This is a genomic window from Romboutsia sp. (assembly GCF_051659545.1).
Classification (GTDB): Bacteria; Bacillota; Clostridia; order Peptostreptococcales; family Peptostreptococcaceae; genus JBOFOR01.
This window is the reverse complement of the sequence record NZ_JBOFOR010000139.1, coordinates 1-48,494: the sequence shown is the minus strand read 5'-3', so window position 1 is coordinate 48,494 and position 48,494 is coordinate 1. Positions and strand designations below refer to the sequence as shown.

36 protein-coding genes, 2 tRNA genes and 1 pseudogene are annotated in these 48,494 nt (G+C 29.0%); 3 read left to right on the top strand and 36 right to left on the bottom strand.

Going from position 1 to position 48,494, the window contains the following annotated elements; translation table 11 throughout:
* Window positions 1-70 precede the first annotated feature (70 nt).
* The 7 genes from ACRC03_RS08065 to ACRC03_RS08035 all read right to left on the bottom strand — a co-directional run bounded on the left by ACRC03_RS08065 (window position 71) and on the right by ACRC03_RS08035 (window position 10,321).
* Complete coding sequence (locus ACRC03_RS08065) at window positions 71-829, bottom strand: alpha/beta fold hydrolase (protein ID WP_438652050.1); 759 nt, start codon at window positions 827-829, stop codon at window positions 71-73.
* Window positions 830-848: 19 nt separating this feature from the next.
* The gene (locus ACRC03_RS08060; RefSeq protein WP_438652049.1) at window positions 849-1,433 is read right to left on the bottom strand and encodes a TetR/AcrR family transcriptional regulator; all 585 of its coding nucleotides are present in this window, start codon (window positions 1,431-1,433) and stop codon (window positions 849-851) included.
* Window positions 1,434-1,611: 178 nt separating this feature from the next.
* Entirely contained in the window at window positions 1,612-3,621 is a 2,010-nt protein-coding gene (locus ACRC03_RS08055) for a YgiQ family radical SAM protein (RefSeq protein WP_438652048.1), read from the bottom strand.
* A gap of 257 nt (window positions 3,622-3,878) precedes the next feature.
* Window positions 3,879-5,234, bottom strand: coding sequence for a hypothetical protein (locus tag ACRC03_RS08050; RefSeq protein WP_438652047.1), 1,356 nt, complete (start codon window positions 5,232-5,234; stop codon window positions 3,879-3,881).
* Window positions 5,235-5,328: 94 nt separating this feature from the next.
* Window positions 5,329-6,957, bottom strand: a complete 1,629-nt coding sequence (locus tag ACRC03_RS08045; protein ID WP_438652046.1) for an amidohydrolase — start codon at window positions 6,955-6,957, stop codon at window positions 5,329-5,331.
* Window positions 6,958-7,028: 71 nt separating this feature from the next.
* On the bottom strand, window positions 7,029-8,381 hold the full coding sequence (locus ACRC03_RS08040) for an alanine:cation symporter family protein (RefSeq protein WP_438652045.1): 1,353 nt from the start codon (window positions 8,379-8,381) through the stop codon (window positions 7,029-7,031).
* A gap of 434 nt (window positions 8,382-8,815) precedes the next feature.
* The gene (locus ACRC03_RS08035; RefSeq protein WP_438652044.1) at window positions 8,816-10,321 is read right to left on the bottom strand and encodes a helix-turn-helix domain-containing protein; all 1,506 of its coding nucleotides are present in this window, start codon (window positions 10,319-10,321) and stop codon (window positions 8,816-8,818) included.
* 353 nt (window positions 10,322-10,674) lie between these two features.
* Between ACRC03_RS08035 and ACRC03_RS08030 the strand changes: the two genes are divergently transcribed.
* Window positions 10,675-11,982 carry a conjugated bile salt MFS transporter gene (locus ACRC03_RS08030; protein WP_438652043.1) on the top strand — a complete coding sequence of 436 codons (1,308 nt, stop codon included), beginning with the start codon at window positions 10,675-10,677 and terminating at the stop codon, window positions 11,980-11,982.
* Window positions 11,983-12,082: 100 nt separating this feature from the next.
* Here ACRC03_RS08030 and ACRC03_RS08025 read toward each other — a convergent pair.
* From ACRC03_RS08025 to ACRC03_RS07975, 11 genes and pseudogenes are all read right to left on the bottom strand, one after another.
* Window positions 12,083-12,268: pseudogene (locus ACRC03_RS08025) on the bottom strand (DUF1015 domain-containing protein); the annotation flags it as partial.
* 721 nt (window positions 12,269-12,989) lie between these two features.
* Window positions 12,990-14,060 (bottom strand): DUF1015 domain-containing protein, encoded by a 1,071-nt coding sequence (locus ACRC03_RS08020; protein WP_438652042.1) that lies wholly within the window; start codon window positions 14,058-14,060, stop codon window positions 12,990-12,992.
* 43 nt (window positions 14,061-14,103) lie between these two features.
* A complete protein-coding gene (locus tag ACRC03_RS08015) occupies window positions 14,104-15,042 on the bottom strand; it encodes a D-2-hydroxyacid dehydrogenase (protein ID WP_438652041.1) in 939 nt (312 codons plus the stop codon).
* Window positions 15,043-15,099: 57 nt separating this feature from the next.
* Complete coding sequence (locus tag ACRC03_RS08010) at window positions 15,100-16,176, bottom strand: pyridoxal-phosphate-dependent aminotransferase family protein (protein ID WP_438652040.1); 1,077 nt, start codon at window positions 16,174-16,176, stop codon at window positions 15,100-15,102.
* 280 nt (window positions 16,177-16,456) lie between these two features.
* Window positions 16,457-16,975 carry a PaaI family thioesterase gene (locus tag ACRC03_RS08005; protein ID WP_438652039.1) on the bottom strand — a complete coding sequence of 173 codons (519 nt, stop codon included), beginning with the start codon at window positions 16,973-16,975 and terminating at the stop codon, window positions 16,457-16,459.
* Window position 16,976: 1 nt separating this feature from the next.
* Entirely contained in the window at window positions 16,977-17,699 is a 723-nt protein-coding gene (locus tag ACRC03_RS08000; protein ID WP_438652038.1) for a phosphatase, read from the bottom strand.
* A gap of 71 nt (window positions 17,700-17,770) precedes the next feature.
* Window positions 17,771-19,036: a 30S ribosomal protein S1 gene (locus ACRC03_RS07995; RefSeq protein ID WP_438652037.1), complete on the bottom strand. Its 1,266-nt coding sequence runs from the start codon at window positions 19,034-19,036 to the stop codon at window positions 17,771-17,773.
* Window positions 19,037-19,138: 102 nt separating this feature from the next.
* Complete coding sequence (gene sfsA / locus ACRC03_RS07990; RefSeq protein ID WP_438652036.1) at window positions 19,139-19,840, bottom strand: DNA/RNA nuclease SfsA; 702 nt, start codon at window positions 19,838-19,840, stop codon at window positions 19,139-19,141.
* Window positions 19,841-19,952: 112 nt separating this feature from the next.
* Complete coding sequence (locus ACRC03_RS07985) at window positions 19,953-21,347, bottom strand: MATE family efflux transporter (RefSeq protein ID WP_438652035.1); 1,395 nt, start codon at window positions 21,345-21,347, stop codon at window positions 19,953-19,955.
* A gap of 234 nt (window positions 21,348-21,581) precedes the next feature.
* Window positions 21,582-21,656: transfer RNA gene (locus tag ACRC03_RS07980), tRNA-Thr, on the bottom strand.
* A 6-nt stretch (window positions 21,657-21,662) separates the two neighbouring features.
* A tRNA-Cys gene (locus ACRC03_RS07975) sits at window positions 21,663-21,736 on the bottom strand.
* A gap of 180 nt (window positions 21,737-21,916) precedes the next feature.
* On the opposite strand from ACRC03_RS07975, the gene ACRC03_RS07970 reads away from it, so the two are divergent.
* Window positions 21,917-22,561: a Crp/Fnr family transcriptional regulator gene (locus ACRC03_RS07970; protein WP_438652034.1), complete on the top strand. Its 645-nt coding sequence runs from the start codon at window positions 21,917-21,919 to the stop codon at window positions 22,559-22,561.
* A 53-nt stretch (window positions 22,562-22,614) separates the two neighbouring features.
* On the opposite strand, the gene ACRC03_RS07965 is transcribed toward ACRC03_RS07970, so the two are convergent.
* The 8 genes from ACRC03_RS07965 to ACRC03_RS07930 all read right to left on the bottom strand — a co-directional run bounded on the left by ACRC03_RS07965 (window position 22,615) and on the right by ACRC03_RS07930 (window position 33,242).
* Complete coding sequence (locus ACRC03_RS07965; RefSeq protein ID WP_438652033.1) at window positions 22,615-23,496, bottom strand: cation diffusion facilitator family transporter; 882 nt, start codon at window positions 23,494-23,496, stop codon at window positions 22,615-22,617.
* 125 nt (window positions 23,497-23,621) lie between these two features.
* A complete protein-coding gene (locus ACRC03_RS07960; RefSeq protein WP_438652032.1) occupies window positions 23,622-23,873 on the bottom strand; it encodes a hypothetical protein in 252 nt (83 codons plus the stop codon).
* A gap of 317 nt (window positions 23,874-24,190) precedes the next feature.
* Window positions 24,191-25,699, bottom strand: a complete 1,509-nt coding sequence (locus ACRC03_RS07955) for a DUF1846 domain-containing protein (protein ID WP_438652031.1) — start codon at window positions 25,697-25,699, stop codon at window positions 24,191-24,193.
* A gap of 250 nt (window positions 25,700-25,949) precedes the next feature.
* Window positions 25,950-26,135 (bottom strand): hypothetical protein, encoded by a 186-nt coding sequence (locus tag ACRC03_RS07950; RefSeq protein WP_438652030.1) that lies wholly within the window; start codon window positions 26,133-26,135, stop codon window positions 25,950-25,952.
* A 104-nt stretch (window positions 26,136-26,239) separates the two neighbouring features.
* A complete protein-coding gene (locus ACRC03_RS07945) occupies window positions 26,240-29,491 on the bottom strand; it encodes an FtsX-like permease family protein (protein WP_438652029.1) in 3,252 nt (1,083 codons plus the stop codon).
* 2 nt (window positions 29,492-29,493) lie between these two features.
* On the bottom strand, window positions 29,494-30,153 hold the full coding sequence (locus ACRC03_RS07940) for an ABC transporter ATP-binding protein (RefSeq protein ID WP_438652051.1): 660 nt from the start codon (window positions 30,151-30,153) through the stop codon (window positions 29,494-29,496).
* A gap of 157 nt (window positions 30,154-30,310) precedes the next feature.
* Window positions 30,311-31,972 carry a ribonuclease J gene (locus tag ACRC03_RS07935; RefSeq protein WP_438652028.1) on the bottom strand — a complete coding sequence of 554 codons (1,662 nt, stop codon included), beginning with the start codon at window positions 31,970-31,972 and terminating at the stop codon, window positions 30,311-30,313.
* 238 nt (window positions 31,973-32,210) lie between these two features.
* Complete coding sequence (locus tag ACRC03_RS07930) at window positions 32,211-33,242, bottom strand: BMP family lipoprotein (RefSeq protein ID WP_438652027.1); 1,032 nt, start codon at window positions 33,240-33,242, stop codon at window positions 32,211-32,213.
* A gap of 344 nt (window positions 33,243-33,586) precedes the next feature.
* Between ACRC03_RS07930 and ACRC03_RS07925 the strand changes: the two genes are divergently transcribed.
* Window positions 33,587-33,913 (top strand): hypothetical protein, encoded by a 327-nt coding sequence (locus ACRC03_RS07925; protein ID WP_438652026.1) that lies wholly within the window; start codon window positions 33,587-33,589, stop codon window positions 33,911-33,913.
* A gap of 50 nt (window positions 33,914-33,963) precedes the next feature.
* Here the strand turns inward: ACRC03_RS07925 and ACRC03_RS07920 are convergent, their stop codons facing one another.
* From ACRC03_RS07920 to glgB, 10 genes are all read right to left on the bottom strand, one after another.
* Window positions 33,964-34,833, bottom strand: coding sequence for a hypothetical protein (locus ACRC03_RS07920; RefSeq protein WP_438652025.1), 870 nt, complete (start codon window positions 34,831-34,833; stop codon window positions 33,964-33,966).
* 147 nt (window positions 34,834-34,980) lie between these two features.
* Entirely contained in the window at window positions 34,981-36,051 is a 1,071-nt protein-coding gene (locus tag ACRC03_RS07915) for a YkvI family membrane protein (protein WP_438652024.1), read from the bottom strand.
* 225 nt (window positions 36,052-36,276) lie between these two features.
* Window positions 36,277-37,542 carry a dicarboxylate/amino acid:cation symporter gene (locus ACRC03_RS07910; RefSeq protein WP_438652023.1) on the bottom strand — a complete coding sequence of 422 codons (1,266 nt, stop codon included), beginning with the start codon at window positions 37,540-37,542 and terminating at the stop codon, window positions 36,277-36,279.
* 295 nt (window positions 37,543-37,837) lie between these two features.
* On the bottom strand, window positions 37,838-38,254 hold the full coding sequence (locus tag ACRC03_RS07905) for a single-stranded DNA-binding protein (protein ID WP_438652022.1): 417 nt from the start codon (window positions 38,252-38,254) through the stop codon (window positions 37,838-37,840).
* Between the two features lie 131 nt (window positions 38,255-38,385).
* On the bottom strand, window positions 38,386-40,245 hold the full coding sequence (locus ACRC03_RS07900) for a glycoside hydrolase family 13 protein (RefSeq protein WP_438652021.1): 1,860 nt from the start codon (window positions 40,243-40,245) through the stop codon (window positions 38,386-38,388).
* On the bottom strand, window positions 40,223-42,670 hold the full coding sequence (locus ACRC03_RS07895; RefSeq protein WP_438652020.1) for a glycogen/starch/alpha-glucan phosphorylase: 2,448 nt from the start codon (window positions 42,668-42,670) through the stop codon (window positions 40,223-40,225). Before ACRC03_RS07895 ends, ACRC03_RS07900 begins: the two co-directional genes overlap by 23 nt.
* Window positions 42,671-42,685: 15 nt before the next feature.
* Complete coding sequence (gene glgA, locus ACRC03_RS07890; protein WP_438652019.1) at window positions 42,686-44,128, bottom strand: glycogen synthase GlgA; 1,443 nt, start codon at window positions 44,126-44,128, stop codon at window positions 42,686-42,688.
* A gap of 21 nt (window positions 44,129-44,149) precedes the next feature.
* The gene (gene glgD / locus ACRC03_RS07885; protein ID WP_438652018.1) at window positions 44,150-45,280 is read right to left on the bottom strand and encodes a glucose-1-phosphate adenylyltransferase subunit GlgD; all 1,131 of its coding nucleotides are present in this window, start codon (window positions 45,278-45,280) and stop codon (window positions 44,150-44,152) included.
* 1 nt (window position 45,281) lies between these two features.
* Window positions 45,282-46,439 carry a glucose-1-phosphate adenylyltransferase gene (locus tag ACRC03_RS07880; RefSeq protein ID WP_438652017.1) on the bottom strand — a complete coding sequence of 386 codons (1,158 nt, stop codon included), beginning with the start codon at window positions 46,437-46,439 and terminating at the stop codon, window positions 45,282-45,284.
* A 29-nt stretch (window positions 46,440-46,468) separates the two neighbouring features.
* Window positions 46,469-48,475, bottom strand: a complete 2,007-nt coding sequence (gene glgB, locus ACRC03_RS07875; RefSeq protein WP_438652016.1) for a 1,4-alpha-glucan branching protein GlgB — start codon at window positions 48,473-48,475, stop codon at window positions 46,469-46,471.
* Window positions 48,476-48,494 lie beyond the last annotated feature (19 nt).

The following is a 48,494-nucleotide window of genomic DNA, read 5'->3' as shown; positions in this document are numbered from 1 at the left end:
AAAAAAAGGCTAGTTTTAACTAGCCTTTCAATAGATATTTAAATAATTTAGTAATAATAATATCTTAATATTATTGAACAAAGAATTCTTCTGCCCTTTTAGCCCATTCATCAGGATGATACGTGCTAATTTGTGCATGAGCATATTTTTCTAATTCAATTACTTTGCATCGTTTTACATAGGACTCAAATAACTGACCTGATTTCTTAATGCACTTCATTTCTTTACTACCATACCAATAAATTGTATCTGCAGTACATCCCTTTAACTCTTCTTTTAGCGAATATTTAAAATAAGTTGAAAGTATCTTTTTTAAATTTTCTTTTTTCATTGTTGGAATATCTCTCAAATAAAGTTTTTTCATATCCTCTGGAAATCTCCACTCTTTAGGAAGCAATTTTAATGAAACTTTAGTAAATGATTTTGAAAACATAAGTCCTCCTACCAATGAGGTTACTAAGTTACCAAACTTATAAATTGATGGAGAGGGAATACATAACCCACTTTCTATAATTGCTTTATCTGCAATATGATTTCTTTTAGATAATATTTCCACTACCATTTGTCCCCCTAGAGATACCCCACTAATTGCAAATACTTTTCCAGCACAATTTTTATCGATATATTCTATTATTTTATCAGCATTTTTTTCAGTTGAAGAATATAAAATATCACTTTCTTCTCCATGTCCATCTAATACAGGTAAAATTACATGATACTTACTTTCTAGTATTTTTGCCTGTCTTAAAAACATCCAATATGACCATCCTGCTCCATGAACTAGCATAATATTAGGCAAACTCTTATCCCCAAATTCATAAAATCTCATTATTCTATCCCCCTAATTATTAATTGAAAATTTCATTTAACATATTTTCAAGCATTTGGTTAATTACTTTTTCAAATTTACTTTCTACTAAAAGATTTTTATTTTCTACTGCTAAGTTCATAATTTGTATCCAATTTATAACTGCATCTAAATCACAATCTTCTTTCTTATTTTTTAAGTAAGTTAATTTTTTTTTCATCTCATCTTTTACATTGCTCATCTTAAGTAAATAGTCTTTTGGAAGCCTTGTAATGAAAGTTTGAACTTCTTCGCTACTTAAATAACGGTATACATTATCTCCATCTTTTAAAATCATACCGTGATAAAATTCTTTAATATCACTTCTGTCTAAATGTCCTTTTATTTTTATTAATTCATTTATTTGTAAATTTTTCTTTTCTTGATATCGTATTGAAATATGATAAATTAATATTTCTTTAGATTTATAAAAACTATAAAATGTTCCCTGGGCAATACCAATTTGTTTTGTAATTGATTCAATACTCATTTTTTTCATTCCATATTGTTTAATTAACTCTAATCCTGTGTCCATTAGTTTATTTTTAATTTCTTCACGTTTTTCGTCACAATAGATTTTTGGCATTTTCTCACCTCTTTATTGTTATATGAATACTTTTATTTTTTATTCATTTTATTCAACTTCTTAAGTATAGCAAAACTTGTTTACTAATAAGTAATATTTTTGTTAAGTTAATGTAAATTTTTAAGGTGAATTATAAAAGGGACTGCCATGCAGTCCCTTGTTTTGTATATTATATTAATTATCTTCTTTTCTTTTTTATTGGCTTAGCATTTTTATTGTTTCTTGGCTTAGAGCTTCCTCTATCATTCTTGCTATTTCCATCATTTCCATCGTTTCCTTTTTTATCTTTTGAATAATTGCCTTTTGAGTCATTTCCTCTTTGGCTATTATTGTTATTATTGTTCTTTTTCTTGCCAGAGCTTGCTCTATTAGTATAAGATTTTAAATCTCTAGGCTTAATTAAACATCTATGTGACAGTCCTATTAAGTCTTCTCTACCAGCTTCTTCTAATGCTGCATGAACTAAATCATAGTTTCTATAAGCTTTGTACTGAAGCAATGCTCTTTGCATTGCCTTTTCATGCTTAGACTTAGGTACATATACAGGATTCATTGTTAATGGATCTAATCCTGTGTAGAACATAGTTGTAGATAATGTTCCTGGCGTTGGATAGAAATCCTGCACTTGCTCTGGTTGATAATTTGTATCTCTTAGGTACTCTGCTAACTCTATTGCACTATTTAATGTTGACCCTGGATGAGATGACATTAAATAAGGAATTAGATATTGCTCTTTTCCTAATTGTTTATTTATATCAAAGAATTTTTGTCTAAACTTATCATAAGTGTTTCCAGCTGGTTTTTGCATGTGTTCTAGCACTTCTTCTGCAATATGCTCTGGAGCAACTTTTAATTGACCACTTACATGATGCTCTATTAATTCTCTAAGGAACTTATTGTCTTTATCTGCCATTATATAATCGTATCTAAGTCCTGAACGAACAAATACTTTCTTTATATTAGGAAGTTTTCTTAGTTTTCTTAATAGTTGTAAGTACTCACTATGGTCTACATTTAAGCTTTTACATGGTTCTGGATGTAAGCATTGCTTTTTCTTACAAGCTCCTAATCCTTCTGTTACTTGTTTTTTACAAGCTGGCGCTCTAAAGTTTGCAGTAGGTCCACCTACATCATGTATATATCCTTTAAAGTCTGGTAAAGTTGTTATATACTCAGCTTCTTCTATTATAGAGTTTTGACTTCTACTTTGTACTGCTCTACCTTGATGGAATGTTATTGCACAGAAAGAACAACTTCCAAAGCATCCTCTTGAACTTACTATACTAAACTTAACTTCCTCTATAGCTGGTATTCCACCATCTTTTTGGTATACTGGATGGTAAGTTTTTTGGTAAGGTAGATTATAAACTAAATCTAACTCTTTTCTAGCTAATGGTGTTTCTGGTTTATTTTGTACAAGGTATTTGTCTCCATGTCTTTGTACTATAGCTCTACCTCTAAATGGATCTTGTTCATCATATTGAACCTTGAAGGCTTTACAGTATTTTACTTTGTCATCACAAATTTCTTTGTATGATGGTATTTCTACATAACTTTCGTATATTTCATCTAAACTATCTACTGTATAGCAAGTTCCATTTATGTGTCTAATATACTTAGGGTCAAATCCATCGTTTAGTGCATTAGCAACTTCAACTATTTGCTTTTCACTCATTCCATAAACTAATAAATCAGCTCCACTATCTATTAACATAGATTTTCTTACTTTATCACTCCAGTAATCGTAGTGACCAAATCTTCTTAAACTCGCTTCTATTCCACCTATTACTATAGGAATATTTTTGTATGCTTCTCTTATTTTGTTACAGTAAACAATAGTTGCTCTATCTGGTCTGTATCCCATTTTTCCGCCTGGAGAATACATATCTTTATCTCTGTGTTTTTTGCTTACTGAGTAGTGATTTACCATAGAGTCCATGTTACCACCGTTAACTAAGAAACCGAGTCTTGGTCTTCCTAATTTCATAAAATCGTCTGTAGTCTTCCAGTTTGGTTGTGCTATTATACCTATTTTGTACCCTGCACTTTCTAATACTCTCGATATTATCGCTGTTCCAAAACTGTGGTGGTCAACATAAGCATCTCCTGTAACTATTATAAAGTCACATTCATTCCAACCTCTGTCAATCATATCTTGTTTATTTATTGGTAAAAATTTATTTTCCATTTTATCACCTGCTTATTTTATCATTAAATTTATTATATCCTAATTATCTATTACCGAAACTTATTTATTAGTTTTACATCTAATGTCTAATTATATCACTAAAACACGATACTTTTAATTATTATTTTAAAAATAATTAAAAGTATAAAAAATATTTTTAGCAACGCGCAGAGCCGTTGGAGATATGAAGTGTTTCGCCGACAGATCACTCAAGCGAGGCGATTTTTTATATTTTTATAAAAAAGTCATACTTTGTATTATGATGCTCTTTTATTAGAGCTTTTTTTGTATGTGTAATCTTTTATTCTGTACTTACTCCATTCAAACTCAACAAACATAGCTAGTGCGCTAATATTTAATCCAATAGAAATCAAAAGTAAAATATCTAATATATTAAATATCATATCAAAATTAAATATACCTATTAACGATCCCATAGCTAAAAGTACTATGTATATACTATTATTTCTATGTTTATTTTCTTCAAGAATATTATTTAAAACAAAGTATCCACCTAATAATGTAGTTAAACTAGATAAAACTATGAATATAAAGAATATTATAAATCCAAAATTACCTGTAACCATTATTACAGTATTAAAATATGAAACTAGTTTATATACCCCTTTAGCAGAAAAACTTATTATACCTTCATACATTCCATATGATGCCACATATGAGGTTACTATAATAGACACTACAACTAAAGTTGCAGTTAATATTAACGATATAAAGCCAGCAGCTCTCGGGCTAGAATCTGTTTTTATAGCTGCCATTGCTAATGTTCCTAGTCCTGGCTCTGCTATTTGTATTACTCTCTGCATACCAAATACTAGACCTAGGGGAATACCGAATAGTAATGATGTAGGATTTTTAAAGCCTATAATCATCCTATCAATAAATATTGGTATGTAGTGGTTTGTTTTTGATATAAACATTCCAAAAAATACAATATAAACAAACATAGCTACTAATATCATACCTATCATTGATTTTATAAATACTTTTTCTTTTTTATTATAAATAATAGCTATAACTAGTAATATTACTGGAATTGCAATATACAAGTATCTCTCATAAACACTTAACTCAATATTTGCAATTCTATCCATAGCTGTAATCATTATTCCGTCTATAGCTGTAAATTGAACCCCTCCTATTGAAAATACATACAATAAAATCAAAGAAACCACATAAAGTTTTGATGCTCCCTTTGAAAAAAACTTTTCTATATAGTCTTTAGGTGATAAATTTACTACTTTAGCAATTAAGGTTTCACAATAAGATATTGGTACTAATATTATCGAACCAATCAAAGCCCATATGGCAACTGATTCAACATAAATCTGGCCAATACCAGAAAGTCTGCTAAATGCTCCTAAAAAACCTATTATAGTTCCAGTTCCAACCATTGCCCCCAACGTTACAGATGCTTGTGGTATGACATATTTAACATTCAGTTTCATTTCTTGTGTTGTATATTTTCTTATATTAAATATAACGTGTACACTAACATAAATCCCAACTAAAATTAAAAATGGAATAAATACCATCCATAATATATTTGAGGCACTTCTAATAAATGTTTCTATCTCTAATATTATAAATTTCATGTTCTCTATCCCTCTCTTTTACTTGATAACATAAATTATGCGCTGACTATTTCTAGCCAACGCATTTTATGAAGTATTATAATATTAATACCTATTATTTTACAAATATCGTATTACCTTCTTTTATAGTTTCTAAAACTTGTATTGTTTCTAACTCTTCACTTGGTATTTCAAGTGGGTTTTTATCTAATATTACTAAGTCTGCATATTTACCTGGTTCTATGCTTCCTTTCATATCTTCTTCAAAGTATTGGTATGCACCATTTATAGTTACAGCTTTTATTGCTTCCATAACTGGTATTCTTTGATTCTCACCTAAAATTCTACCTGACTCAGTAGTTCTGTTAACTGCTGTGTGTATAGCTAATATTTGGTTAGGCATTTTTACTGGTGGATCTTGGTGTAAAGTGAACTTTATACCTTTTTCTAAGGCCCACCCTATTGGAGATATATTTTGAGCTCTTTCTGGTCCAAATACTTGATCATGGTGTAAATCTCCCCAGAATCTAACATGGTCACAGAAGAATGTAGGTATAGCTCCAACAGCTATAACATCATCTAATTGATCTTGTCTTAATGCTTGACAGTGAACCATAACTGGTCTTAAGTCAGCTTTGCTTCCTGTTATTTCTAATGCTTTTTTGTAGCATCTTAAGAATTGAGCACAAGCCTCATCTCCATTTACGTGAGTATGAACTTGTAAGTTGTTGTTTATACAATTTACATAGTACTCTGTAACAACTTCATCTGTTTGAGTACCATATCCACAGTAATCAGCTGGTTGACCTTCTGGTACTACATGATATGGCTTACTTAACCAAGCCGTAAATCCTTGTGGAGAACCATCTAACCAAGTCTTAGCTCCAGCTAATTTATAATGGTTGTTGTATTCTCTCTTTGGAGTTCCTTCATTTTTCATTAAGTTCATTGTTGATGGTTGAGCAACAAGACCTACTATGTCTATTATCAATTTGTCTGTTTGAGCACATGTATCTAATATATATTTGTATCCATTAGCTTCTTCAACAGATGCATCTTGAGTAGTAGTAACTCCTAATGCAGCATATACTTTTTGAACTCTCTCAACAGCTTTTAATACATCTTCAAACCCTGGAGATATTACTACTTTTTTCTTTTCACTATCTAATATAGCATTTTCTTCTAATACACCATTTGGCTCATTAGATTCAGGAGATACAGTTCTAACAACTCCACCTACTGGAACTTCATAATTTTCACCACAATATCCGTATAACTCTAAAGCTTTTGAGTTAACACACGCTAAGTGACCTGATGCATGTGATACAGTTATAGGTACTTCTGTACTAACAGAATCTAAATCAAACTTTGTAGGATGTTGTCCATCTTCAAACTTAGTGTTGTCATATCCAAATCCTATTAACCATTTATCACCTTGTGGCGGGTTTACTTCAAACTCATTCTTCAATCTATCAACTAATTCTTCCTTCGATGTTACATCACCTAATGTTACTATCATTAATGTTTGTGCAGTTGCAACTACGTGACCATGAGGATCTATAAATCCTGGAAGCATAGTTTTTCCTTCAAGATCTACTTTTATTGCTTCTGAACCTAATGCAAATATTTCGTCATTAGTCCCTACAGCTTTTATTGTACTATCTTCAACTAATATAGCTTGAGCAACAGTTTCATTGTTATCTACTGTTATTATGTTTCCATTGAAATAAATTTTTTTATTCATATCTACGCACCCCTATTTAGATGTTTTTTTATTTTTAGTTCATGAGTATTTTATATGAAACTGCTTAATCATTAAGCAATTTTATTACTAACTTTTTTGTCTAGTTTATAAGCTTCCCAATGTTTGAATGTAAATACCGCTAATGCAGTTACGTTTATTCCAGATAATACAAATAATAATAAGTCAACTGCTTCAAATACAACGTTTGCTCCGAATACTGCTAATGTACCAGCTGCTATTACTAAGACTAAGTATATTGCTATATTCTTGTTTACTGTATTTTCCTTAAATAGCTTTGTAGTATAGTAGTATGAACCTAATATTGTAGTTAATGCTGATAATACTGTGAATGCAGCTAATACTATTAACCCAAATATACCTACTACGTGCTCAGCAGTTTTGAAGTATCCACCTAATCTAGCAACAGTTCCAACTGCAGCTCCATTAGCATCTACTAATGCTAAAGTTCCAACTTGTACTCCATAAGAAGCTATATAAGAAGTAACAACTATAGAAACGAATACTGTTATAGCTGTTGGTATTAAAGATATCATTGCAGCTTCTCTTGGCTGAGAATCAGATTCTTGAGAAGCCATAGCTAATGCTCCAAGACCAGTTTCTGCAGTTTGTATAACTTTTTGCATACCTAGTATAAATCCTAATGGCACACCCATCATAGCATTAACAGGATTCATCATACCGTTTATCATACTTGAGAAGAATGTAGGTATATAGTCTGCAGTCTTCATAACGAACATTGTAAAGAATATGAAATACCCAAGCACTGCCGTTCCTATCATGTAAGTCATAGCTCCCATGAAAAGTTCATGCTTCTTAGATAAAACCAATACTGCAACAACAGCTATTACTGGTACAACTATAAATAAATATCTTTGAACTAATGATAATTCTATGCTGAATTTATCATTTAATATTGTAGCGAAAACTGAATCTATTCCACTGAATTGGAATCCTCCAAATCCGAATACCGCTAGTGCCACAAAACATACTGCATATACTCCACCTAATTTAGGATTTAATAATGCTCCTATGTATTCTTTTGGTGTTTTATTCATTATTTTTGAGTTTAATGTTTCAGAGTACGAAACTGGTAACATTATACAAGAACCTATTAACGCCCATATAGCCATAGCTTCTATGTTAGATTGTCCACTTGCTGATAATTTAGATAATGCACCTAAAACCCCTATTATAGCACCTGTTCCTATCATTGCTCCTAATGATATAGAAGCTGGTCCTATAACATTTTTCATTTGTAATTTAGCAGACTTTGTAGTTTGCTTTTGTACGATAAATATAGTTCTTACAGCCATAATAGCTCCAACTAATAATATAAATGGTAAGAATACTGGCCAAATAGCTTCAGATACTTTTGTTATTATTACTTCTAATTGATGTAACATTTTTATTTTCTCCTTTTAGTTTATTTTAATAATCAGACAAAAACTTTATTATTACTTTTTTCAACAGCAAAAATAGGCCCCCTTCTTAAACACAATATTTTAGTCATACAGTAAATTAAATACATAAAAATACTCAAACAAATAATGAATTATAGTTTGCCAAAAGTATAGTTCTACACTTAGATGATAATAGTATACTTTTCAAAATTTATAATTCTTTGCAATTATAGTTATAAAAGTAACTATGATATTTCTAACATGTTATTAAAATGTATTTATTTTTTATTTAACTTAAACATTGTTTATAAGCGCCTATTTACATTTACAGATTATCAATTTTTTATATTTGTAGTCAATGTTATTTTTTTTGATTTTACATGACTTTTCAATTAATTCATTCAATATTGAATAATTCACATTATTCAATATTGAATTTATCTATCAAAGTTTTCATTTAATATTCTTGCGTAAGCCAAAGTTTTAGATATTCTTTCTAGTATCTCTTCTCTATCATTTACTACAATGTCTTTTCTTTTTTCCCACAATACTTCAAACAGTTCATCACATAACTTTTTAAATTCATTCTCTATTATTAAAAAATAATCATTTACCCCATTTGTCGGATGACTTTTGACTACTTTCATTGTCTTTGATAAATATAAAGATGGATCTTCTACTTCTTTAAACTCTTCAACTAACTTTCCATCAATTAACTTTATTTCTACATTTTTAGATGACTTAACAATATCTTCAATATACTTAATATGCTTTTCTCTTTGCTCCATAGTTAACTTTATAGGTATATTAAAAAACTTTAATTCTCCTAAAGATATATACCTCCTCAATTCTGCTTCATATATTAATACCTTGATTTTTGAAATGTAAGTTATATTTTGTAGTAATATATTTATTTGTCTTAATTCATTTAATATTTCTTCATCCTCTCCAAATACACTTTGTCCTACTTCCATAAATAAGTCATAAGGCATAAAAAATTCATTCATCGAACCAATTAATAACCTTAAATCCTGTCCCATAATATATTGTATATATGCCTTCTCCTTAATAACATCTATAGGTGCCTTTCTATCAGCTACTAATTTACCTTGATTGGTCATAATGTCATCAAGGCTATAGTACATTTCATCTACTATATTTTTTTCTTTTGACATATTAGTAAACAAGCATCTTCCATTTTTTGCATATAAAGCTATATGAAACATTCTTTCTTTCATTACAGATATTACCGAGTTAGATTCTACTTCGCAATTGTATATTTTAAAATCTATATGGGGATATGTCGTTATTAAATTTAGTATTAATACTGTATTAAATACAGTATCATCATTACCACCTTCAAACCCCATTAAAAATCTTATTTTTATATCATCACTATTTAGAGTGTCATTAAGTTTCTTTTTCATTGCTGCTATAGATTTTTTGTCATCATTGTTTAATTTATATAAATTAGCAGACACTATAAGATCTAGTTTATTTGATTTACTTGCAAATATTCCAAAATCTTTACTTAAATACTGCTTTCTTAATCTAGGATTTATATGAATTACCGAATTGTAACCATCTTCAGAACGTGTACTTCTATATATATTAATTGAACTTTTCCCTGATGTTACTTCATATGATTCTTTTAAACTTTTTTCTAAGAATTGCTCCATTACTTCAATATTATTTATTTGCACATCTATTTCAAAGTATTCAATTAATTCTTGTGTTGATGTAGGCGTAAGATATCCAGATATAAATTTTGATGTTATTTTACATATAGTTGATATACTTTTTTGAGTTGGCAAGTTTTTTCCATTTACCCACTTACTTATATAAGAAACATCATATCCTAGTTCTTTAGCCAAAGTACTTTTCTTTTGATTAGATAAATATAGTAACTTTTCTAATAAATTACCAAATGCTATATTTTTCATGCTTTTCTTCACTCTCCTTTAATTCTCATTAAAAATAGATATTATTATTTAATATTTATATACTACCTATTAACTTATTTTAACTTATTATTTCGATTAGTTATTAATTATATTTAGTACTTTTTAAGTATAATCTAATTTTAAATAAAAACATATTGATTTGTTTGATTTATTTGATTTTTTTTTATTCAATTATTCATTTTTATTCATTTTTCTTCACGGTCGATTATTTATTTTCTTATTTTTTATATGATATTATATATTGTGTAACGTATTCCTTTGTTTTAAAGCTAGATTTACTTACAATTTTTTACAAAATAAAATATATAAAAAGTTAAGGAGAACTTATAATTATGAATACTTTGAATGAAAACAAGAAAAAATTCGCTACTGGTTGGTTAATAGTGGTTGCATGTATGCTTATACAAGCTATACCATTTGGTGTTGCTGCAAACATCCAACCACAATTTGTAAGTTACGTAGTTGAAGAAAATGGTTTTACATTAGCTGGATTCTCATTAATCTTCACATTAGGTACAGTAGTTTCTGCAGTAGCATCACCATTTATTGGTATAATGTTTAATAAAATAAATACAAAAGTTATGTATTTATTAGGTTGTATACTTTCTGGTGGAGGATTCTTAGCATTCTCTATGTGTCAAGAATTATGGCAATTCTACGCGGTTTCTGGTATAGTTCAAGTTGGTACAGCTGCTATATCTTCAATAGGGGTTCCTTTATTAATAAACGGATGGTTTGATGATTTATCTAAAGGTAAAGCAATGGGACTTGCTTTTGCTGGAGGTTCTATAGGTAATATATTCCTTCAACAAATGACAGCATATTCATTAGCAACAAACGGTGCATCTAAGTCTTACTTAATGTTCGGTGTATTATCATTATTAGTAGGTATACCAATAACACTATTGTTCTTAAGAATGCCTAAGAATGATAGCGAAATAGTTAAAGGTAAAAAGAAGCAAAATAAAAAAGAAAATAATCAAAGCCAAGTTTCAGTTGATTGGGGTTATACTTTTAAAGAAGCTAAAAATGTCAAATTCTTCTGGGTATTTGCTTTAGGTTTATTCTTCTTAGGTATGTACGTATCTGCATTAGCAGTTCAATATCCTGCATACTTAAAAGTTCATTTGAAAATTGATCCAATGATAGTTGGTATGGTTGGTTCTATATTTGCATTATGTTCTTTAGGTGGAAATTTATTTGGCGGAGTAATATTCGACAAGTTAGGTATAACTAAAGGACTTCTAGTTGCAGCAGTATTAGCTGGAACTTCATGTTTAGCATTAATATTTGCAAAAGATATGCCAATATTAGCTCAAGTATTCGCCGCATTAAAAGGTTTATCAGTATTCGCTTACATGATGGGGCCTTCATTATTAGTAGGTGCATTCTTCGGAAAAAAAGAATTCGGTGCTATACTTGGTGTAGTTCAAATCTTCTTCGCTGTAGGATTTGCAGCTGGTTCATCTGTATTCGGATTATTAGTTGATAAAATGGGATACGGAGTTGCTTGGTGGTCTATATTTGCATTTATAGTTGTATGTTACAGTTCTTTAACTATAGCTTCTATAGGTATGTCTAAGGTAAACAAAGAAAAAATAGCAAAATTACAACAAGAAAAATCAACTATAGTTGCTTAATATTAATTAGTAAATTAAGTTAAGATATATAAATATAAAAATACCCTATGAACAAAGTGATATGTTTATAGGGTATTTTTATACTCAATATTATATATAATTAATCTAATTCATGTAAAAATAATCCACATCTTACCTTCGGCTCAAACCACGTTGATTTTGCTGGCATTATCTGATTTGCATCTGCTACATTCATTAATTCTTCTATACTAGTCGGGTACATTGCAAAGGCTACTTTCATCTCTTCACTAACTCTTTTTTCTAGTTCTTTAAGCCCTCTTATTCCTGGTTCTAAAAACATATACAAATGTACTCATATTAAGTAAATTAATATAAATTTATTAGATAGTTCGCACTTTTTCTATTTTTTGATAGTTTTAAGCCTTGGTTGTACCAGTTAGTTTAATTATTCAAACTTATCCTACAACCGTATTTTAAAATAATATTTTCTTGCAATCTCTAACGCCTCGCTATGAGTGCAATAAAAGCTCCACAAGTGATTTACCCTTACTGGTCATTAGATATTAATATTATTTGTAATACTTCTCGAATTATTCTTTTATTTATATATATTTTTAGAGTGTTCAATTAGGTTCGTTACTCCTAATCAGTTCTCTTATGAACTTCTTATGCTTTCACATAAGCACAGACTATATCACCACCTAAATAATTAGGTGCTCCCCATTTCCCCACACTTGCAGGTACGAGATTATCTCTAGTCGTTGAACGTTTCCCTATTCGGGACTTCGCTGCTGATTATCCATTATATAAACACTTAGGATTTAACCTTATGCTATCTAACTAATTTTTTCTACTTTCGTAACCGTCACACCTATCCATATTTCATGATTATGCTGTGGTTTAGTTAGCTTTAGGAACTTCCAGCAATTAAAGGAGTTTTAGGTAGATTTATCTACCACTCTACACTCTTTACGAATGTAGGGAGCTTTTTATTAACAAAAATATATTTGTATACCTTAAAGTATACTTGCGTATATTTTTGACAACTATTTAGTTGCTCCTACAAAATCTATTCTTTTGTCTGATTTAGGATTAGTTATTCCTAAAATAGGTGTTATTATATTATCCTGAAGTATAGAAATATCTAAAGACTTCACCACATCCTCTTTATCTCTTTTACTTTCATCTACTTCTATTTCATACCATTGATTTTTTAGATACATACCTATTTTACCTTTTGCATTAGGCTTATAATTTTCTTCTTTAATTTGTCTTACTGCAAAATTTTCTTTTATTTTTTCTATAAATTTCTCTTCTGTTAATCCATTTAAGTCCTTTATTACTCTATTATAATCCAGTATCATTAATTCTTTATCTGGAGCAATCATCGCTGTGTAGTAGTTAAATTCTTCATCACCAGTATAATTTATATTTTCTTTTTTCTTTTCTTTTGCTATATTTTCTGCAGAAGCACTTCGATGATGACCATCTGCAATATAAAGATAAGGAATACTTTCAAACTCTTTGACTAAATTATTTACAATTTGTTCTTCTCCTACCTTCCATATTGTATGTTGTATATCATCTTCTGTTGTGAAATCATATAAAGGATTATGTTCTACAATATATTTATTTATTATATTATTTATAGTTTCTTTAGCTTTATACGTCACTAAAATTGTTCCTGTATTGGCATTGCAATATCTAATGTGATTAGTTCTGTCTTTTTCTTTATCTGGTTTTGTATATTCATGTTTTTTTATTACGCCATTTAAACTTTCTTCAACTGAAACACAAGCTACTATACCAGTCTGTGGCCTATCATTCATTACTTGCTTGTATATATAAAAGCAATCACTTTCTTCTTTAATCAAAATTTCTTCTTTTCTAAATCTATCTAAATTTTCTCTCGCTTTTAAGTATACTTTTTCATCATATTCATTTATATTGTCTTCCAAATCTATCTCCGATTTATCTATATGCAAAAATGAATATGGATTGTTATTTGCTATTAACTTTGCTTCTTTGCTATTCATCACGTCGTATGGTAGTGCTGCTACTTTATGAGCAACTTCTTCATTTGGTCTAATTGCCTTAAATGGTTTTATTGTAGCCATAATTAGCCCTCCCTAATTTTTATCTATTATTAGTTTTATAATTTTATAAAGCAAGGTTTATAGAATCATCTTCACAGAAAAAATCTGTAATAATATTAACTATTTCATCTCCTATTTTTGCTTGAGCCTCTTTAGTTGAAGCTCCAATATGAGGAGTAGAAGAAACTCTAGGATGATTTATTAAATCCATATTTGGAGTCGGTTCTGCCTCATAAACATCAAGCGCTGCACCAGCTATTTTTCCATTATTTAATGCCTTTAATAAATCTTTTTCTCTAACTAATCCTCCTCTCGCATAATTTATTAAATATGAACCTTCCTTCATCTTTTCAATTTCTTTCTCTGTAATTAAAAATCCTCTTTCTGGGTCATAAGGTGTGTGTAAAGTTACAAAATCAGCATTTTTTAATGTTTCCTCCATGTTACAGAATTTATATTTTCCGTAGCCATCCATTTTGCCTAAGATATCATAATATATAACTTTCATACCTAGGGCTTCTGCTCTTTTTGCAACTTCTTTTCCTATTCTTCCCAGACCTATTATACCTAGTGTCTTTCCGTAAATTTCTATTCCTTTGTAGTGTTTTTTCTCCCATTTTCCATCTCTCATTGTAACATTTGATAAATTTATAAATCTAGCAATGGTAATAATTTGACCTATAGTAAGTTCTGCTACAGATATAGTGCTGGCAAGGGGTGTATTTATTACTTTTATCCCTTTTTTATTTGCATATTCAATCTCTATATTATCAACACCTACACCTGCTCTTAATATCAATTTTAATTTTTTTCCTTCATATGCTTTATCTATTATTTCTTTTGTAATAGTAGTAGATGCTCGTGTTATTACTGCATCAAAATACTTTAATTTTTCACCTAAAGCTTCTGGTTTGCAATGTTTTTCTACAACATTAAAATCTAACTCTCTCAATCTATCTATAGCTTTCTTCTCAATTTCATCTGTAACCAATATATTAAACATATTACTTAAACCTCCAATTTATGTTTTAGCCCAGTATTATTCTCTTAAATAGCATACCTATTTATAAAATCCTAAAATGTCATCTATATTTTTCAATAAAATTTTTATATCCTCAATTTCATAATCTCCCATGTGAGAAATTCTAAAAGTCTCTTCTTTTAAATTTCCATAGCCGTTTGCAATTTCAAAACCTCTACTTTGAAGTTTTTCATTCAAATTGGCTACACTTATGCCTTGTGTGTTTTTTATAACTGTAAGAGTATTTGATAAATAATTTTCATCGGTAAATATTTGGAAATGTTGTTTAGCCCAGTTTCTAACTAATCTAGCCATATCTTCATGTCTTTTAAATCTATTATCTAGGCCTTCTTTTAAAATTCTATCTAATTGGTAATCGAGCGCAAACATATGCGAAAGAGATGGGGTTGAAGGGTATTGGAAGTTTTTTTGGATAAAATATTCATACATTTCTAATAAATCGAAATATAATCCTCGGAAAGGTACTTTTTTTGCTCTATTTACTGCTTTATCTGACAATGTACATATTGCCATTCCTGGTGGTAGCCCTATTGCTTTTTGGACTGACGTTATACATATATCAATTCCTATTTTGTCTACTTCTATTTTTATTCCACCAGCTGAACTCACTGCATCCACACAATATACTATATCATTATATTTTTTTACCACTTCTCCAATTTCTTCAATTGGATTTCTAATCCCTGTGGAAGTTTCATTGTGGGTTACAGTTATTAAATCATAGTTTCCGGTAGAGAGCACCTTTTCGACCATTTCTGATTCTATTGCTTTTCCCAATTCTACTTTAAACACATCTGCAGGTACATTGTTTGCAGCAGCCATTTTGTACCATCTATCTCCAAAGGATCCGGAGGAAAATACAGCTGCTTTTTGGGATGTACAGGAGCGTATGGATCCTTCCATTAGCCCTGAGCCTGATGATGTAGATAAAAGTATTGTGTTTTTTGTGTAGAATAATTCTTGTAACTTATTGCTTATATTTTGTTGAAGTTGTGATGCATCTTTTCCTCTATGACCTATAATTTGAGTAGACATTTTTTGTAAAACATCTTCTCTAACTTCTATAGGTCCAGGAATGAATAATTTTTTACTCATCTATTTTCCTCCTCCTTATTTTTATTTTCATAATTTTCAGTATTTAGTATTAATAATAACAACACATTTACTGTTATGCAATTTTAAAATTTTTTTAATATATACTTTTTTTTCATTATTATCATTTTGATAATTTTATACTTAAAAACATTATATGGTTTTAAGTATAAAATGTTTTAGAAAATTTTTTTTATATGATATTTATTCTAAAATAAATAATTTAATATGTATAATTCCCTATTAACATAAAAAAACACTAAATTATAAATTTAGTGTTTTTTTAATATGGTAATTCTATACATTCTATTTCTTCTTCATCTTCTGTATAAAACCATTCTGATTCATCTAGTCCATCCTCAGTAATTTTTTCTGCCTTCATTTTCATATACTTTCCTGTAGCTGTTACGGCTACTTCTCCATTTGGCAAATAAATTTCTCCACTGCCTTCAAACAACTTTCGATTTTCGCTAGTGATTCTTCCAACAATTTTTATTTCACAATTTGTAGGCACTGGTTTTTTGTATTTTAACTCTAATGATACAGTCACTCCCCAGGTTGTATCGTCATTTATACTTACAGCTCTACCTATAGTTTCATCTAGTAGTGCTGCAGACATACCCCCATGAACTCTGCCTGGATAGCTTTGATGCCAATCTTTAGTATTACAAATGGCTACGAGTTCACCATTTTCTAATTCATAAAAACTAGTTTTTAATCCTAAATCATTCTCTATTCCACATACCACACAAGATTTACTTGCGTTTTGCTTTTTGTTAACTTTATAATTCAATTTTAGCACCTCATCTCAAATTTTCTATGTCAAAAAATTCTATGATTTGATCTTCATTGTAGTTTATTACTAGTTCTTTTGGGAATTGTAAGTCTTCTATTATCTTTTCTGCAAAAGGAAATTTACCTATATCATAAGATATATGAGAATCTGTTCCTAGTATTACTTTGACTTTATGCTCCTTACATAAATTAAGCATAGTAGCTACATTTTTCCATGCTCCTTCTCTAAAAGTATTTGGTTTTAAAGATGAGTTATTAATTTCTAAGAAAATATTCTTCTCCTTAGCTTTTTTAATAATAGGCTCATAATCTATTTCATATCTACTATCATCTAAATGTCCTATTATTTTAACCTTGCTCTTATCCATAACTTTAAGTATTGCATTAGTATTTTGTGCTTTTGTTCCCGCATCTATGCACGGTGGGTGAAGAGATGCAATTGCATAATCTATATGTTTTAACATATCATCTTCTACATCTGTATTTCCATCATAGTCCATAATATTTACTTCTATACCTCTAAGTATCTTTAGACCATCAACTTCTCTTGGTATACAGTGTAAATTATGAAAATAAAAAGGATGAGGTCCTCCGGGCATCTCTGGAGCATGATCTGACAGCCCTAGGTATTTTAACCCTTGCTTAATTGCTGCTTGTATATTTTCTTGAACTGTACTATATGCATGTCCACTTACTATTGTATGAGTGTGTAAATCTATTAAAGCTTTCATATTTGTCCTCCTGCAATTGATATACGAATTAAAGCCATATTGATAAAATCAATATGGCTTATTTATATATATTATTTTTGTAATTTTTTAAATTTATCCTTGAATAAATCTCCTAAACTTCCTAAAGATTCTTCAACTTCTAAGAATTGTGAGTAATCTTCTTCTGGTTCTCTAGTTGCTTCTTTTATAGATAATATCAGTCTTCTGTTTTTTGGCTTGAACTCTATTATCATAGCACTAATTTCTTCACCTACGTTAACAACACTAGTAACTTTAACTACTCTTTCTTCACTTAATTCAGATATAGGTAAGAATGCTTGAACACCTTCTCTTAATTCAACTATAGCACCCTTTTCTATAGTTCTAACAACTTTTCCAGTTACTATATCTTCTACTTGAATTTCTTTAGCTATTAATTCCCATGGGTCATTGTTTATGTCTTTTAATGCTAATGCTACCTTCTTAGTTTCTTGGTCTACATCTAGTACATAAACTTCTACTTCTTGTCCTTCTGATAACATATCTTCTACTTTTTCAACTCTTTCCCAAGATAAGTTGTTTAAGTGAACTAATCCTTCTAATCCTCCGATGTCAACAAATGCACCATAAGGCATTATTTTAGTTACTTTACCTTCTCTTTTTTGTCCTGCTTCTAAAGAGTTGAATAAAGTTTCTTTTTCTGATTTAACCTTTGCTATATGAGCTTCTTTTTCAGCTTTTGCTTTCGCTTTTGCTACTTGTTTTTCTTCTTGAATTCTTATTCTTCTTTCTTCTCTTTCTTTATCTAAACGCTCTTGTAAAACATCTCTGTGAGTTGCAACAAATCTATTTTTCTTAGTATCTAATTCTTTTATGTATACTTCTAAGTTTTTACCTACATATCCTTTTGTATCTTGTACAAATTTAGTATCAAGTTGAGATATTGGTATAAATAAGTCTGTAGTTTTGTAAGAAGCAAATACTCCTCTTTCTATGTTCTTAATAACGTTTACAGTTATTATTCTATGCTCATTGTAAGCCTTTTCTAATTCTGCAAAATCATTTTTAGCATCTAACTTTAATTTAGATAATTGAACTACCCCATCTTTATGATAAACTTTAGTTATTATAGCAGTTACTTCATCTCCTACGTTATACACTTCACTTGCATATTTACCTTTTGGTAAATTTAATTCTTCTATTTTTATGATTCCATCAAATCCATAGTTTAAGTCTAAAAAAAGACCTTCATTATTCACTCTTATTATTTTACCTGTTATAGTTTGTCCAACCTTCACCTTGCTTAACTCTTGCTCTTGTTGGTCTAGTAATTCTTGCATAGATAAATCGTTTGTCATAATTATTCATCCTTTCATTTTTAATGATTATTCACATACAAATATTATACCACTAATCTTTAAAATACTTATATTTTTCTTACAACATTTCTACTGTAAAATTCATTTTTCTAAAATCACTTCTACTTTTTTATTTATTTCTATAGAGCTTGGAGTTATATTGCTATCATATGCTAATATGTTTACTCCATTATCTTCTGCTTCTATTAATATCTCTGCTAATTCTTTATGCATTTTCTTATTAGGAGTAAAATAAAGTACATCTTTCATTTGAACTACAAATATTACATAACAATAGTAACCTTCTTTTTTCGCTTCAATAAGTTCCTTTACGTGCTTTACTCCTCTTTCAGTTTTAGCATCTGGAAACAGTACTATATTATTTTCTTCAAGAGTTACTCCTTTTATTTCTATAAATACTTTTTTATTTTTCGTTTCTAAATATATATCAAACCTTGAATTTCCATAAGTTTTTTCTGGTTTAATAAAAATTATTTCTTCTTCTAGATCTGGTAAAATTATAGTTTTATTTATTAATGCTTCTTGAACTACTTTATTTGGAACTTGTGAGTCCATATTAATGAGTCTATTTCCCTTTTGAACTGCTATTAATGAGAATTTCGTTTTTCTATTTGGATTATCACTTTCTTCTAAATACACTGTACAATTTGGAATTAATAATTCTTTACATCTTCCTGTATTTTTTACATGTACTTTTTCAATACTATCATTTACTTCACAATATGCTATAAATCTATTTGGTCTTTCTATAAATTTAGCTTCTACTACGGTTTTATAATTCATATCTTAGCCTTTCTTTCTTTGTTTGTCATTTATCTATATATTTATTATAATACCCTAATAATTTATAGAAAATCAAAAGAGTGTAGACAGTGTCTACACTCTAAAATGTTAATTAATTATTACTTACTTTCTTTTCTATAACACTACTACTGCTGTCTGTTACAGATAAAGTCTTCTTATAGAATATAGTAAAGCATGTTATAGTAGTAAGTGCTGCTACTACATCTGCTATAGGTTCTGCTAATAATACTGCAAATAATCCATTATCTATAAATGTTGGTAATATAAATATTAATGGTACTAATAATATCATCTTTCTAAGTAGTGCTAATACTAGAGATATTTTTGCTTGTCCTAAAGATAAGAATGTTTGCTGACAAGCTATTTGTATCCCAAATATAAACATGCCTGCAAAGTATATTTTCATACTACTTGTAGTTATTTCCATTAAAGCTGGATCATTATTAAATATACTTACGAATGCTTGTGGCATTATCATAATCGCAGAACATATTACGAATGTATATCCAAAGCATAATACTAGACATAACTTAAATGTTTTTTTAACCCTATCCATTTGCTTAGCACCATAGTTATAACTTATTATAGGCTGTGCTCCCTGAGTTAGTCCCATTGTTGGAAGTAATACTATTTGCATTACACTACTCATTATAGTCATTGCGCCTATAGCTAAGTCTCCACCATATTTCGATAATTGACTATTTAACGATATTAAAACTATGCTTTCAGTAGATTGCATTATAAATGGTGCAACACCTAGTGCTAATATCGGAAGTATAATTTTCTTTTGTGGTCTCAAGAATTTCTTTCTTATTTTTAATCTACTATTCTTTCCATATAAAAACTTTAATACCCATATTGCAGATACCGCTTGAGCTATTATAGTTGCAAAAGCTGCTCCCTTAACACCCATATCTAATCCAAATATTAATATAGGATCTAATACTATATTTATTACAGCACCTATAGTAACTGTCATCATTCCTATTTTTGCAAAACCTTGTGTATTTATATAAGGATTCATACCTAATGCGATTTGAACAAACACAGTTCCAAGTACATATATTCCTACATAATCTAAAGCATATCCTATTGTAGCATCACTTGCTCCAAATGCCCATAATATAGGTTCTTTGAATATTGAGAACCCAATTGTTAATATAGCTGCTAATATTAATAACATGGAGAAACTGTTACTCATTATTTTTTCTGCGCCTTCATCATCTTTCTCTCCCATTTTTATAGCAGCTAATGGCGCTCCGCCCATCCCTACTAATCCGCTGAATGCTGTTATAATGATAATAATCGGGAATGCTACCCCCACACCAGCCATAGCTAAATCTCCACCTTGCATCCTACCGATAAATATTCTATCTACTATGTTGTATAAAACATTTACCATTTGTGCAATAATTGCAGGAGTTGCTAACTTAAATATAAGTTTAGCAATATTATCTCTTCCTAAATCAGTATTTGAATTGCTCATTTTATCACTCCTTCTTGATGAAATTTTTATGTTTATTATTTCATAGACTAACTACTTTCATAATTTTACAAACTCTTAATTAGTTAATTATAGCTTTATATATTATACTATATATTCTTTAAGATATAAATATTTTACACTTAAATAATTTCACTATATTATTATTTTTTATAAGGATAAATAGTACAAAAAAAAATAACTTTAATCAATTCTTGATTAAAGTTATTTTTAAATTGGAGCTGGTGATAGGAATCGAACCTACAACCTGCTGATTACAAGTCAGCTGCTCTACCGTTGAGCCACACCAGCAGATATTGGAGGCGACACCCAGATTTGAACTGGGGATCAAGGAGTTGCAGTCCACTGCCTTACCACTTGGCTATGTCGCCTTATCTTTTACACTATATATAGTATATTATTTAAGTAAGTTTATCAAGTATTAATTTCCTTTTTTTAACTTATTTTTATCGCAAATTTATATTCCCGTTATATTTTTTAGTTTTTCTTATTTTTTTTTGGGTATATTAATTTAAAAGCATTGTTAAACATTAAATGAAATTAGGTGAGTTATGTTTAAAAATAAAAGTAAAGATGAAATAATAAGTTTTTTTCAAGGATCTAATTATACTATAAATAAATTTTCAAAAAATGAAATTATAGCATTAGAGTGTTCTCCCTGTAAAAGTGTGGGCTTAATTTTAGATGGAAGTATAGATATAAAAAGGGTTTTAACAAGTAATAATGTTGTTCATATTTCATCCTTAAATACTGGTCAACTTTTTGGAGAAATTATTGCATTTTCAAACGCACGTATATATCCAGCTACAGTAATTTCTTCAAACCCTAGCGAAATAATGTTTATAGAAAAGAATGATTTTATAAATTTTTGTACTGTACATCCTGATTTTTTAGAAATGTTTTTAAATGATTTAACTAATAAGATTATGACTCTTAATAAATCTATTACAACCCTGTCTCTTTCAAGTATTAGGCAAAAGATAAGCAACTACTTACTTACTGAATATAAACTTCAAGAAACACCCTTTATAAAAATCAACATGACTAAGCAAAAACTATCTGAAACTTTAGGTGTGCCTAGACCTTCTTTATCCCGAGAGCTTATAAATATGAAAAATAACGGCCTCATAGACTACTCTAAAGATTTCATAAAAATCTTAGATAAAGAAGCTTTAGAAGAAATTCTTATGGAGTAATTTAGATATAGAAATAAGGAGTGAATACTTCACTCCTTATTTCTATATTATTACTATTCAGTATATTCACCATAAAATGGTTCTATATGGACTATAACTTGAGCATTTTTATTAACCTTATTTTGTATTTTTATTTCAATTTCATCGGTTAAAGTATGTGATTTTTCAACACTTATATTTGGATTAACTAATACATGCATATCAATATGAATGTCATTTTGACTGCCCCTACTTCTAATATCATGTACATCTTTAACTTCTTCAAATTCTTCCACTATAACTTTTATAATTTCTTCATCCACTATGGCTTGATCCACCAAGATACCTGTAGATTCTTTAAATATTTCATATGCAGAGTGAAGTATAAATCCAGAAACTATCAATGATGTTATTGGATCTATAATTGCAGGTAAGCCCATTTTAATTCCTACTAGGGTTGCTAAAACACCTACTGAAACAAATATGTCACTCCTTGTATGCATAGAATCTGATATAAGTATATAGCTATTTAGTTTCTTACCTATTCTACTTTCATAAGTGCAGACAAAAATATTTATTGCTAAAGTAATTAGTAATACTATTAAACTTTCAATTGTTATTGAAGGCGTTACTGGATGCTTAAATCTATCTACCGAATCTAAAATTATTTTTCCAGCTACAAAAACTAGCATCGCTCCAATAAACATACTACACATTACTTCGTACTTTTTATGACCATAGGGATGGTCTTTATCATGAGGTTTTGATGCTATACTTATGCCTATTAATCCCACAATATTAGATGAACCATCTGATATAGAATGAAATCCATCGGCTATCATACTAGCACTTTTTATAGACATGCCAATAATTATTTTCAATAATGCTACTCCAAAGTTTGCAAATAAAATTATCCATAATACTTGCTTTACTTTTTTATAAGAATTTAATTCCATGATTCTCCCTCCTAATATATATATAATTTCTTTTAAAAATGACTCTCATTACTCTATTACCTAAAAAATCCATGCAGTAGTTATATAACTACTGCATGGATTTTTTACTATGTGTTTAACATTTTTTATCTCTTTATATTATCTATATATTCAAATATAGTTATGTTTGTGCATTCATTTTTTTTATCTATTAAATTTGATACCGTTACGCCTAAAAGTCTTATTTTTTTATGTGTATTTTCAAGATTTTTTACCAAATTATATATGTTAATTCTAATATCCTCTTGCTTATATTTTGGATTATCTCTTTGCTCTACTGAAGCGTAAAACGCATCCATATCTATATGAATTATTCTTTTATTGTCCTCTATGCTCATCACCTCTTTTTAATTCTAGTATATAAATATTTCATTTTACCTATACTCAGTATTTGCATACTTTTACTTACATTAATATTCTCTATTTATTATAATCCAGTTTTTTACTCTATTTTAACTTTTTTTCAAAAATCTATTGCCAAATTCTAAAAAAACATTTAAAATAGATATTCCAAGGAACTAAGTTATTTTAAGTCTTGGTAACCGTATATTTATATTTATTTTTAAGATTATATAATTTTATATAAGAAAGACCATACTACCCCGCCGGTAATATGGTCTTATATTTTCTGTTTTTTTATTAGTAAAAGTTCTTACTAGTTAGCATAGTAAAGATTTTGTGATGGATATTGAGGATCACATGTAACATCTATACCAAGTTCTCTAAATGTTTGTTCATCATTCTTACTTAATATTGTAGTTGAATGAGCTTGAGAACCTTTTAATAAAGGTAATTTATCAATTACCGCTTGAGCAGTTGGGTTTGTTACAGCACATATACTAAGTGCAGTTAATATTTCTTCGCAACTTAACTCTGGTGTTCTACTTGCTAATGTCTTAGTTTTTAAATTTACAATCGGCTCTAATATTGCTGGTGATATTAAGTGTATTTCATCACCTATATTTGCTAAGTGTTTTATTGCATTTAATGTAGCTGCAGCACTTGCATTCATTAAATCCGTTCCTTTACCTGTTAATATCGTTCCATCAGGTAACTCTAATGCTACAACTGGGCATACATCATTTTTGTTAGCATTTTCTTTTAATTTATTGCTATACTCTCTTGCAGGTATAACAACCGTTCTATCTTCAGGCTTTAAATTAAGCTCTTCCATTATCATTTGAATTCTTTCATAAGCACCTTTGTCTACTTGACCTTTTTTGTACTCACAAGAAGTTTTGAAATATCTTCTGATTATTTCTTGTCTTGATGCTTTTGCAACAACTTCATCGTCTATTATACCGTATCCCACTCTATTAACACCCATATCTGTTGGTGATTGATATATAGATTCTTTTCCTGTTATTTTTTCTATTATTTTCTTAAGAACTGGGAATAATTCTAAATCTCTATTGTAGTTTACTGACATTTCACCATATTTTTCAAGATGGAATGAATCTATCATATTGACATCCTTTAAATCTACTGTAGCTGCTTCATAAGCTATGTTTAAAGCATGCTTTAAAGGTACATTCCACACTGGGAAAGTCTCAAATTTTGAGTATCCAACAGCATTACCTCTTTTATTTTCATGGTATAACTGACTTAAACAAGTTCCTAATTTACCACTGTTTGGTCCTGGAGCTGTTACAACAACTATTGGCTTAGTAGTTTCTATGTATGGATTTGCACCATATCCTTCATCACTAACTATAGTTTCTACATCAGTCGGATATCCTTTTGTAGGAGCATGTTTGTAAACTTTTATTCCTCTACGTTCTAATTTATTTATAAATACTGTAGTAGCAGGTTGTCCTTCAAATCTAGTTATTACAACACTATTTACATCTAACTCGTATTTTCTTAAATCGTCAATTAGTCTTAAAACTTCCATGTCGTAAGTTATTCCAAAGTCGCCTCTTATTTTGTTTCTTTCGATGTCTCCTGCATAAACACATATAACTACTTCAACTTTTTCTTTCATATGTTGTAGCACTTTTATTTTTGCATTTTCATCAAATCCAGGAAGCACTCTCTTCGCATGTAAGTCTCCGATTAACTTTCCTCCGAATTCCAAGTAAAGCTTATCAAAGTTATTTACTCTCTCTAAGATGTACTTTGATTGCTCTTCTAGATATTTTTTGTGATCAAATCCTATCTTCATATTTGCACCTCTCTAAATTATTTACTTTTTGATAACCGTATATTTATATTTATTTAGAGTAAAATTCCTACTTAGTAATCTAACGTTACTTTTTTCGTTTGTTTTCACTCCAAGATTACATTATACCTTCTGCTTATAAATATTTCAATATCCTTTTCAATATTTATTCGCAAACTTATATATAGTTTATGTAAAATAAAAGCACCATAATCATATTTTTAATATGATTATGGTGCTTCCTAATTATTAGTTAGCAACCACAGCCATCAAACATATCTCCGCATCCACAAACTATTAATAATAGTATTAAGAATGGAATCCAATCACATATTTCAATTTCTGACCAACAATCTTGGAAAGCTAAGAATAAGAAGAATAAAACTATTATCCATATACCTCCACCAAATCCACCTTCTCCAAATAATCTGTCTAACATTTTGTTACCCCCCTGTTGTGTTAATTTGTGGAGTTTTTACTCCTAAACTATACTATGAGGCATGTTCTTTTTTTGATATTACTTTTTAGCTTCAAATTTCATTACTAATCTACAGATTTCAAGGATTCAACCATTTTTACTCTTTTTAATTTATAATACATAGCAAAATTTACTATAAATCCTAAAATAACGGTTAATGTGAATGCTATAAAACAACTTCTTATTTGTATAATTCTTCCAAACATTAAATTTGAAGGTTCTAGTGTAACCATTACAAATTGATGTAACACTGCACCTAGCCCTAATCCAACTATAGCTCCTATTATAGTAAGAACTATATTTTCTCTATATATATATGCAGAAACTTCCTTATCGTAAAATCCTAAAACTTTTATAGTCGCTATCTCCCTAATTCTCTCCGATATATTTACATTAGTAAGATTATATAATACAACAAAGGCTAGAACTCCAGCCGACAATGTCATTACTAAAACTACATAGTTTAAACTTTTTATAGTATTTTTAAAACTTTGCCTTAGCTCAGTATTAAAGTTTACTGAACTTGTTCCTGTCTTTTCCATTAGTTTTTTAGCTATATAGTCTTCTCCTTGTTTAGTTTTATCATTAATTGTTGCTATTACACCATTATAAGATATATCTCTATTAAATATTTCTTTATAATATTCTTTACTTATATATGCATAGTTTCCTACGTAATTTTCTGCAATACCTATAACTTTTGCAGTTGCTTTTTTATCTTTACTATTTATAAGTTGAACTTCATCATTAATTTTTACATTTAATAGTTTAGCTACTTTTTCACTTACAACAATACCTTGTTTTTCTAATTTAATTGGATTTTGACTAGTTCTCTCTTTAAGATGTATAAGTTTTTCCATCTTAATTCTATCTTCAGGAGATAAAATAGTGATATCTTCTCTACCTTTTTCCTTAGCTATTTTTCCATTTTCACTACCTATGATTTGATAATCTTCAATTTTACTTTCTTTAGATAAGTAATTATCTATATTTTTAAAATCACTTGGCTTTATATCATTTTTAAAATTTGTAGACATATCATACTTAAATATACTTCCAAATTGTCCATCTACAATTACTTGAATTGAATCTTGTATTCCTAAACCAGTTAATATTAATGCACTACATCCTGCAATTCCTAAAACTGTCATTAAAAATCTTTTTTTGTATCTAAATATATTTCTTAATGTAACTTTTCCTATAAATCCTATCTTATTCCAAATAAAAGGTATTCTTTCTAATAGTATTCTCTTACCTAACTTTGGAGACTTTGGTCTCATTAAAACTGATGGTGTTTCTCTTACTTCATTATAACAAGCAAAAATTGTTGCAATCGTATTGATACCTACAGCTACAATAGTTACTGTTATTATTATTTTGGCATCAAATACCAATTTTATAGGCGGTAAAGTGTACATAATTCCATAAGCATTAAAAACTATACTTGGGAATAGAATACAACCTATAATCGAACCAATTATACTCCCTAGTAAACTTGCACTTAGTGCATAAAGTATGTATTTTTTAGCGATTTGAAGAGTTGTATACCCCAACGCTTTCAAGGTACCTATATTTATTCTTTGTTCATCTACCATTCTTGTCATAGTAGTTAAGCAAACTAAAGCCGCTACACAAAAGAAAAATACTGGAAATACATTAGATACTTTGTCTATTCCTTCCGCTGAAGTTTTATATTCTACATATGAGTAATTACTATTTCTATCTAGTACATACCATTCTGGTTTTTCTATTTTATCAATTTTATCTTGAGCTTTCTCTAATTTTTTTTGTGCTTCAAATAATTCATCTTCAGCTTTGACTTTTGAATTATCTAATTGTTTTTGTGCTTCATTAATCTTATTTTTCTGCACGGTTAAGTCTTTTTGTGCTTTTCTAAACTCTTGCTTTGATTTTAATTCCATTGAACTTAAATTTTGTTTTTCTGATAAGAGTTTTTCTTTGTTTTTATCTAAAGTTATTTTTGTAGCTATTAATTTATTTTCAGCATTATTCAATTCTTGTTTCTTAGCTTCTAATTCTGAAGTACCTTGTTGATAAGCACTATTAATACCTCCAACAAGTTGTTTATTTTTTTCTATTTGTAAAGTTATATTATTTTTCTCTTCTTCAGTTAAATTTGGATTATTTTTAGATTCTTCTAAAGATAAAATCAAACTATTTAAGGAATCTATTTGTTTTTTTGCTTCATCTAATTCTTTTTCTGCTTTTGCAAACTGTTGATTTGCTAATAATTTATTTTCACTAAAAGTTTTTAATCCATCTTCATATTGTTTATATCCATTATCTAAATCTTTTTCGCCTTTGGAAATAGCTTCTTTTCCATTGGCTATTTGATTTTCTGCTTGGTCTTTTTTATCTTTTAACGTTTTTTCTCCTATCACTATTTTTCTATTATAAGTATTTAAATCTTGTTGTGCTTTTTCTAATTTATTATTTACTTCACTTTTTTTATCTTTAAACTCTTTTTTACCTTTTTCTAAATCTTCATTTGCCTTTCCTACAACTTCATCATATCTAGCTTCTATTCTACTTTTTGATAAATCTTCTATTTTATTTGAAGCCTTATCTACTTTATTAGAGTATTCTTCAGAGTAGGAATTTACTTTTTTTACATCTTTCAATGTTAGGAAAATCTCATTATACGCATCCATTTCAAAGTCTTCTTGCGGTATCATAATTATTCCGTTTATACGTCCATTTCCAATTGAACTGCTTCCTTTTTCGTAGGAAAGATAATACGGTGTTTCTATAATACCAACTACTTTATATTTAGTAGTTTTTAATTTATCTTTAAGATTTTCACTAGTTCCAGAATATAAATTTATAGTTTCTCCTACCTTTAAATTTAATCCTTCCATCTTACTTTTCTCTACTACACATTCTCCTGTTTTTGAAGGTAACCTACCTTCCACTACATTTACTCTGTTTATATAGTCCTTGCTATTGTTGCTTTTTATATCTTCTAATGGGAGTGCATGTATTTTAGCAACTTTTTCTTGTTCATTTTCTTTTACTATTGTATCTATTGAATATGTAGGAAATATTCCCTCTATTTCATCAATTTTTTTTAATTCTTTCACATCATTGTTTGTAAGTCCCAAGGTTGATAGTACTCTTATATCCATCAAATTATAATCATCGTAATATTTATCTGCTGTTGTTTCCATCACTATAGGAGCAGATTTTATACCTGCAAAAAATGCAACTCCTAAAGCTACTATACATAGAATTGATAAGTATCTGCCCTTTGAATTTTTTATATCTCTAAACAAGTCTTTATACAACATGTTTTTCATTACTACCACTCAATCCTTTCTACGGGAACTGGATTTTCATTTATAGTAATGCTTTCTATCCTTCCATTTTTTACTTTTATAACTTTATCTCCCATTGGTGTCAACGCTAAATTGTGGGTAATTATTATTACTGTCATAGACATTTTTCTACAAGTGTCTTGTAAAAGTTTTAATATTGATTTCCCAGTATTGTAATCTAATGCACCTGTAGGCTCATCGCATAATAGTAGTTTTGGATTCTTAGCTAATGCTCTTGCTATTGCAACCCTTTGTTGCTCTCCACCTGATAGTTGTGCTGGAAAGTTGTCAACTCTATCTTTTAATCCAACCGCTTCCATAACTTCATCTATATTTAATGGATTTTTACAAATTTGCGTTGCTAATTCCACATTTTCTCGTGCTGTTAGGTTTTGTACTAAGTTATAAAATTGGAATACAAATCCTATATCATGTCTCCTATATGTAATTAATTCTTTATCTGAATAATTGTTTACTTTGCTTCCATCTACAATTATATCTCCACTAGTAGGAATATCCATTCCTCCTAAAATATTTAATACTGTACTTTTTCCTGCACCACTAGCACCAGCAACTATTACAAATTCTCCTTTATCTACAGAAAAATCTACTCCGCTTAAAGCAGAAATTTCTACTTGTCCCATTTTATATATTTTTTTTACATTATTAAATTCTATATATTTGCTCAATTTCGACTACCCCTATTCTGTGTTTGTTCTTTTAATTAAGTATAACACAACGTATTTTAGTGACAATAAGATAGAGATAGATTATATTTTAATCTATCTCTATTTATCTTTGCTAAACTTCCATTATTATAGTAAACACACTTGGTCTTCTCTTTGTCTTATGGTATAAAAGATGCTCTACTGACTTTTTTACGTTATTTTTTAACACTTGCCATTCCATAATATTATTCTTTAAGCACGCTTCTATTTCTTGCTTTGAAATTTCTTTTATTTTATTTATTAAATCTTCTGCTTCTCTAGCATATATGAATCCTCTTGTTATAACGTCTGGACCTGAAACTATACTATAACTTTCTTTATTTATAGCTACAACTATGGTTACCATACCATCTCTCGCTAAATCTCTTCTATCTCTAAGAACTATATTGCCTACATCACCAACACCTATTCCATCTACAAATATTACTCCTGTGTGAACTTTTTTTGATGCATTAACCTTGTCTTTAGATATCTCAAGTACTTGTCCAGTTTCTAATGTAAACACATCAGATTTATCCATACCTAATTTAACAGCTAAATCACTATGATGTTTTAAGTGCCTATACTCTCCATGAACAGGCATAAAGTATTTTGGTTTAACTAAAGTATGAATTAATTTTAGTTCTTCTTGATAAGCATGCCCTGATACATGTATTTCTTCTAAATCTTCATAAATTACTTCTACACCTTTTCTAAATAATTGGTTAATCATCCTAGATACTAGTTTATCATTTCCAGGTATTGGAGAAGCCGATATTATAACTAAATCATCAGGTTCTATATATATATTTCTATGTGATCCATATGCTATTCTAGAAAGCCCAGCCATTGGTTCACCTTGACTACCAGTTGTTATTATTGTTATTTTATTACTTGGATATTGTCCTATTTGGTCCATCTCTATTATAGATTCTTCTGGTATATGAAGATATCCAAGTTTCATTGCTACTTGTGATATATTCTGCATGCTTCTTCCACTAAACACAATTTTTCTATCATAAATCAATGAGGCATTTGCAATTTGTTGCATTCTATGAATATTTGAAGCAAAAGTAGCTACAATAACTCTACCTTTTGCATTTGATAAAATTCGTATCAAGGTTTCTCCTATTGTCTTTTCCGAAAGAGAATGCCCATGTCTTTCTACATTGGTGCTATCAGCCATCAAAAGTAATACGCCTTTTTTTCCTAAAGCTGAAATTCGTCTTAAATCCATTAATCTACCATCTATAGGCGTATAGTCTATTTTAAAATCTCCTGTATGTAAAATAATTCCTATAGGTGTGTGTATAGCCAGTGCACAAGATTCTGCTATACTATGAGTAACTCTTATGAATTCAACCTTTATTTTTTCAAGTTTAATGGAATCTCCTGGTCTAACAGGTCTTAGTTTAGTCTTTGATACCATCTTATGCTCTTCTAATTTATTTTTTACTAACCCAAGTGTTAACTTAGTTCCGTACACTGTCATATTTAATTGTTTTAAAATATAAGGAATTGCACCTATATGATCTTCATGACCATGTGTCAAAAATAAGCCTTTTACCTTATCTTTATTTTCTAGTAAATACTTTATGTCGGGTATTACTAAATCAATTCCGTACATATCTTCATCTGGAAAAGATATGCCACAATCTATTACAATTATTTCATCTTCATATTCTATTGCAGTTATATTTTTGCCTATTTCCCCAAGCCCACCTAAAGGAATAACTTTAACCTTTGTACTATCCATTTTTAATTACCTCTCATTCTATTTACTCACATTATTTATATAATAAAATACTTTTTTTATTTTCATTTAGTCAAATAAACTCCTTATTATATTTTTCATCTAAAAATTTATCTTAATTCTAGTTTTAACAATTCAGCCTAATTTAATTACAAGCTATGAATATTATTAATTATATAATATAAAATTAAACAAAAAAAAGATGTAGATAATAATTTTTATCTACATCACTTTATTTTAACTATTTTACCATAGCATTATATTCTTCTTCATTCTTAGGAGCTTTTAATTCTCCACTCTTTAATTTTTCAGTTGCATCATTTACATAGTCTATTATTTCTTGATCTACTAAGTTTTTAGTAGACTCTGGTATACCTACTGCATTTTGATCTAATCCATAAACTACAGTTTTTCCACCTGCAAACTTACCTTCTACGAATTCTTTAACTGTTTCAAATACACCTACATCAACTCTTTTTATTGCTGAAGTTATTACTGTTTCTGGTGCTACGTTACTTTGATCTCTATCGACACCGATTGAATATTTACCCATTTCTTTAGCTGCTTCTATAGCACCAGTTCCAACATCTCCACCAGCTGTAAATACTATATCTGAACCTTTTGTAAACATCTGAGCTGCTATAGCTTTACCTTTAGCTTGATCTGTAAATGAGTTTGCAAATTGAGTTTGTATTTGAGCTTCTGGATTTGCTTCCTTTACTCCTGCCATATATCCATATTTAAATGTATCTATAACTGGTAACTCCATTCCACCTATAAATCCTACATTATTTGTTTTAGTCATTTTCCCTGCAACTAATCCTGCTAAGTAAGCAGATTCTTGCGCATTAAATAATATACTTTTTACGTTAGTAAGTTCTGCTGATGCAGCTTCATCTACTAATACGAATTTTTGATCTGGGTATTGCTTAGCCCCTTCTTCTATAGCTGGAGCTAATTTCATTCCTACTCCAAGTATTAAATCAACTTCTTCATCCACTAAAGTTTCTATATTAGTTGCATAATCTGAATCTTGTCTAGATTCTAAGTACTTAACATTAACCCCTAATTCCTCTTTAGCTTTTTCAAGACCTTCCCATGCACTTTGATTAAAACTTTGGTCATTTACTCCAGCTACATCTGTTATCATAGCTATTGTAATTTTCTTTTTACCATCTTCTACTTTTTTGTCATCTTTGTTTGAACACCCTACTAATAGAGATGTTGATACTACAGCTGTCATTGCTAATGCTGCTAACTTTTTAAATTTCATGTCACTACCTCCAAATCTATCACTTTAAAAAAATCCTTTTATCAAAAAAGATAAAAGGATAGTAGTTATTTCTATTAATTTAACCATTTTTTTTCTTTTTAGTCTCTCTGTACTATTTTAAAGTAATATTTTAATTGTTATTTTAATAATTACATTTTTATACATTTTTGTCAATGTTTTTTATTAAACTTAATTTTATTTTTTTACTTTTACTTTGTGTGAATTATGAATTTTGTATTCTTTTCCTGTATTATGTATTTTTATCATTTTTAAAAGGATTGTTTTTTTATTTGTAGAATTTATTAAAAAACAATAAATTTTTTGCTCAAAGGTGGGTGTTCTCTATGGTAGAAATGGTAAAATATCCTTATAATGTAAGAAGTATTGCACGATTAGATTCTGATAATGTGGTTCACAATCACATCTATCATAATTGTCCAGTTGGTAAGGTTGATGAAAATGGAGTAATTTATAACAAGATTAATTATCCTATTGGTAGAGTTGATGAAAATGGAGTAATTCATAATGACCCTATTCATAATAACCCTATTGGTAAGGTTGATGAAAACGGTTTTGTATACGATAACAAATCTATTATTGCTAGGATGGATGGAGATAATACATTTACCGCTGGAAGTGCATATTTATTATTAATTCATGGAACTAGATAAAATATAAATTAAGCTCTCATTTCTGAGAGCTTTTCTTAATTATATTAAAACTATTTTATAAATTTATTAACAAATTCTATCATTTTAGTCTTATATATACCACTATAATCAACTATTTGGGCAATTTCACGATTATTTGGAGTTTCACTATTATAATTTGCTACTTTGAAAGTTATGTATCCTTCATTTTCCTCAATTAAGTATCCAGCATCTCTAGTCGCTAATATTTCTAAATCTCCCATATCAGCATCTTCATCTTCAACAATACTCTTATCTGCACATAATATTCCTTTTGAGTAAGTATTTATATCTACTGCAAATACTACATATTTATTTTTAGGCTCACCTTTATCTGCTTTTATGTAAAGTCTATTTGCAATATCACTTTTTACCATAGATACAGGTATTTTTTTAGTCTCTATAGCTTCATCTAAGTTTTCTTTAATTGTTTTTAAGAAACTATCCATATCAAACTTTGCTTTTTCTATTTTTAGTATATTTAAAGTTTCTAAGTTTTCTTTAGGTACATAGCTAGCTACATTTTGAAAAACATGATATACATCTTTTATTTCATATCCTTTTTTTATGTAATTTTCTTTTATTTCATGTTCTTCATCAAATTCATCCATAAGTTTTGTTAATTCTTCCTTAGTTTCTTCATTCTTTATACTAGTTACAAATGGTATTATTTTATTAGGCTTCATTAAAAACATTTCTAAAGGCTTCATGGTTTCATTAGCTTCTTTTATATCACTTTCTTCAAAGGCTGTTTCTATTCCATCTTCTAAAAATGCTACTTCTACTTCCATTTCATACTCTTCTAAGTCCATAACATTAGTTCCTACTGGATACATTATTATTAACTTACTTTTATCATATACATATCCAAATGAATAATCTATTTCTAATTGTTTTTTCATAAATATTCTCCTTTTGTTTAATTATGTAAATATATTACCATAGTTTATTTGTCTTTTATAGTATATCCATAGTTATTCTCCTGTTAAAGCAATTATTATATCTGCTTCACTATCTACAATCTCAAATATAATTAACATGTGAGTATGTTAGCGAATTAGCTTAATACAATTTTTAATAAATATAGATATTATTATTACAACTCCAAACAAACCAGCCAATGGATATATAAAGTTTACTAACATAGAAAATGGTAATCTACCTCCTACAAATCCTAATATTGAACATAATACAGCAATTGTTACAAATTTTCGGCTATTTTCTTCTGCGAAGTTTGTACATATACTCCACAGTAAAGGTACTGCGGTTGTGTAAATCCCAGCTATAAGCATAAAAGAGAATATTACACCTACTACAGACCCTATCTTATCAGCCATATATAGTGTCGGTATTTCTTTTATATACACATTTTGTATATCAGAAATAATTCCTAGATTTAAAGATATCGCTGCTATCATAAAAATTACACCTCCAAGAATTCCTCCCCATATGCAATTTTTTTTATTTTTAGCTGTTGATCCTACTCCCACTAAAAAAGGTGTGGCTATTATTAAGTTTAATCCACTGTATATAATTCCCGTCATCCACCAATTGCCTACCGCTTTAGTTACATTTAAAGTTGAAATTATTTCATTTGCACTGCTAAGCATCTCATAGTTTCTTGCTACAGTTACAATACCTACACCAATTGCTACTATCGCTATTATCGGTCCTATATTTCCTAATATATCAATTACTTTATTTATTCCTAATAAAACTGAACCTAATGTGAATATAGCTAAAATTAAGGCTCCTATATTTTTTTCTATACCATAGTATTGATTTATAGAAGCTCCAGCACCAGATATCATAACTACAAAACTGCATAAGAAAAATACAGGCATAAATATTTTAAAAAAACTCCCTACCCATTTTCCACATAAATATGTAAATATATCACTACTTGATTTAAAATTATTTTCTTTACCTATTGCTAACAAACTCGCTCCACAATAAGCCATTATTATCATACATACTAAGCTAGAAAAAATACTTAGTATTCCATGTGCTGAAAAAAACTGCATTATTTCTTGCCCAGTTGCAAACCCTGAACCTATACACACAGAAATATAGGTTCCTGTAAATTTTATAATTTCCTTAATGTTACCGTACTTACTCATATTCTCCTCCATATAAATAATTATTTTAATCCTAATTATTTATATGCTTGTTTAATAAAGGTTAATATAAAATTTTATTAGTTATAAAATTTTCTTAACTTGAGCGACTGGTCAGCTAAGTACTTCATTTCGCCAACAACTCTGTTCATTGCATAAAAAAAAGGATTAATCTCTGTAAAAAGACTAATCCTCTTTGTAATACTTCTTTGTATTGAGTTTATATCATTATGCTATTTTTTGTTTTATTTCTTGACTATATGCTTCTATATTTAAATCTTTTTCGCTATTCGCTACTATTAACGTACAAATATTGTCCCCCATTACGTTTACCGTTGTCCTAAACATATCTATTATTCTCTCTACTCCCATTATTAATCCTATTCCCTCTAATGGTAGCCCTACAGACTGTAATACCATAGATAACATTATCATTCCTACACCTGGAACCCCCGCTGTTCCTATTGATGCTAGTGTAGCTGTAAGTACTATAGTTGCCATTTCATTCATGCCTAATTCTACTCCATATATTTGAGCTATAAATAATGCTGCAACTCCTTGCATAATAGCTGTTCCATCCATATTTATAGTAGCTCCCATAGGTATTGTAAAGGATCTTGTAGATTTACCTACCCCTAATTCTTCCATAATATCTAAACTTACTGGAACTGAAGCATTACTTGATGCTGTAGAAAAAGTAACCGCTGCAACTCTTGTGAATTTCTTTAAGAATGGCATAATTTTTTGTCTTGTAAATATTTTAAATAATCCCCCGTAAACTACTGTTATATGTATTAATAATCCAAGTAAAACTACTAATACATATTTAAATAATGCAAGCATTGCATCTGTTCCAACGGTTGCAAAGGTAGTTGCAACTAGTGAGAACACCCCGTATGGTGCAAATAACATTATTATATTTACCATCTTCATACATATTTCATTTGCACTTTCAAACAGTATTTTAACTTGTTCACCCTTTTTACCAACCATATTTATTGCTATCCCTATAAGAAGTGCAAAGAATATAACTTGTAACATTTCTCCACTAGCCAATGCTTGTATTGGATTACTTGGTATGATATTCAATATTATATCTACTATTGATTTTGATTCACCAATAGCTACTTCTCCAGTAGCCATACTACTCATATCTAGTCCTTCACCTGGCTTTAATACACTACCTAAAATTAATGATATAATTATAGCTACTGCCGTAGTACCTAGGTAGAATGCCATTGTCTTTCCACCGATTCTACCTAATTTTCTTGTGTCACCTATTGATGCGCTACCGCAAACTAATGATACAAACACTAGTGGTACAACCATCATCTTTATAGCAGCTGTAAATCCTGTACCTAGTACTTTTAATATCCCGCCTAATATTAAGCTATCTTTTACATACCCTGCTGGATTATTATTTAATATTAATCCAAATATAAACCCTAATAATAAACCTAGTAAAATCTTACTTGTTAATGTCATTTTCTTCATAATAATTCTCCCCTTGTCGAACATTTATCTTTTATATTATTTTATTATACATTCTTTTTTTGTTTTTGTACATTAAAAAATAAACTTACAACTCCTTATCAAGCTGGTCAACTTAAGATTTTAAATATATTTTTTATTTTAACCTAATTTATTTAATCATTATGTTTTTTAACTATCTTTATTAATAAGTTTTGTCTAAAATTTTTTAATAAAAATAGTTCATTTATTTATCTATTTTTTTATAAGAAAAGGATTAAATCTGTAATATATCCAGTTTTAATCCTGCTTATTTTTTTTAAAATGGTAGTTCAAGTTTTTCTTTATCTGTTTTTATTCCTGCTTCTTCAAATAATTTAGTACTATCATAATATTTATCATTTTTATTTGAATCTTCGCTTCTCTTAGTTCCTAAAAACTCAACATTACTAGCTCTTACTTTAGTTATATATCTATTTTCATCATTTTTATTTTTATATTTTTCAACTCTTATTTGTCCATTTATTCCTACTAAGCTTCCTTTATTTAAGTATTTAGCGCAATTTTCTGCTGTTTTATTCCAAACTTGAATAGCAATAAAATCAGTGTTATTTTCTGTTTCCTTATAGCCTCTATCAATAGCTATTGTAAAGTCAAGTACTGGTGTTTGTGCATCTCCTACGTATTTAAGTTCAGGGTCTCTAGTTAATCTACCTACTAAAGTTACATTGTTCATTTTTATAATCCTTTCTCTGATTATAGAAGTATTTTAATAGGATTATAAACAAACAATTGTTCGTTTATACTTTTTTATTAAAAAAATATCAACTGTTTTATTGTTTATAAAGCAGTTGATATTCCAATTATTTATTCTGATGTATTTTTTATTACAGTAAATATTTTACAAGATTTAGAATCAATTTCAATATCTAATATTTGTCCTTCTTTATCAAATCGTTCTAAATATCTTTTAGTGCTATTTTTTATATCTAATTCTTCAAAACTACTTTCTTCTATATCCAAATATACATTTTGAGACTTTTCACTTCTATTTATTAATATGATTATTTTTTCATTAGCTTCATTATATCTTATATATCCAAATACATCATTATTTTTTGTATCTATAAATGTTGTTTCTCCATCTATTAATACTCTATTTTTTCTTCTATTTCCCATTGCCTCTTTGTAAAATTCTACCATGTCTTCATCTTCATTTTTCCAGGGGTAAGTTCTTCTATTATCAGGGTCCACACCACCACAGATACCTGCTTCATCTCCATAATAAATATAAGGAATTCCTTCAAAAGTAGCTTGAATTGCAACTGCTAATTTTACCTTATCTATATCATTGTCTAATACTGTTTTTATTCTAGCTACATCATGTGACCCTATTAAGTTTAAATTTGCTTTAAAAGATTCTTTAGGATAGTTTTCTTTAGTTTCCATAAATTTATTATTAAGTTGCTTTGACGTTATATCTCCTTTTAAGAAGGCTACTATATTTTCTCTAAATGGATATCCCATTATTGAATCTAATTGATTTCCTAAAAGATAACTTCTTCTTTCTCCATAACTTATTTTATTAGATGCATCTTCCCAGACTTCTCCAATTAGAATAGCCTCTTTATCTACAGTTTTTAGCTCTTTATTTATAGTTTTTATAAACTCTGTTGGAAGCTCATCTGCTACATCTAATCTCCAACCTTTAACTCCTAGGTTTGTCCATTTTTTTATTACGCTGTCTTCATCTCTAATTATGTAGTCCATGTAGCTTGGAGCTAACTCATTAGTATTTGGAAGTGCATCAACCCCCCACCAACATTTATATTTATCTGGGAAGTTTTCAAAATTATACCATGTACTGTATTTAGAATTAGTAGATTGATATGCTCCTATTTCATCATAATTTCCAAATTTATTAAAATATCTACTATCTGCTCCAGTATGACTAAATACACCATCCAAAATAATACTTATTCCTTTTTGATTTGCTTTCTCTATTAATTCACTAAAAATTGCTTCATCTCCAAACATAGAATCAATTTTCTTATAATCTGCTGTATCATATTTATGATTACTTGAAGATTCGAATATAGGGCTTAAATATATTATACTAACACCCATCTTTTTAAGGTATCCAATTTTATCTATTATACCTTTAAGATTTCCACCATAAAAATCCCATCTAACAACATTATTATCCTTATCTTTTATATACATAGGAGTATCGCTCCAATTTGCATATATAAAACTATTTTCTTTTGTATCGCTTGGTTTCTTATTTCTATTTCCATTATTAAAACGATCTACAAATATATGATACATAATGCCTTCTTTATACCAATTTGCAACTTCAAATTCTTCGTGCACAGTAATTTGATATTTATTAATATTTTCATATAAATATTCTACGGCTTGACCATTTTCATATGATTTTCCATAAAATCTTTTTTCTGTGCTTCCGTTACATTCAATGTCTACTTCAAAATAGTAAAAATATAAACCCTTTTCTTTAAATCCATTAAGTTTGCATTCATAATATTCATTTTCGTTTTTTGCTAAATTTATCTTATCTATTATTTCTTCTTCATTTAAAATTATTAATGCTACACTTAGCACATTGTCATGACTTATTTTTATTGTAATTCTTCCCTCTTGGTTAACCTTTAAGGCTCCAAAAGGAGCCTTATCTTCCCAAGAATTATAACTTAATATATTTCCCATTTATATCACATCCTTTAAACCAAATATATTTCCCATATTCTTCTATCGTTCTGTCAGATGAAAACATCCCTGAGTTTGCTATATTCATTAAAGCCATTCTATTCCATTCATCTCTGTTTTTATACAGTCTATTTATTTTGCGCTGTGCCTCTTCATAATTTTGTATATCTCTAAGAACAAAATACTCATCATTGTATGTTATTAGAGCATTGTAAATTTCACGTCCTTCTTTATCCATGTTAGGAATAAACCCATTAATTAAATCGTCCACTACTCTTTTTATTTTTTTGTCTGAGTTATACAAGTCTAAAGCTGAGTACCCACCATACTTGTTATAGTTTAAAACTTGACTAGCAGTTAAGCCAAAGATTATAATATTTTCTTTGCCTACTTGATCATAAATTTCAACATTAGCACCATCTAAAGTTCCTAGTGTTATAGCACCATTCATCATAAGTTTCATATTGCCTGTCCCCGATGCTTCCTTTGTTGTAGTTGAAATTTGCTCACTTACATCTGCTGCAGGTATAATAAGTTCTGCTAAAGATACTCCGTAATTTTCTAAAAATACTACTTTTATTTTTCCTTCTATTCTTGGGTCATTATTGATTTTATCAGCTAGGCAGTTTATAAATTTGATTATGCATTTTGCTAAATAATATCCTGGCGCAGCTTTTGCTCCAAATATAAAGGTTCTTGGAACCATGTCAAAGTTTGGATTTTCTAAAAGCTCATGATATAAGTTCAGTATATGAAGGGCATTTAATAATTGTCTTTTATATGCATGTAATCTTTTTATTTGAACATCAAATATAGAGTTTGGATCTATGTCTATATTTTGCATTTCTTTTATATATTTTGCTAATTTCTTTTTATTATTGTATTTTATTTCTCCTACTTTTTCTAAAACATCTTTGTCTTGTTCATATTTTCCTAGATCAAGTAATTTAAATGTGTCACTTTTCCATTCTTCTCCTATTAATTCTGTTATTAAATTACTTAGGTTTTGATTTGCACTTATTAACCATCTTCTATGAGCTATTCCATTAGTCTTATTGTTGAATTTTTCCGGTTCGTCTTCATAGAAGTCTTTTAGTACTTCTCTTTTTAGTATTTCTGTATGAAGTTTAGCAACTCCATTTACACTATGACTTCCTACTATTGATAAATTTGCCATCCTTATTTCATTGTTGCTAATTATTCTCATTCTTTCTATTTTATACTCATCATAAGCATTAGCTTTTAAGTCATTTATATGCCTTCTGTTAATTTCTTCTATTATCATATAAATCCTTGGAAGTAATTTTTTCATCATGCCTATTGGCCATTTTTCCATAGCTTCTGTCATTATGGTATGATTTGTGTAAGATACAGTATTTTTTGTTATATTCCAAGCTTCATCCCAAGATAATCCTTCTTCATCAAGTAAAATTCTCATAAGCTCTGGTATACAAAGTGTAGGATGAGTGTCATTTATATGAATGGCAATTTTTTCAGGTAAGTTAGCTATATTTAACTTATTCTTTCTATATTTTCTTATTATATCTTGTATTCCTGCACTTACAAAAAAGTACTCTTGTTTTAATCTTAATAAGATACCTGCATAGTTTGAGTCATTCGGATATAATACCTGAGATATTTCTTCTGCATAGTATTTATACATTAACGCATCTTCATAACTTCCAGATAAATTTTTTGCATTAGATGTTACTAGTCCAAAATCTCTACTTAAAATTTCACTTTTAAATAATCTTAATGTATTTATACAACTATTACGGTATCCAATTATAGGTATATCATAAGGCATTGCCATTACAGGTATATAATCCTTATGAATAGTCTTAAATTTACCATTTTCATCTATTAGTTGTACATTTCCCTCAAATTTTACTACAATAGCTTTATTAGGTCTAACCGTTTCCCATACATATCCACCTTGTGTCAACCAGTTATCAGGTACTTCTACCTGATAACCATTAAGAATTTTTTGCTCAAACAATCCGTATTTGTATCTAATTCCATATCCATGTCCACTTATATTTAAAGATGACATTGAGTCTAAAAAACAAGCCGCTAATCTACCTAATCCTCCGTTACCTAATGCAGGATCAGCTTCAGCTTCTATTAAGTCATCCAAATCTATACCTAATTCTTCTAATCCTGGTCTAATACTTTCTTCAATATCTAAGTTCAATATATTTGATTTTAATTGTCTTCCTAATAGAAATTCTACACTAAAATAGTAAACTTCTTTTTGCGAGCTTAATTTATTATCTACCCATCGTTTAGATAAAACATCTTTTATTACACTGCATAAAACATTTAGTAATTGCTCATTTGTTGCGTCCTTTATTGATTGAGCATATATGCTATATATTTTAGCTTCAAAACATTGTTTAAATTTCTTTTTACTAATTGTGATCAAAATAAAATCTCTCCTTTAACTTAGCAATTCTTCGTAGACATTTATATAATCTTGAGCTGATTTTTTCCAGCTACTATCTGTATTCATTGCATTTGTAACTAATTTTCTCCATACATTTTGGTCTTTGTATAGTTCTACACCTCTTTGAATGCAATATAACATATCATGAGCATTGTAATTTTCAAAGCTAAATCCATTTCCTTCTCCAGTGTACTTGTTATATGGATTTACTGTATCTTTTAATCCACCCGTTTCTCTAACTATAGGTAACGTTCCATATCTCATTGCTAACATTTGGCCTATTCCACATGGCTCGAATAAAGATGGCATTAAGAACATATCACTAGCTGCATATATCTGTTGTGCAAAAGCACTGTCAAAAGTTATCCTTGCAGATACTTTATTAGGATAGAATGAATTATAATAATTAAACATAGATTGATATTGATGGTCGCCTGTACCTAAAATTACGATTTGTAAATTCTCCCTTACTATTTCTGGCATAATATATGATATTAAATCAAATCCTTTTTGTGACACTAGTCTAGAAACTATACCTATTAATGGTATATTAGGATTTTTTTCTAAGCCTAATAATTCTTGGAGTCTAATCTTATTTTCAGTTTTTTTGTCTATATTGTTTACATCATATCTTACGAAGATGTCTTTATCTGTTGCTGGATTGTTTATGTCATAATCTATTCCATTTAGAATTCCTTTTAATTTATGCGATTCTGATTTTAAAAGACCATCCAATCCTTCTCCATAAAATTCAGTTTGTATTTCATTTGTGTAAGTTGGACTTACTGTAGTTACTTTATCACTAAATACTATACCTGACTTCATAAAACTAACTCCACCATAGTACTCTATATCTCCTCTATCTAAGTAATGCTGTGGTAAAGCTAATACATCGCCTAGTATCCTGTTACTAAACACTCCTTGGTATTGTAAATTATGTATTGTATAAACAGTTTTAATGTCTTTATATTTTTCTAAAGAGCTATATCTTTCTTTTAAAGTTAATGGAATCATTCCCGTATGCCAGTCATTCATATGAATTATATCTGGATAAAAATCAAGTATCGCTATAGCTTCAAGTACTGCTTCGCTAAAGAAAGTATATCTTTCTGCATCATCATCATATCCATAAATATATGCAATTTCACCATCTCTTTTAAAATAGTATTCATTATCTATAAAATAAAACTTAACTCCATCGAATTCCATTTCCAAAAGTCTACAATACTGTTTTCTCCATCCAACATTTACATTAAATACTGCTACTTCTCTCAACTGCTCTTTTAAATAATTTGGTATTGTTGAATATTTAGGTAGTATTACTCTAACATCAACACCTTCTTTTTTTAATGCTTTAGGTAATGCATATGCTACATCACCTAACCCACCAGTTTTAACAAATGGCCAACACTCCGCTGTTACATAAATAACTTTCACTGACAATCCCCCTTTCTATTATTAAATGCTTGCATTTTTTTCTATTACAATAGGGTAGTCTTCATCTCCCTTTAATTCTTTACCCTCTTTTATGCACACATTTTTGTCAAATATTACATTGTTAAGTTTTACATCTTTGTCTATAGTACAGTTTTGCATAACTACACAATTTTCTATTATTGCCCCTTCTTTTACATGCACTTTTCTAAATAATATACTATTTTTTACAGTTCCTTCTATTACACATCCTGTAGCTACAAAAGAATTTTCTACTTTTGCACTTTCCGTATAAATTGTTGGAGATTGATTTTTTTCACGAGTAAAGATTCTTCTTTTTGAGTAAAGCAATTCATTTGAAACTTCAGAAGTTAATAATTCCTTATTAATTTCAAAATATGCTTTTACAGAATTGACGCACTTTAAGTATCCTGTGTATTCGTATGCTCCTACATTTAAATATTTTACTGCTTCGCTTATAAAATCTTGTAAATAAGAGCAACTTCCTTTGCTTACTAAGCTATAGATATGTTCTATAAATTCTGTACGTTTCATAATATATGTTTCCATAGATATATTTGCATTAGAATACACACCTATATTACTTCCCACATTTATTATTTTGTTATTTTCATCTATATCTAGTGTAGAATTGCCTTCAAAATCTTCTTGTGCATTTTCAACATTTTTATAAATTACAGTAATATCATTTCCAGATTTCTTATGATATTTTAGAGCTTTTGAATAATCTATATTACAAACCATATAGGTTGGCGCTATTAGTATATACTCTTCTTCACACATTTCTATATAATCTATGTTTGCTAATATGTTGTATATATCTCCCTTTTTATTTGAATATGTATTTTTGTTTTTTGTATTTTCAGGACTAAATACAAATAATCCACCTTTTTTCCTGCTCAAATCCCAATCTTTACCACTACCTACATGGTCAGTTAAAGATCTGTATTTTTCTTTTGCAAATATACCTACGTTCGTTAAACCAGAGTTTACCATATTAGAAAGTACAAAATCTATTATTCTATATCTTGCACCTATTGGAGTAGACGCTATTGGTCTTGTGTAAGTGAGTTGATTTATATTTGAATTTTTTCTATCATCTAAATTTATTAATCCTACGCATTGATTTTTCATGCTAAAATCCCCCTTGTAATTCAGCTTCAGGTTTTACTATTTCATATTCAGAAACTACATTTATTTCGTTACTGTTGTTTCTTATGCAAGAACCATCCTCTAGAATAGCACCTTCTCCGATCATAGCATTTTCTATGATTACATTCTTGCCTATCTTTACATTAGGCATAATTACAGAGTCCTTTATTATACTTTCTTCTCCAACTTCAACACCATGAGATAAAACTGTCTGTTCTATATTCCCTAATATCTTACATCCATCTGCTACTAAAGATTTTTTTACTATTGCACCTTTTCCTATATATTGAGGTGGCATAGCCATTGTATTTGTATAAATTCTCCAACTAGAATCATTTAAATCTACAGCTTCTGGTGATTTTATAAGGTCCATATTCGCATCCCATAAACTTTGTATTGTTCCAACATCTCTCCAATACCCCTTAAATGGATATGCGTACATATTTACATTATCTTCAAGCATTTGAGGAATTAAATTTTTTCCAAAATCGTCATAATTTATGTTGTTATCTTCTTCTGCCTGCTTAAAATAATCTCTTAACATTTTCCAATCAAATATATAAACTCCCATAGATGCTAAGTTACTTTTTGGACTTTCTGGTTTTTCTTCAAACTCATATATACTTCCATCTTCATTTGTATTCATTATTCCAAATCTAGTAGCCTCATCCCAAGAAACCTCTATTACTGCAATAGTAGCTTTTGAATCTTTTTCTTTATGGTATGCTAGCATTTTACTGTAATCCATTTTGTATATATGGTCTCCTGATAGTATTAATATATTTTCTGGATCATAGTTATCTATAAAATCCATATTCTGATATATAGCATGAGCAGTTCCTCTATACCAACTACCTTCTTTTTCATCCATATATGGTTGTAGCACATAAACTCCACCATTTATTCTATCTAAATCCCAGTGACTTCCCATTCCAATATGAGAATTTAAAAGTAATGGTCTATATTGAGTTAATACACCTACCGTATCTACACCTGAATTTGAGCAATTACTTAATACAAAATCAATTATTCTATACTTTCCCCCAAATGAAACAGCTGGTTTTGCTATTCTTTTTGTAAAAACTCCTAATCGTGATCCTTGACCACCTGCTAAAATCATAGCAATCATATCTTTTTTCACTACGACTCCCCCTTAATTAAAAATATTATTTATAATTTTTTTATTGATACTTTATCACTTTTAATAACTTTGCTATTTCCACCTATAAGCACCTTACTATCTTTGTTCAATTCTACAGTGTCAAAAACTATATTTTTTCCTTTTATAAATGTAGCTCCTAAAGGAGGTACTTTTATAATTATATGGTAATCTTTATTATGCCATTTTTCATTTTTAGCAATTAATTCACTATCTACCATAGTTTGACCTGATCCCCCATAATTACTATCATCTGAGTTAAAAACTTCTTCATATACTCCATCATATGGGACCCCTATTTTATAATCATAGTAAACTACTGGAGTAAAGTTTATCACTGCTATAATAAAATCTTCTGGATTTTTTCCCTTCCTCATTAAAACAATAACACTTTGCTCTTTATTATTAGGATCTATAAAATCAAAGCCTTCATAACTATTGTCTATTTCATACATTGACTTTTCATTTTTATAAAGCTTATTTAAGGATTTAACATACTCTTTCATTTTTATGTGTGGTTCTCTTTCTAAAAGCGCCCACTCTAATCCATATGCGTATCTCCACTCTAAGTCTTGTGCAAATTCACATCCCATAAACAGTAACTTTTTACCTGGGTGTATCATGTAGTAAGCATATAATGTCCTAAGTCCTGCAAATTTTTGCCATATATCTCCTGGCATTTTATCTAATAATGATTTTTTTCCATGAACTACTTCATCATGCGACAATGGTAATATGAAATTTTCTGAAAAGGCATACATAAAAGAAAATGTAAGTAATTCATGATGATATTTTCTGTAAATAGGATCCATTTCCATATATTTTAAAGTATCATTCATCCATCCCATATTCCATTTATATGTAAACCCTAATCCCCCTTTATATGTAGAACCTGTAACCATTGGCCATGCCGTAGATTCTTCAGCTATAATAACAGGGCTATCTACATACTTATAAATTGTTTCATTTAGCTTTTTTAAAAAGTCTATAGCTTCTAAGTTTTCTCTTCCTCCGTACTTATTCGGATTCCACTGTCCTACATCATAATCTAAATACAACATACTCGATACCGCATCTACCCTTATACCATCTATATGAAATTCGTTAAACCAGTATAATACATTTGATAATAAAAAACTATTTATTTCAGGTTTTCCTAAATCAAAATGAGCAGTTCCCCATCCTATATTTTCAGCTTTTAGTGGATCTGTGTATTCATATTGAGGTGAGCCATCAAACTTATATAAACCATGTTCATCTTTACAGAAATGACTGTAGGCAAAGTCTAATATAATTCCTAATCCATTTTCATGACATTTGTCAATAAATGCTTTGAATTCATGAGGATTTCCATATCTACTAGTGGTGTTGTAATAACCTATAGTTTGATAACCCCAAGATTCATCTAATGGGTGTTCAGTTATTGGAAGTAATTCTATATGCGTGTATTCCATTTCTTTTACATATTCTATCATTTCATATAGTTCTTCATATGTAAAAAATTCACCATTCCACTTTCTTTTCCACGAACTAAGATGAACTTCATAGATATTCATAGCCTGATTTTCATTATTTATTTTTATTTTTTTCTGTTGCCACTTGTTATCTTTCCATTTATAATTCTCATGACTATATACTATTGAAGCTGTATTAGGTCTTTGCTCCGAATATACTGTATACGGATCACTTTTTAAACGACTTACGCCATCACAACCAACTACATTGTATTTATATGTCATGCCTTGTTCCATACCTTCTAAGAATATACTCCAAATTCCACTGTTATCTATATTTTTTAAAGGATGTGATTCTTTTTCCCATTTATTAAAATCTCCAGTTAGGTGAACTGCTTTTGCATTAGGAGCCCATACGGTAAAACAAATTCCTTTTTTACCCTGGTAGTTTACTATATGATTTCCCATAAATCTATAACTATCATAGGATTGGCCTATTTTAAATCCTTCTAGATTTTCTTTGCTAATTAACTCTTCATAATTTATTATTTTTTTATTTTTCATAAATTACCCCCTTTCGTCT

What these genes read in the sequence shown, in the direction of transcription:
- ACRC03_RS07905 (WP_438652022.1), bottom strand. Translation starts at nt 38,254, where the DNA reads ATGAACAATGTAACTTTAGTAGGTAGATTAACTAGAGACCCTGAACTT.
- ACRC03_RS08060 (WP_438652049.1), bottom strand. Translation starts at nt 1,433, where the DNA reads ATGCCAAAAATCTATTGTGACGAAAAACGTGAAGAAATTAAAAATAAA.
- ACRC03_RS07970 (WP_438652034.1), top strand. Translation starts at nt 21,917, where the DNA reads ATGTTTAAAAATAAAAGTAAAGATGAAATAATAAGTTTTTTTCAAGGA.
- ACRC03_RS08055 (WP_438652048.1), bottom strand. Translation starts at nt 3,621, where the DNA reads ATGGAAAATAAATTTTTACCAATAAATAAACAAGATATGATTGACAGA.
- ACRC03_RS07900 (WP_438652021.1), bottom strand. Translation starts at nt 40,245, where the DNA reads ATGGGAAATATATTAAGTTATAATTCTTGGGAAGATAAGGCTCCTTTT.
- ACRC03_RS07965 (WP_438652033.1), bottom strand. Translation starts at nt 23,496, where the DNA reads ATGGAATTAAATTCTTATAAAAAAGTAAAGCAAGTATTATGGATAATT.
- ACRC03_RS08035 (WP_438652044.1), bottom strand. Translation starts at nt 10,321, where the DNA reads ATGAAAAATATAGCATTTGGTAATTTATTAGAAAAGTTACTATATTTA.
- ACRC03_RS08000 (WP_438652038.1), bottom strand. Translation starts at nt 17,699, where the DNA reads ATGAAAGCTTTAATAGATTTACACACTCATACAATAGTAAGTGGACAT.
- ACRC03_RS07940 (WP_438652051.1), bottom strand. Translation starts at nt 30,153, where the DNA reads ATGGGACAAGTAGAAATTTCTGCTTTAAGCGGAGTAGATTTTTCTGTA.
- ACRC03_RS08050 (WP_438652047.1), bottom strand. Translation starts at nt 5,234, where the DNA reads ATGAAATTTATAATATTAGAGATAGAAACATTTATTAGAAGTGCCTCA.
- ACRC03_RS07930 (WP_438652027.1), bottom strand. Translation starts at nt 33,242, where the DNA reads ATGAAATTTAAAAAGTTAGCAGCATTAGCAATGACAGCTGTAGTATCA.
- ACRC03_RS08045 (WP_438652046.1), bottom strand. Translation starts at nt 6,957, where the DNA reads ATGAATAAAAAAATTTATTTCAATGGAAACATAATAACAGTAGATAAC.
- ACRC03_RS08040 (WP_438652045.1), bottom strand. Translation starts at nt 8,381, where the DNA reads ATGTTACATCAATTAGAAGTAATAATAACAAAAGTATCTGAAGCTATT.
- sfsA (WP_438652036.1), bottom strand. Translation starts at nt 19,840, where the DNA reads ATGAATTATAAAACCGTAGTAGAAGCTAAATTTATAGAAAGACCAAAT.
- ACRC03_RS08065 (WP_438652050.1), bottom strand. Translation starts at nt 829, where the DNA reads ATGAGATTTTATGAATTTGGGGATAAGAGTTTGCCTAATATTATGCTA.
- ACRC03_RS07915 (WP_438652024.1), bottom strand. Translation starts at nt 36,051, where the DNA reads ATGAGTAAGTACGGTAACATTAAGGAAATTATAAAATTTACAGGAACC.
- ACRC03_RS07925 (WP_438652026.1), top strand. Translation starts at nt 33,587, where the DNA reads ATGGTAGAAATGGTAAAATATCCTTATAATGTAAGAAGTATTGCACGA.
- ACRC03_RS08020 (WP_438652042.1), bottom strand. Translation starts at nt 14,060, where the DNA reads ATGGCTACAATAAAACCATTTAAGGCAATTAGACCAAATGAAGAAGTT.
- ACRC03_RS08015 (WP_438652041.1), bottom strand. Translation starts at nt 15,042, where the DNA reads ATGTTTAATATATTGGTTACAGATGAAATTGAGAAGAAAGCTATAGAT.
- glgD (WP_438652018.1), bottom strand. Translation starts at nt 45,280, where the DNA reads ATGAAAAATCAATGCGTAGGATTAATAAATTTAGATGATAGAAAAAAT.
- ACRC03_RS07920 (WP_438652025.1), bottom strand. Translation starts at nt 34,833, where the DNA reads ATGAAAAAACAATTAGAAATAGATTATTCATTTGGATATGTATATGAT.
- ACRC03_RS07955 (WP_438652031.1), bottom strand. Translation starts at nt 25,699, where the DNA reads ATGAAGATAGGATTTGATCACAAAAAATATCTAGAAGAGCAATCAAAG.
- ACRC03_RS07950 (WP_438652030.1), bottom strand. Translation starts at nt 26,135, where the DNA reads ATGTTAGACAGATTATTTGGAGAAGGTGGATTTGGTGGAGGTATATGG.
- ACRC03_RS07910 (WP_438652023.1), bottom strand. Translation starts at nt 37,542, where the DNA reads ATGAAGAAAATGACATTAACAAGTAAGATTTTACTAGGTTTATTATTA.
- ACRC03_RS07985 (WP_438652035.1), bottom strand. Translation starts at nt 21,347, where the DNA reads ATGAGCAATTCAAATACTGATTTAGGAAGAGATAATATTGCTAAACTT.
- ACRC03_RS07935 (WP_438652028.1), bottom strand. Translation starts at nt 31,972, where the DNA reads ATGGATAGTACAAAGGTTAAAGTTATTCCTTTAGGTGGGCTTGGGGAA.
- glgB (WP_438652016.1), bottom strand. Translation starts at nt 48,475, where the DNA reads ATGAAAAATAAAAAAATAATAAATTATGAAGAGTTAATTAGCAAAGAA.
- ACRC03_RS08030 (WP_438652043.1), top strand. Translation starts at nt 10,675, where the DNA reads ATGAATACTTTGAATGAAAACAAGAAAAAATTCGCTACTGGTTGGTTA.
- ACRC03_RS08010 (WP_438652040.1), bottom strand. Translation starts at nt 16,176, where the DNA reads ATGAGTAAAAAATTATTCATTCCTGGACCTATAGAAGTTAGAGAAGAT.
- ACRC03_RS07995 (WP_438652037.1), bottom strand. Translation starts at nt 19,036, where the DNA reads ATGACAAACGATTTATCTATGCAAGAATTACTAGACCAACAAGAGCAA.
- ACRC03_RS07960 (WP_438652032.1), bottom strand. Translation starts at nt 23,873, where the DNA reads ATGAGCATAGAGGACAATAAAAGAATAATTCATATAGATATGGATGCG.
- ACRC03_RS07945 (WP_438652029.1), bottom strand. Translation starts at nt 29,491, where the DNA reads ATGAAAAACATGTTGTATAAAGACTTGTTTAGAGATATAAAAAATTCA.